At 50.2% G+C, this 57,671-nt stretch carries 57 protein-coding genes (1 of these 57 only partly in view); 37 read left to right on the top strand and 20 right to left on the bottom strand.

The window, feature by feature from the left end; translation table 11 throughout:
• The first annotated feature begins 36 nt into the window (after nt 1-36).
• Nucleotides 37-1,410, top strand: coding sequence for a proline-specific permease ProY (gene proY, locus KGA69_RS00815; RefSeq protein WP_213292737.1), 1,374 nt, complete (start codon nt 37-39; stop codon nt 1,408-1,410).
• A gap of 147 nt (nt 1,411-1,557) precedes the next feature.
• On the top strand, nt 1,558-3,375 hold the full coding sequence (gene malZ / locus KGA69_RS00810) for a maltodextrin glucosidase (protein ID WP_213293125.1): 1,818 nt from the start codon (nt 1,558-1,560) through the stop codon (nt 3,373-3,375).
• Here malZ and KGA69_RS00805 read toward each other — a convergent pair.
• Nucleotides 3,372-4,274 (bottom strand): LysR family transcriptional regulator, encoded by a 903-nt coding sequence (locus KGA69_RS00805; protein ID WP_045390943.1) that lies wholly within the window; start codon nt 4,272-4,274, stop codon nt 3,372-3,374. The two genes, malZ and KGA69_RS00805, sit on opposite strands and share 4 nt — an antisense overlap.
• Nucleotides 4,275-4,551: 277 nt before the next feature.
• Here KGA69_RS00805 and KGA69_RS00800 point away from each other — a divergent pair, with 277 nt between their 5' ends.
• The 3 genes from KGA69_RS00800 to KGA69_RS00790 all read left to right on the top strand — a co-directional run bounded on the left by KGA69_RS00800 (nt 4,552) and on the right by KGA69_RS00790 (nt 7,816).
• A complete protein-coding gene (locus KGA69_RS00800) occupies nt 4,552-5,193 on the top strand; it encodes a hydrolase (protein WP_045390940.1) in 642 nt (213 codons plus the stop codon).
• 183 nt (nt 5,194-5,376) lie between these two features.
• A complete protein-coding gene (locus tag KGA69_RS00795; RefSeq protein WP_045390938.1) occupies nt 5,377-5,922 on the top strand; it encodes an antibiotic biosynthesis monooxygenase in 546 nt (181 codons plus the stop codon).
• Nucleotides 5,923-5,947: 25 nt separating this feature from the next.
• Entirely contained in the window at nt 5,948-7,816 is a 1,869-nt protein-coding gene (locus KGA69_RS00790; protein WP_047044530.1) for an amidohydrolase, read from the top strand.
• Nucleotides 7,817-7,918: 102 nt separating this feature from the next.
• Here KGA69_RS00790 and KGA69_RS00785 read toward each other — a convergent pair whose 3' ends face one another.
• Both KGA69_RS00785 and acpH read right to left on the bottom strand, forming a co-directional pair.
• Complete coding sequence (locus tag KGA69_RS00785; RefSeq protein ID WP_015368004.1) at nt 7,919-8,521, bottom strand: peroxiredoxin; 603 nt, start codon at nt 8,519-8,521, stop codon at nt 7,919-7,921.
• 169 nt (nt 8,522-8,690) lie between these two features.
• On the bottom strand, nt 8,691-9,272 hold the full coding sequence (gene acpH / locus KGA69_RS00780; protein WP_045390931.1) for an ACP phosphodiesterase: 582 nt from the start codon (nt 9,270-9,272) through the stop codon (nt 8,691-8,693).
• Between the two features lie 150 nt (nt 9,273-9,422).
• Here acpH and queA point away from each other — a divergent pair, with 150 nt between their 5' ends.
• From queA to KGA69_RS00745, 7 genes are all read left to right on the top strand, one after another.
• A complete protein-coding gene (gene queA, locus KGA69_RS00775) occupies nt 9,423-10,487 on the top strand; it encodes a tRNA preQ1(34) S-adenosylmethionine ribosyltransferase-isomerase QueA (RefSeq protein ID WP_015368002.1) in 1,065 nt (354 codons plus the stop codon).
• Between the two features lie 108 nt (nt 10,488-10,595).
• Nucleotides 10,596-11,723 (top strand): tRNA guanosine(34) transglycosylase Tgt, encoded by a 1,128-nt coding sequence (gene tgt / locus KGA69_RS00770; protein ID WP_015368001.1) that lies wholly within the window; start codon nt 10,596-10,598, stop codon nt 11,721-11,723.
• A 22-nt stretch (nt 11,724-11,745) separates the two neighbouring features.
• Complete coding sequence (gene yajC, locus KGA69_RS00765; RefSeq protein ID WP_003859109.1) at nt 11,746-12,078, top strand: preprotein translocase subunit YajC; 333 nt, start codon at nt 11,746-11,748, stop codon at nt 12,076-12,078.
• 26 nt (nt 12,079-12,104) lie between these two features.
• Nucleotides 12,105-13,952, top strand: coding sequence for a protein translocase subunit SecD (gene secD / locus KGA69_RS00760; protein WP_015704558.1), 1,848 nt, complete (start codon nt 12,105-12,107; stop codon nt 13,950-13,952).
• 10 nt (nt 13,953-13,962) lie between these two features.
• Nucleotides 13,963-14,934: a protein translocase subunit SecF gene (gene secF, locus KGA69_RS00755; protein ID WP_015367999.1), complete on the top strand. Its 972-nt coding sequence runs from the start codon at nt 13,963-13,965 to the stop codon at nt 14,932-14,934.
• A gap of 135 nt (nt 14,935-15,069) precedes the next feature.
• A complete protein-coding gene (locus tag KGA69_RS00750; protein WP_045390929.1) occupies nt 15,070-15,435 on the top strand; it encodes a VOC family protein in 366 nt (121 codons plus the stop codon).
• A 24-nt stretch (nt 15,436-15,459) separates the two neighbouring features.
• Nucleotides 15,460-16,149: a helix-turn-helix transcriptional regulator gene (locus KGA69_RS00745; RefSeq protein ID WP_213292736.1), complete on the top strand. Its 690-nt coding sequence runs from the start codon at nt 15,460-15,462 to the stop codon at nt 16,147-16,149.
• Nucleotides 16,150-16,205: 56 nt separating this feature from the next.
• Here the strand turns inward: KGA69_RS00745 and KGA69_RS00740 are convergent, their stop codons facing one another.
• Nucleotides 16,206-17,090, bottom strand: coding sequence for a nucleoside-specific channel-forming protein Tsx (locus KGA69_RS00740; RefSeq protein ID WP_015367996.1), 885 nt, complete (start codon nt 17,088-17,090; stop codon nt 16,206-16,208).
• A gap of 300 nt (nt 17,091-17,390) precedes the next feature.
• Complete coding sequence (locus KGA69_RS00735) at nt 17,391-17,930, bottom strand: SadB/YajI family lipoprotein (RefSeq protein ID WP_045390924.1); 540 nt, start codon at nt 17,928-17,930, stop codon at nt 17,391-17,393.
• Between the two features lie 147 nt (nt 17,931-18,077).
• On the opposite strand from KGA69_RS00735, the gene nrdR reads away from it, so the two are divergent.
• The 6 genes from nrdR (at nt 18,078) to pgpA (ending at nt 22,175) form a co-directional block, all read left to right on the top strand.
• Nucleotides 18,078-18,527, top strand: a complete 450-nt coding sequence (nrdR, locus tag KGA69_RS00730; protein ID WP_002890417.1) for a transcriptional regulator NrdR — start codon at nt 18,078-18,080, stop codon at nt 18,525-18,527.
• Between the two features lie 3 nt (nt 18,528-18,530).
• Entirely contained in the window at nt 18,531-19,634 is a 1,104-nt protein-coding gene (ribD, locus tag KGA69_RS00725) for a bifunctional diaminohydroxyphosphoribosylaminopyrimidine deaminase/5-amino-6-(5-phosphoribosylamino)uracil reductase RibD (protein ID WP_045390921.1), read from the top strand.
• Nucleotides 19,635-19,720: 86 nt separating this feature from the next.
• Nucleotides 19,721-20,191, top strand: coding sequence for a 6,7-dimethyl-8-ribityllumazine synthase (ribE, locus tag KGA69_RS00720; protein ID WP_001021161.1), 471 nt, complete (start codon nt 19,721-19,723; stop codon nt 20,189-20,191).
• A 20-nt stretch (nt 20,192-20,211) separates the two neighbouring features.
• Nucleotides 20,212-20,631, top strand: a complete 420-nt coding sequence (nusB, locus tag KGA69_RS00715; protein WP_015367993.1) for a transcription antitermination factor NusB — start codon at nt 20,212-20,214, stop codon at nt 20,629-20,631.
• 73 nt (nt 20,632-20,704) lie between these two features.
• Nucleotides 20,705-21,682 (top strand): thiamine-phosphate kinase, encoded by a 978-nt coding sequence (gene thiL / locus KGA69_RS00710; protein WP_045390918.1) that lies wholly within the window; start codon nt 20,705-20,707, stop codon nt 21,680-21,682.
• A 25-nt stretch (nt 21,683-21,707) separates the two neighbouring features.
• Entirely contained in the window at nt 21,708-22,175 is a 468-nt protein-coding gene (gene pgpA / locus KGA69_RS00705) for a phosphatidylglycerophosphatase A (RefSeq protein ID WP_045390915.1), read from the top strand.
• A 38-nt stretch (nt 22,176-22,213) separates the two neighbouring features.
• On the opposite strand, the gene KGA69_RS00700 is transcribed toward pgpA, so the two are convergent.
• The 4 genes from KGA69_RS00700 to xseB are packed head-to-tail and all read right to left on the bottom strand — an operon-like array spanning nt 22,214 to nt 26,271.
• Nucleotides 22,214-23,188, bottom strand: a complete 975-nt coding sequence (locus KGA69_RS00700) for an aldo/keto reductase (protein ID WP_045381017.1) — start codon at nt 23,186-23,188, stop codon at nt 22,214-22,216.
• Between the two features lie 59 nt (nt 23,189-23,247).
• On the bottom strand, nt 23,248-25,110 hold the full coding sequence (gene dxs, locus KGA69_RS00695; RefSeq protein WP_045390912.1) for a 1-deoxy-D-xylulose-5-phosphate synthase: 1,863 nt from the start codon (nt 25,108-25,110) through the stop codon (nt 23,248-23,250).
• 18 nt (nt 25,111-25,128) lie between these two features.
• Nucleotides 25,129-26,028, bottom strand: coding sequence for a (2E,6E)-farnesyl diphosphate synthase (ispA, locus tag KGA69_RS00690; RefSeq protein ID WP_213292735.1), 900 nt, complete (start codon nt 26,026-26,028; stop codon nt 25,129-25,131).
• Nucleotides 26,029-26,271 carry an exodeoxyribonuclease VII small subunit gene (gene xseB / locus KGA69_RS00685; RefSeq protein WP_045390907.1) on the bottom strand — a complete coding sequence of 81 codons (243 nt, stop codon included), beginning with the start codon at nt 26,269-26,271 and terminating at the stop codon, nt 26,029-26,031.
• 234 nt (nt 26,272-26,505) lie between these two features.
• Here xseB and thiI point away from each other — a divergent pair, with 234 nt between their 5' ends.
• Nucleotides 26,506-27,954 carry a tRNA uracil 4-sulfurtransferase ThiI gene (gene thiI, locus KGA69_RS00680; protein ID WP_045390904.1) on the top strand — a complete coding sequence of 483 codons (1,449 nt, stop codon included), beginning with the start codon at nt 26,506-26,508 and terminating at the stop codon, nt 27,952-27,954.
• Nucleotides 27,955-28,021: 67 nt separating this feature from the next.
• On the opposite strand, the gene KGA69_RS00675 is transcribed toward thiI, so the two are convergent.
• The 3 genes from KGA69_RS00675 to panE are packed head-to-tail and all read right to left on the bottom strand — an operon-like array spanning nt 28,022 to nt 30,016.
• Complete coding sequence (locus KGA69_RS00675; RefSeq protein ID WP_020079493.1) at nt 28,022-28,498, bottom strand: SRPBCC family protein; 477 nt, start codon at nt 28,496-28,498, stop codon at nt 28,022-28,024.
• 50 nt (nt 28,499-28,548) lie between these two features.
• The gene (gene yajL / locus KGA69_RS00670) at nt 28,549-29,142 is read right to left on the bottom strand and encodes a protein deglycase YajL (protein ID WP_045390902.1); all 594 of its coding nucleotides are present in this window, start codon (nt 29,140-29,142) and stop codon (nt 28,549-28,551) included.
• On the bottom strand, nt 29,105-30,016 hold the full coding sequence (gene panE / locus KGA69_RS00665) for a 2-dehydropantoate 2-reductase (protein WP_049059416.1): 912 nt from the start codon (nt 30,014-30,016) through the stop codon (nt 29,105-29,107). The genes yajL and panE overlap by 38 nt, the downstream gene beginning before the upstream one ends.
• Nucleotides 30,017-30,153: 137 nt before the next feature.
• Here panE and KGA69_RS00660 point away from each other — a divergent pair, with 137 nt between their 5' ends.
• The 18 genes from KGA69_RS00660 to KGA69_RS00575 all read left to right on the top strand — a co-directional run bounded on the left by KGA69_RS00660 (nt 30,154) and on the right by KGA69_RS00575 (nt 50,603).
• Nucleotides 30,154-30,645 carry a YajQ family cyclic di-GMP-binding protein gene (locus tag KGA69_RS00660; RefSeq protein WP_045390897.1) on the top strand — a complete coding sequence of 164 codons (492 nt, stop codon included), beginning with the start codon at nt 30,154-30,156 and terminating at the stop codon, nt 30,643-30,645.
• A gap of 775 nt (nt 30,646-31,420) precedes the next feature.
• Nucleotides 31,421-34,081 (top strand): two-partner secretion domain-containing protein, encoded by a 2,661-nt coding sequence (locus tag KGA69_RS00655; RefSeq protein WP_213292734.1) that lies wholly within the window; start codon nt 31,421-31,423, stop codon nt 34,079-34,081.
• Between the two features lie 58 nt (nt 34,082-34,139).
• Nucleotides 34,140-35,786, top strand: coding sequence for a ShlB/FhaC/HecB family hemolysin secretion/activation protein (locus KGA69_RS00650; RefSeq protein ID WP_213292733.1), 1,647 nt, complete (start codon nt 34,140-34,142; stop codon nt 35,784-35,786).
• 18 nt (nt 35,787-35,804) lie between these two features.
• Nucleotides 35,805-36,173: a holo-ACP synthase gene (gene acpS / locus KGA69_RS00645; RefSeq protein ID WP_063447996.1), complete on the top strand. Its 369-nt coding sequence runs from the start codon at nt 35,805-35,807 to the stop codon at nt 36,171-36,173.
• A gap of 18 nt (nt 36,174-36,191) precedes the next feature.
• On the top strand, nt 36,192-36,947 hold the full coding sequence (locus KGA69_RS00640; RefSeq protein ID WP_045390887.1) for an SDR family oxidoreductase: 756 nt from the start codon (nt 36,192-36,194) through the stop codon (nt 36,945-36,947).
• Between the two features lie 3 nt (nt 36,948-36,950).
• A complete protein-coding gene (locus KGA69_RS00635; protein WP_045390884.1) occupies nt 36,951-37,499 on the top strand; it encodes a hotdog family protein in 549 nt (182 codons plus the stop codon).
• 18 nt (nt 37,500-37,517) lie between these two features.
• Nucleotides 37,518-37,799 (top strand): acyl carrier protein, encoded by a 282-nt coding sequence (locus KGA69_RS00630; RefSeq protein ID WP_213292732.1) that lies wholly within the window; start codon nt 37,518-37,520, stop codon nt 37,797-37,799.
• 29 nt (nt 37,800-37,828) lie between these two features.
• Nucleotides 37,829-38,998: an aminomethyltransferase family protein gene (locus KGA69_RS00625; RefSeq protein WP_045390878.1), complete on the top strand. Its 1,170-nt coding sequence runs from the start codon at nt 37,829-37,831 to the stop codon at nt 38,996-38,998.
• Nucleotides 38,999-39,069: 71 nt separating this feature from the next.
• Nucleotides 39,070-41,628 carry a beta-ketoacyl-[acyl-carrier-protein] synthase family protein gene (locus KGA69_RS00620; protein ID WP_072047956.1) on the top strand — a complete coding sequence of 853 codons (2,559 nt, stop codon included), beginning with the start codon at nt 39,070-39,072 and terminating at the stop codon, nt 41,626-41,628.
• Between the two features lie 4 nt (nt 41,629-41,632).
• Nucleotides 41,633-42,853 carry a beta-ketoacyl synthase N-terminal-like domain-containing protein gene (locus tag KGA69_RS00615; RefSeq protein WP_213292731.1) on the top strand — a complete coding sequence of 407 codons (1,221 nt, stop codon included), beginning with the start codon at nt 41,633-41,635 and terminating at the stop codon, nt 42,851-42,853.
• Nucleotide 42,854: 1 nt separating this feature from the next.
• Nucleotides 42,855-43,820 carry an ATP-binding protein gene (locus KGA69_RS00610; protein WP_213292730.1) on the top strand — a complete coding sequence of 322 codons (966 nt, stop codon included), beginning with the start codon at nt 42,855-42,857 and terminating at the stop codon, nt 43,818-43,820.
• A gap of 8 nt (nt 43,821-43,828) precedes the next feature.
• Entirely contained in the window at nt 43,829-44,545 is a 717-nt protein-coding gene (locus KGA69_RS00605) for an ABC transporter ATP-binding protein (protein WP_063416609.1), read from the top strand.
• On the top strand, nt 44,520-45,170 hold the full coding sequence (locus tag KGA69_RS00600; protein WP_047044475.1) for a hypothetical protein: 651 nt from the start codon (nt 44,520-44,522) through the stop codon (nt 45,168-45,170). Before KGA69_RS00605 ends, KGA69_RS00600 begins: the two co-directional genes overlap by 26 nt.
• Nucleotides 45,171-46,481, top strand: a complete 1,311-nt coding sequence (locus tag KGA69_RS00595) for an ABC transporter permease (protein ID WP_045390866.1) — start codon at nt 45,171-45,173, stop codon at nt 46,479-46,481.
• Between the two features lie 8 nt (nt 46,482-46,489).
• Entirely contained in the window at nt 46,490-47,278 is a 789-nt protein-coding gene (locus KGA69_RS00590) for an outer membrane lipoprotein-sorting protein (RefSeq protein WP_045390863.1), read from the top strand.
• A gap of 53 nt (nt 47,279-47,331) precedes the next feature.
• Nucleotides 47,332-48,663 (top strand): hypothetical protein, encoded by a 1,332-nt coding sequence (locus tag KGA69_RS00585; RefSeq protein ID WP_213293124.1) that lies wholly within the window; start codon nt 47,332-47,334, stop codon nt 48,661-48,663.
• Nucleotides 48,664-48,676: 13 nt separating this feature from the next.
• A complete protein-coding gene (locus KGA69_RS00580; protein ID WP_063448000.1) occupies nt 48,677-49,606 on the top strand; it encodes an ACP S-malonyltransferase in 930 nt (309 codons plus the stop codon).
• 10 nt (nt 49,607-49,616) lie between these two features.
• Nucleotides 49,617-50,603 carry a hypothetical protein gene (locus KGA69_RS00575; RefSeq protein WP_045390857.1) on the top strand — a complete coding sequence of 329 codons (987 nt, stop codon included), beginning with the start codon at nt 49,617-49,619 and terminating at the stop codon, nt 50,601-50,603.
• 46 nt (nt 50,604-50,649) lie between these two features.
• On the opposite strand, the gene KGA69_RS00570 is transcribed toward KGA69_RS00575, so the two are convergent.
• The 8 genes from KGA69_RS00570 to cyoA all read right to left on the bottom strand — a co-directional run.
• Entirely contained in the window at nt 50,650-50,976 is a 327-nt protein-coding gene (locus tag KGA69_RS00570) for a hypothetical protein (RefSeq protein WP_045390854.1), read from the bottom strand.
• A gap of 263 nt (nt 50,977-51,239) precedes the next feature.
• Complete coding sequence (locus tag KGA69_RS00565; protein ID WP_045390851.1) at nt 51,240-52,607, bottom strand: MFS transporter; 1,368 nt, start codon at nt 52,605-52,607, stop codon at nt 51,240-51,242.
• A gap of 201 nt (nt 52,608-52,808) precedes the next feature.
• Nucleotides 52,809-53,141: a hypothetical protein gene (locus KGA69_RS00560; RefSeq protein ID WP_045390848.1), complete on the bottom strand. Its 333-nt coding sequence runs from the start codon at nt 53,139-53,141 to the stop codon at nt 52,809-52,811.
• Between the two features lie 239 nt (nt 53,142-53,380).
• Nucleotides 53,381-54,268 carry a heme o synthase gene (gene cyoE / locus KGA69_RS00555; RefSeq protein WP_045390845.1) on the bottom strand — a complete coding sequence of 296 codons (888 nt, stop codon included), beginning with the start codon at nt 54,266-54,268 and terminating at the stop codon, nt 53,381-53,383.
• A gap of 11 nt (nt 54,269-54,279) precedes the next feature.
• Nucleotides 54,280-54,609, bottom strand: coding sequence for a cytochrome o ubiquinol oxidase subunit IV (locus KGA69_RS00550; protein ID WP_015704585.1), 330 nt, complete (start codon nt 54,607-54,609; stop codon nt 54,280-54,282).
• Entirely contained in the window at nt 54,609-55,220 is a 612-nt protein-coding gene (locus tag KGA69_RS00545) for a cytochrome o ubiquinol oxidase subunit III (protein ID WP_015704586.1), read from the bottom strand. The genes KGA69_RS00550 and KGA69_RS00545 overlap by 1 nt, the downstream gene beginning before the upstream one ends.
• Nucleotides 55,210-57,201 (bottom strand): cytochrome o ubiquinol oxidase subunit I, encoded by a 1,992-nt coding sequence (gene cyoB, locus KGA69_RS00540; protein WP_015704587.1) that lies wholly within the window; start codon nt 57,199-57,201, stop codon nt 55,210-55,212. The genes KGA69_RS00545 and cyoB overlap by 11 nt, the downstream gene beginning before the upstream one ends.
• 19 nt (nt 57,202-57,220) lie before the next feature.
• Nucleotides 57,221-57,671, bottom strand: the end of a protein-coding gene (gene cyoA, locus KGA69_RS00535) for a cytochrome o ubiquinol oxidase subunit II (RefSeq protein ID WP_015704588.1). The gene runs 494 nt beyond the window's last position; 451 of the gene's 945 nt are visible here — the last part of the coding sequence; its start codon lies off the right edge, out of view — the gene reads right to left on this strand; the stop codon is at nt 57,221-57,223.

Raw genomic sequence — 57,671 nt, 5'->3', positions numbered from 1 at the left:
CGCAAAGCACAAACGAGAAAAACGGCATGGAACACGATGGAAAGTAGTAACAAGCTTAAGCGCGGGCTAAGTACCCGGCACATTCGCTTTATGGCCCTTGGTTCCGCTATTGGTACCGGCCTGTTCTATGGTTCGGCTGACGCCATTAAAATGGCGGGGCCGAGCGTATTGTTGGCATACATTATCGGCGGCGTGGCGGCGTATATCATCATGCGCGCGCTGGGCGAAATGTCGGTGCATAACCCTTCCGCCAGCTCTTTCTCGCGTTATGCGCAGGAGAACCTCGGCGGGCTGGCCGGCTATATCACCGGCTGGACCTATTGTTTTGAAATCCTGATCGTCGCGATTGCCGACGTGACCGCCTTCGGTATCTATATGGGCGTCTGGTTCCCGGCGGTGCCGCACTGGATATGGGTACTGAGCGTGGTGCTGATTATCTGCGCCGTCAATCTGATGAGCGTCAAGGTGTTCGGCGAACTGGAGTTCTGGTTCTCATTCTTTAAAGTCGCCACGATTATCGTCATGATCCTCGCCGGTTTCGGCATCATCATCTGGGGTATCGGCAACGGCGGTCAGCCCACCGGGATTCATAACTTATGGAGTAACGGCGGCTTCTTCAGTAACGGCTGGCTGGGGATGGTGATGTCGCTGCAGATGGTGATGTTCGCCTACGGAGGAATTGAGATTATCGGTATCACCGCCGGTGAAGCGAAGGATCCGGAAAAATCCATTCCGCGGGCGATTAATTCGGTGCCGATGCGTATCCTGGTGTTCTACGTGGGGACGCTGTTCGTCATTATGTCTATCTATCCCTGGAACCTGGTGGGGACTAACGGCAGCCCGTTCGTGTTGACCTTCCAGCATATGGGAATTACCTTTGCCGCCGGCATCCTGAACTTCGTGGTGTTAACCGCCTCGTTGTCGGCGATTAACAGCGACGTATTCGGCGTTGGTCGTATGCTGCACGGAATGGCCGAACAGGGGAGCGCGCCGAAGGTATTCGCCAAAACGTCGCGTCGCGGTACGCCATGGGTGACGGTGCTGGTGATGACCGTGGCGCTGCTGTTTGCGGTCTATCTCAACTACATCATGCCGGAAAACGTCTTCCTGGTGATTGCCTCGCTGGCGACCTTCGCCACGGTGTGGGTGTGGATTATGATCCTGCTGTCGCAAATCGCTTTCCGTCGTCGCCTGTCGCCGGAAGAGGTTAAGGCGCTGAAGTTTAAAGTGCCGGGCGGCGTGGCCACCACCGTGGTCGGCCTGCTGTTCCTGGTCTTTATCATCGCGCTTATCGGCTACCATCCGGATACCCGCATATCGCTGTACGTCGGCTTTGCGTGGATCGCGCTGCTGCTCGTTGGCTGGAAAATTAAGACCCGCCGCGACCGTCAGTTAGCCCAGGCGCAGTAATTCTCCGCTCTTCCGGGTCCGGCTTTGCCGCGGCCCGGAAAAATCACATCCTCCTCCTTTCTCCTCCCCCAATTATTCTATTGATGATGAGTTATACGCCGGTTCACTGTGGCAAGGTGTGGCCATTACGCAAAAAGAGGAATGATGATGTTGAAGGCCTGGCACCTGCCGGTTGCTCCTTTTATTAAAGAGCAGCAGGAACGACTCGTTATCACATTGTGGCTAAGCGGCGAAACAATGCCGCAGCGCATTACGCTGCGCGCGGAAGAAGACAATGAAGAGCTGTCGTTGCCCATGCAGCGCCTGCGCCAATCCCCACACGCCGATGTCGTCGCCTGGCGTGGAGAGATAAACCTGATGAACGGCCAGCCGCGCCGCCGCTATAGCTTTAAGCTGCTGTGGGCGGACCGTCAGTTGTGGTTTACGCCGCAGGGATTCCAGCGTTTCCCGCCCGCGAGGCTGGAGCAGTTTGCGGTTGATGTGCCGGATAGCGGCCCGCAGTGGGTCGCCGATCAGGTCTTTTATCAAATTTTCCCCGACCGTTTCGCCCGTAGCGAGGCGCGAGAAGCCGGGCAGGACCAGGTTTATTACCACCATGCGGCCGGCCAGGATATTGTGCTAAAAGCGTGGGATGAGCCGTTAACCGGCGAGGCGGGCGGTTCGACCTTTTATGGCGGCGATCTCGACGGTATTAGCGAGAAGCTTCCTTATCTGAAGCAGCTTGGCGTGACCGCGCTGTATCTCAACCCAGTATTCGTCGCGCCCAGCGTACATAAATACGATACCGCTGATTACCGCCGTGTCGATCCGCAGTTCGGTGGCGATGCCGCGCTGCTGCGCCTGCGCCACAATACGCAGCGTGAAGGGATGCGGCTGATCCTCGACGGCGTGTTTAACCATACCGGTGACTCGCACCCGTGGTTCGATCGCCACCAGCAGACGAGTAACGGCGCCTGCCATCGGCCGGATTCACCGTGGCGTGAGTGGTTTAATTTTTCCCCGGACGGGGTAGCGCATAACTGGCTGGGTTACGCCAGTCTGCCAAAACTTGACTACCGTTCATCGAGCCTGGTTAATGAAATCTATGCTGGCGAAGACAGCGTGGTGCGCCACTGGTTAAAAGCGCCGTGGAGTATGGACGGCTGGCGGCTGGACGTGGTGCATATGCTGGGCGAAGATGGCGGCGCGCGCAACAACCTGCGCCATATTGCCGGTATCACCCAGGCGGCGAAGCGGGAGCAGGCGGAGGCTTTTGTATTCGGCGAACATTTCGGCGATGCGCGCCAGTGGCTGCAGGCTGATGCCGAAGATGCGGCGATGAACTATCGCGGTTTTACCTTCCCGCTGTGGGGGTTCCTCGCTAATACCGATATCTCCTACGATCCGCAGCACATCGATGCGCAGACCTGTATGGCGTGGATGGACAACTATCGCGCCGGACTGTCGCATCAGCAGCAATTGCGGATGTTTAACCAACTGGATAGCCACGATACCGCGCGTTTCAAATCCTTGCTGGGTAAAGATGTGGCGCGACTGCCGCTGGCGGTGGTCTGGCTGTTCTGCTGGCCGGGCGTTCCGTGTATTTACTATGGTGATGAAGTCGGCGTCGATGGCAACAACGATCCCTTCTGCCGTAAACCCTTCCCATGGGATCCGGCACTGCAGGATGAAACCTTGTTGGCGTTATATAAACGTATGACCACCTTGCGTAAGGGGCATCAGGCGCTGCGCTACGGCGGCTGCCAGGTCATCTATGCGGAAGATAACGTGGTGGTCTTTGTTCGCGTTTATAAACAGCAGCGGGTGCTGGTGGCGATAAACCGCGGTCACGCCTGCGAGGTGGTAATCGACGCATCGCCGTTGCTGGAGGGGAAAACGTGGCAGCGTAAAGAAGGCGCGGGCGACATGCACGATGATGTGCTGAGTCTGCCCGCGATTTCCGCTAGCGTCTGGTGTAGCCGTTAACGGTAGAGCTGGCTCAGACAGCTGTCTTCGAGAATAGCTTCTCGCCACCAGCGCTGAGCCAGACCGTTATTGCCGCTACGCCAGGCCATATAGGTAATATCTTTCTCACGGCTCGAAATCACCGGTTTCTCCAGCAACTCACCGCTCTCCAGCCACGGGCGGGCGATGTGGCGGGGCAGGAATCCGCACCCCAAACCGGCGCGCAGGAGCGCGACTTTGGTGGCGAAATCATCGACCCGGATTTGCTCCTGCTCATCGAGCAGGTTGCTGTTCAATGGATGACAGTAGCGGGCGCTATCGCTAATAACCACCGCGCGATGCAGGCTAAGCTGTTTGTTGGTCAGCGGTTGGGTCGTTTCCGCCAGCGGGTGGCCGGGCGCGACAACGAACACGTTGTCCATCGCGCCGAGCATTTTCCACGACCATTCCGCTGAAGTCGGCGGTTCGTTAATCGCCCCAAGAATAATATCCGCGCCGTTGTGAGTCAGCTCTTCCCACGAGCCTGCCAGGGTATGGTGGGTAAAGTTGAGGCGGGTTTGCGGATATTGCGCGTAAAACTTTTCAATCAGCGGCAATAGGGCCTGGAAAGGAAAAGAGTCGTCCAGCGCAATCGCCAGATCCCGCTCCCAGCCGGAACTCAGCAGCTGCGCCTGTTTTTCCAGATCGTTGGCGGCATTGAGCAGCAGGCGCCCCTTTTCCAGCATCATTTTACCGGTATCGGTAAATTTCGCCCGGTGTCCGGAACGATCCAGCAGACTGATGTTTAGATCGCTTTCCAGTTTTTGGATCATGTAGCTCAGCGCGGCGGGGGTTTTAAATAGCGACTCGGCCGCCAGCGCGAACGAGCCATGTCTATCCAGAGCATCAAGAATCAAAAGTACATCAAGGTTTAAACGCATTAGTTTCGATCCGTCAGTCTAATAATAACGTTGTTTTACCGAAGGGCCATGTTCAATTCCAGTGAATAAATTAGAACAGTTTCCCGTAATTTTTTGATTAGCTTTATTTAAATATTCAAACGGCCATTATTTTTACTCAAGTGAATTAAAACGGAAAGAATTCTTTAATAACTCGTTAGAAATTACTGACTATACTCATCATGCGTTATTGGCCACAATCAGCACAGCACAACGGCAGTGTATTATCTTCCTAACTAATTGATTAATAGGATGTGTTATGTCTATTCGTGAACTGATTGATCCGTCTAATTCCACCCTTATTTTTATTGACCACCAGCCGCAAATGGCTTTTGGTGTGGCCAATATCGATCGCCAGACGCTGAAAAATAACACCGTCGCGTTGGCCAAAGCGGGTAAGATTTTTAACGTTCCGGTTATTTATACCTCTGTCGAAACCAAAAGCTTCAGCGGCTATATCTGGCCAGAACTGCTGGCGGTTCATCCTGAAGTGAAACCGATTGAACGTACTTCTATGAACTCCTGGGAAGACGCCGGTTTTGTTAATGCGGTAAAAGCCACTGGACGTAAAAAACTGATTATTTCCGCGCTGTGGACCGAAGTGTGCCTGACTTTCCCGGCGCTGATGGCGCTGGAAGCAGGTTATGAAGTGTACGTGGTAACCGATACCTCCGGTGGTACCTCCGTTGACGCTCACGAGCGCGCCATCGACCGTATGGTGCAGGCCGGCGCCGTGCCGGTGACCTGGCAGCAGGTTCTGCTGGAGTACCAGCGCGACTGGTCACGTAAAGAGACTTACGACGCGGTGATGGATCTGGTTCGCGAACATAGCGGCGCCTACGGTATGGGCGTGGATTATGCTTATACCATGGTGCACGGCGCGCCGGAACGTAAAGCCTAAAACACTTCACCCTGCAAGCTGCCTCTTTGTTGGCTTCGTTTGCCCGCCCCGGTCACTGACTGATGTCAGCTCCCGGGGAAGGGCAATCTTGCCGCCTCAATGCGGCATGAATGATTTTGTGTATTGTCATTTATGGCTGATGGCGGGGGAAATCCCGCCATTCCCTGAAGCAAGGAATACTTAATGGCGCAACAGAAATCAGTGACGCTGGTCATCAGCCATCATCTCGATCCGCAAAACGGCCAGCGGTATGAAGCATGGTTGGGGAAAATCATGCCGGTTGCGGCGGAGTTTCCCGGCCATCTCGGCGCCAACGTGATCCGTCCGGCAGCCGGGCAAAATCTCTGGAGCGTGATTATTCGCTTCGACACCATTGAACATCTCTACGCCTGGACGCAGTCGGAAACCCGTCGTGAATTAGTCGCGGAAATCGCGCCGTATCTCAACGATGGCGATCGTACCGAAATCCGCACCGAACCGGCGTTCTGGTTTACCCCGCCTGCTGCCAACATTCGCCAGCCGCTGCGCTGGAAACAGTTTCTGATAACCCTGCTGGTCATCTTCCCGAGTACCAACCTGGTGCCGTGGTTGACCGGCATGGCGCTACCGGAGTTACGGGGAAGCTTGTTACTGCATCTGATTAACGATGCCCTGGTGGTCGCGTTGGTGGTCTGGCTGTGGATGCCAATCGTGACCCGTCTTTTTGCCGGCTGGTTGAAAAAAAACTAACTCAACCAGCTTAAAGGAGTGTGTTATGTCGCAAACTGCCACACTGATTCTGACCCACGGTCAGATTCATACGCTCGATCGCGCGAACCCACTGGCGGAAGCCGTGGCCATCGCCGAGGGAAAAATTCTCGCGACCGGAAGCCACGATCGAATAATGACGTTCGCCGCCGAGGGGACGCAAATTGTCGATCTTAAAGGCCATACGGTGATCCCGGGTCTTAACGACTCCCACCTGCATCTGATTCGCGGCGGCCTGAACTATAACCTCGAGCTGCGCTGGGAAGGCGTGCCATCGCTGGCGGATGCGCTGCGTATGCTAAAAGATCAGGCCGATCGCACCCCGTCGCCGCAGTGGGTGAGGGTAGTCGGCGGCTGGAGCGAATTCCAGTTTGCCGAACGCCGCATGCCGACGCTGGAAGAGCTGAATGAAGCGGCGCCTGACACGCCGGTATTCGTACTCCATCTGTACGATCGCGCGCTGCTTAACCGCGCGGCGCTGAAAGCCGTTGGTTATACCAAAGAGACGCCGGATCCGGCGGGCGGCGAGATCGTTCGCGATAACAACGGCAACCCGACCGGGATGCTGATCGCCAAACCGAATGCCATGATCCTGTATGCTACGCTGGCCAAAGGGCCGAAGCTGCCGCTCGATCTGCAGGTCAACTCAACGCGCCAGTTTATGCGTGAACTGAACCGTTTAGGATTAACCAGCGCCATCGATGCCGGCGGTGGTTTCCAGAACTACCCGGAAGATTACGAAATTATCGAGCAACTGCATGCCAAAGAGCAGATGACCGTTCGTATCGCCTACAACCTCTTTACCCAGCGGCCGAAGCAGGAGCTGGATGATTTCGAGCGCTGGACCGACATGCTGAAGCCGGGGCAGGGCACCGATTTCTATCGTGCCAACGGCGCTGGTGAAATGCTGGTCTTCTCGGCGGCGGATTTTGAAGACTTCCTGCAGCCGCGGCCGGATCTGCCGCAAGGCATGGAGGATGAGCTGGAGCGGGTGGTTCGTCATCTGGTGGAACATCGCTGGCCGTTCCGTCTGCATGCCACCTACGATGAGTCGATTAGCCGAATGCTGGATGTGTTCGAGAAGGTGAACCGCGATATTCCATTTAACGGCCTGCACTGGTTCTTCGACCACGCCGAGACCATCACCGAACGTAATATTGAACGCGTGAAGGCGTTAGGCGGCGGTATCGCGGTGCAGCACCGGATGGCCTTCCAGGGCGAGTATTTTGTCGACCGCTACGGCAAAGAGGCGGTGAAACATACGCCGCCGGTGGCGAAAATGCTGGAACTGGACGTACCGGTAGGGCTGGGTACCGATGCGACCCGCGTCGCCAGTTATAACCCATGGACCGCGCTGTACTGGCTGGTTTCCGGGCGTACCGTCGGCGGCATGGCGATGTACGATGATAACAACCGTCTGCCGCGCGACGTCGCCCTTGAGCTATGGACCGCCGGTAGCGCGTGGTTCTCCAGCGAGCAGGGTAAAAAAGGACGCATTGAGAAAGGGCAACTGGCTGACCTGGTGGTGCTGTCAAAAGACTACTTCAGCGTTGCGGAAGAGGAAATCAAAGGTATTGAGTCGGTATTGACCATCGTTGATGGCAAGGTGGTGTACGCGGCCGGCCATTTCTCGCCGCTGGCGCCGCCGCCAATTCCGGTATTGCCGGAGTGGTCGCCGGTGGTAAAAGTGCCAGGGCATTATCGCTCGGCGCCGCCTGCGGCCGCGAAGATTGGCGCGGTGGTGCAGATGCACCAGTGCTGCGGTAGCTGCGGCGTGCATGGACATCAGCATGATATTGCGCGCAAGTCGTCGATTCCGGTGGCGGATGAGCAGGCTTTCTGGGGCGTATTAGGCTGTTCTTGCTTCGCGTTCTGATACTTTTGCCCGGTGGCGCTGCGCTTACCGGGCCTACAGTAAATATAACAGGCACAAAAAAGGCTCGCATTTGCGAGCCTTTTGACTAAAACGTCTAGCCGATTACAGGCTGGATACGTTCTCGGTCAGGTATTTAGCTACGCCTTCCGGAGAAGCGGCCATACCTTCTTTTCCTTTTTCCCACTGAGCCGGGCAAACTTCACCGTGCTCTTCGTGGAACTGCAGCGCGTCAACCATACGCAGCATTTCGTCGATGTTACGGCCCAGCGGCAGGTCGTTAACAACCTGGTGGCGAACGATGCCGTTAGCGTCGATCAGGAAGGAACCGCGCAGCGCAACGCCTTCGTCCGGATGCTCGATGCCGTATGCTTTCTGAATTTCACGTTTGATGTCGGCAACCATCGCGTATTTAACCGGGCCGATACCGCCCTGGTCTACCGGAGTGTTACGCCATGCGTTGTGAACGAACTCGGAGTCAAAGGAAACGCCAACCACTTCTACGCCGCGTTTCTGGAATTCTTCATAGCGCTTGTCGAAAGCGATCAGTTCAGACGGGCAAACGAAAGTGAAGTCCATTGGCCAGAAGAACAGGACGGTAGCTTTACCGTTGGTGTGCTGTTTGAAGTTGAATTTCTCAACGATTTCGCCGTTACCTAATACTGCTGCAGCGGTAAAGTCCGGAGCCTGACGAGTAACCAGAACCATATGATTCTCCTGTTATTACTAAGGTTAATTGGAACGCAACGCGGGCCAGTATAGGCAGAGGCGGGCAGGAACTCAATGCGGCGCTGACAATCGATGAGATAGATTTTGCCTATTGATAATTATTCAATAGCGCTTTCAGAATAATAGTTTTGTGAGAAAGCGCAAGGTTTTACAGCGTTCTCTTTTTCGCCTGGTCCATCATTCGCGGATAAAAACGCCAGAATTGCTGTTCCAGTTGCCCATAGTGGTTATCAAGGTCGTACCATGAATCACGCAGCGCATCGAGGCGCGGGCGGCGGCTGGCCATACCGTTCAGGACGCGCTGAATGAATTCCATATCCTGATAACGTTCCAGCCAGCGTTCGGACCACATATATTCGTTGAGATTAACAAAGCGCGGCGGCGAATCCGGCAGAATTTGCGCCACCTGCGCGTGGGCGTAGCGCACGAACTCGTTTAGCGGCAGATCCGGCGACAGCTGCGCCCAGTGATGCGACAGGAAATGGTCCCACATCACGTCGAGGGAAATCGGCGCGACCCGGCGGGTCTCGGGGCGAAACCATTCGCGCGCCGTTTTAACTTCCGCCAGATTGTCGGTCATTACATCTATACGCCGATGCATATAAATGCCGTCAACCACATCCTCAGGATACTCGCCCTGCGGGTTACCGCGGACAAAATCGGCCAGCAGGTTGCCCGGCAGCGAGCTATCCGCAAGATGGGCGAGGTGTAAATGCGCGAGAAAATTCATATCAACTTCAATCCTTCACAGGGTCATGGCGTTCTTGCTGGTTAATCATGGTATTCCGCTATTATATCCAGCGTTGAATAGGGTAACGGTTGCAGGAAGACCCGCCCGGCACTAGACTACCCGCCTCTTTATTTAGTCTGAGTCATCGTCATGCGCGTTACCGATTTTTCCTTTGAATTACCTGAATCCCTGATTGCTCACTATCCGCAGCCGGAGCGCAGTAGCTGCCGCTTGCTGTCGCTGGACGGGCCGACGGGCGCGCTGACGCACGGTACTTTCACCGATCTGCTCGATAAGCTCAACCCTGGCGATTTGCTGGTCTTTAACAATACCCGGGTGATCCCGGCGCGTCTGTTTGGCCGTAAAGCCAGCGGCGGCAAGATTGAAGTGCTGGTCGAGCGCATGCTGGACGATAAACGTATTCTGGCACATATTCGCGCCTCTAAAGCGCCGAAGCCGGGGGCGGAGCTGCTGTTAGGCGATGACGAGAGCATTAACGCCACGATGCTGGCGCGCCACGGCGCGCTGTTTGAAGTTGAATTCAACGATGAGCGCCCGGTGCTCGATATCCTGAACAGCATCGGTCATATGCCGCTGCCGCCGTATATCGACCGCCCGGACGAAGACGCCGATCGCGAGCTGTACCAGACGGTATACGGCACCAAGCCGGGCGCGGTCGCCGCGCCGACCGCCGGCCTGCATTTTGACGATCCGCTGCTGGAAAAACTGCGCGCGAAAGGCATCGAGATGGCGTTTGTGACACTGCACGTTGGCGCGGGGACCTTCCAGCCGGTGCGCGTTGACAGCATCGAAGAGCACATCATGCACTCTGAGTATGCGGAAGTGCCGCAGGATGTGGTCGATGCGGTTCTGGCGGCGAAAGCGCGCGGCAACCGCGTCATCGCCGTCGGCACCACTTCCGTGCGTTCGCTGGAAAGCGCGGCGCAGGCGGCTAAAAATGGCCTGATTGAGCCGTTCTTTGCCGATACGCAGATCTTTATCTATCCGGGATATCAGTACAAAGTCATCGATGCGCTGGTGACTAACTTCCATCTCCCTGAATCCACACTGATTATGCTGGTCTCCGCTTTCGCTGGCTATCAGCACACCATGAACGCCTATAAGGCTGCGGTAGAACAAAAATATCGCTTTTTTAGCTACGGGGACGCGATGTTTATCACGTACAATCCGCAGGCTATTTCTGAGCGTCCCTAAAAAGGCCGGCACGCCGGCTTTCTGACGCCTTGACGCATTTTTTAGCCACGGAATCATTCCGTGGCGAGTATTTAAACGTCGGACTGTTTTTCTGACGCAGGAGCAATGATGAAATTTGAACTTGATACCACCGATGGCCGCGCGCGTCGCGGCCGTTTGGTGTTTGATCGCGGCGTGGTTGAAACGCCAGCCTTCATGCCCGTTGGCACCTACGGCACCGTCAAAGGGATGACGCCGGAAGAAGTTGAAGCCACCGGCGCGCAAATCATCCTCGGCAACACCTTCCACCTGTGGCTGCGCCCGGGCCAGGAAATCATGAAGCTGCACGGCGACCTGCATGATTTCATGCAGTGGAAAGGGCCGATCCTCACCGATTCCGGCGGCTTCCAGGTCTTCAGCCTTGGCGATATCCGTAAGATCACCGAACAGGGCGTGCATTTCCGCAATCCGATCAACGGCGATCCGATTTTCCTCGATCCGGAAAAATCGATGGAGATTCAGTACGATCTCGGTTCCGATATCGTGATGATCTTCGACGAATGTACGCCGTACCCGGCGGACTGGGATTACGCTAAGCGTTCGATGGAAATGTCTCTGCGCTGGGCCAAGCGCAGCCGCGACCGTTTCGATGGCCTCGGCAACAAAAACGCGCTCTTTGGCATCATTCAGGGCAGCGTTTACGAAGATTTACGAGATATCTCGGTGAAAGGTCTGGTAGAGATTGGCTTTGATGGCTACGCTGTCGGCGGTTTGGCTGTCGGCGAGCCGAAGGAAGACATGCACCGTATCCTGGAGCACGTTTGCCCGCAGATCCCGGCAGATAAACCGCGATACCTGATGGGCGTCGGGAAACCGGAAGACCTGGTGGAAGGGGTACGTCGCGGCATCGATATGTTTGACTGCGTTATGCCGACGCGCAACGCGCGTAACGGCCATCTGTTCGTGACCGATGGCGTAGTGAAAATCCGCAACGCGAAGCATAAAAGCGATACATCGCCGCTGGATGCCGAGTGCGATTGCTATACGTGTCGCAATTATTCACGTGCTTACTTGCATCATCTTGATCGTTGCAACGAAATATTGGGCGCGCGCCTCAATACCATTCATAACCTGCGCTACTATCAGCGTTTAATGGCTGGTTTACGCAAGGCTATCGAAGAGGGTAAATTAGAGAGCTTCGTGACCGATTTTTACCAACGTCAGGGGCGTTCCGTTCCTCCTTTGAACGTTGATTAATTTTAATAATGAGGGAATTTCAATGAGCTTTTTTATTTCTGATGCGGTAGCAGCAACCGGCGCGCCGGCGCAGGGCAGCCCAATGTCTCTGATTCTGATGCTGGTGGTGTTCGGTCTGATTTTTTACTTCATGATCCTGCGCCCACAGCAGAAACGTACTAAAGAGCACAAGAATCTGATGAACTCCATCGCCAAAGGTGATGAAGTCCTGACTAACGGCGGTCTGGTTGGTCGCGTGACTAAAGTCGCGGAAAACGGCTACATCGCTATCGCGCTGAACGATACCACCGAAGTGGTTATCAAACGTGACTTCGTAGCTGCCGTTCTGCCGAAAGGCACCATGAAGGCGCTGTAATTACCATTTTCCCTAAGGGAACTGCCGTGTTAAACCGTTATCCTTTGTGGAAGTACGTTATGCTGGTCGTCGTGATTATCGTCGGCCTGATTTACGCGCTTCCCAACCTGTATGGTGAGGATCCGGCTGTTCAAATCACTGGCGCGCGCGGCGTCGCCGCCAGTGAGCAAACGCTGATCCAGGTCCAGAAAACTTTACAAGAAGAAAAAATCACCGCGAAGTCTGTGGCACTGGAAGAGGGCGCAATTCTTGCGCGCTTCGACACCACCGATACTCAGCTGCGAGCGCGCGAAGCGCTGGTAAATCTGCTGGGTGACAAATACGTCGTGGCGCTAAACCTTGCTCCGGCGACCCCGCGCTGGCTGGCGGCGATGTATGCCGAGCCGATGAAGCTGGGTCTTGACCTGCGCGGCGGCGTGCACTTCCTGATGGAAGTGGACATGGACACCGCATTAGGCAAACTGCAGGAACAAAACATCGATAGCCTGCGCAGCGAGCTGCGTGACAAAGGCATTCCTTACTCTACCGTGCGTAAGGAAGACAACTACGGTCTGAGCATCGTCTTCCGCGACAGCGCGGCGCGCGATCAGGCTATCTCTTATCTCAGCCCGCGCCATCGCGATCTGGTTATTTCAAGCCAGGGTAACAATGCGCTGAAAGCGGTGATGACCGACGAACGTCTGAAAGAAGCCCGTGAATACGCCGTTCAGCAGAACATCAACATTCTGCGTAACCGCGTAAACCAGCTCGGCGTGGCCGAACCGCTGGTTCAGCGTCAGGGTTCCGACCGTATCGTGGTTGAACTGCCGGGTATCCAGGATACCGCGCGTGCGAAGGAAATCCTTGGCGCGACCGCGACGCTGGAATTCCGTCTGGTGAACACCAACGTCGATCAGTCCGCAGCCGCTTCTGGCCGCGTACCGGGCGATTCGGAAGTGAAAGACACCCGTGAAGGCCGTCCGGTGGTGCTGTATAAGCGCGTGATCCTGACCGGCGACCATATCACCGACTCCACTTCCAGCATGGACGAGTACAACCAGCCGCAGGTTAACATCTCGCTCGATAGCGCAGGTGGCAACATTATGTCTAACTTCACCAAGGACAACATCGGTAAACCGATGGCGACCCTGTTCGTGGAGTACAAAGACAGCGGTAAGAAAGATGCCAACGGTCGCGCTATCCTTGCGAAAGAGGAAGAGGTGATTAACATCGCCAACATCCAGTCTCGCCTTGGCAATAGCTTCCGTATCACCGGTATCAGCAACCCGACCGAAGCGCGTCAGCTTTCTCTGCTGCTGCGTGCGGGCGCCCTGATTGCGCCGATTCAGATCGTTGAAGAGCGTACTATCGGCCCAACTCTGGGTATGCAGAACATCAAGCAGGGCCTGGAAGCATGTCTGGCCGGTCTGGTGGTCTCTATCCTGTTCATGATCTTCTTCTATAAGAAGTTCGGTCTGATTGCGACCTCTGCGCTGATTGCTAACCTGGTGCTGATTGTCGGCATTATGTCCCTGATTCCTGGGGCGACGCTGACCATGCCGGGGATCGCGGGTATCGTCTTAACCCTTGCGGTGGCGGTCGATGCTAACGTACTGATTAACGAGCGTATCAAAGAAGAGCTGAGCAACGGACGTACCGTTCAGCAGGCGATTGACGAAGGTTATAAGGGCGCATTTAGCTCCATCTTTGACGCCAACGTGACGACGCTGATTAAGGTTATCATCCTGTACGCGGTCGGTACCGGTGCCATTAAAGGGTTTGCGATTACTACCGGTATCGGTATCGCGACCTCAATGTTTACCGCTATCGTCGGCACCCGTGCCATCGTGAACCTGCTGTACGGCGGCAAGCGCGTGAAAAAGCTGTCTATCTGAGGAGTGCGTTGTGGCACAGGAATATACTGTTGAACAATTGAACCACGGCCGTAAAGTCTGGGACTTTATGCGCTGGGACTACTGGGCCTTCGGCATTTCAGGTTTTCTGCTGATTGTGTCGATCGCCATCATCGGCGTCCGCGGGTTTAACTGGGGTCTCGATTTCACCGGCGGTACGGTGATTGAAATTACCCTCGAAAAACCGGTTGATATGGACCAGCTGCGCGATTCGCTGCAGAAAGCGGGCTTTGAAGAGCCGCAGCTGCAGAACTTCGGCAGCAGCCGCGACATCATGGTGCGTATGCCGCCGGTACACGATGCCAACGGCAGCCAGGAGCTGGGCAGTAAAGTCGTTAACGTGATTAACGAATCGACCAGCCAAAGCGCGACGGTGAAACGAATTGAGTTCGTTGGCCCGAGCGTGGGCGCGGACCTTGCGCAAACCGGCGCTCTGGCGCTGATTGCGGCGCTGGTGTGTATCCTTATCTATGTCGGCTTCCGCTTTGAATGGCGACTGGCGGCAGGGGTGGTTATCGCACTGGCGCACGACGTGGTGATTACCATGGGCGTGCTGTCGTTGTTCCACATCGAGATTGACCTGACCATCGTCGCATCGTTGATGTCGGTCATCGGTTACTCGTTGAACGATAGTATCGTGGTTTCGGACCGTATCCGTGAAAACTTCCGTAAGATCCGTCGCGGTACGCCGTACGAAATCTTTAACGTGTCGTTAACCCAGACGCTGCACCGTACCTTGATCACCTCCGGTACCACCCTGATGGTGATCCTGATGCTGTTCCTCTTCGGCGGCCCGATTCTGGAAGGCTTCTCGCTGACCATGCTGATTGGTGTATCCATCGGTACGGCTTCTTCTATCTACGTCGCGTCCGCGCTGGCGTTGAAACTGGGCATGAAGCGCGAGCATCTGATCCAGCAGAAGGTCGAAAAAGAAGGGGCGGATCAGCCGTCTATTCTGCCGTAATCCGGTTCAGTTGATATAAAGCAATCCCGGCCTTGTGGCCGGGATTTTTTTTGCCCGCCAGAAACCTGCTGACAGTATGCTGTCAGGAGCCCTCTCGTACACTGCTTCTCAACTCACTAACGAGCTGGAGGAAGTATGAACAACGTGATTAACTGGTTTGAAATTCCGGTCGCTGATATGGATCGCGCCGTCGCGTTTTATGAGCCGGTAATGCAGGTGACGCTACGGCGTGAAACCATGGATTGCGCGGACCTGGCCGTCTTCCCGCATCAGGACCCGACCCCCGGCGGCGCGTTGGCTAAATTTGACGGGATCGCGCCATCGCCGCAGGGCGCTATTATTTATCTGCACACCGACAACCTTGCCGCCACGCTGGATCGCGTCGCCTCGGCGGGTGGGGCGTGTGTATTTGGCCCGTTGACGCTGCCGAATGATATTGGCGCCATCGCCCTGTTTACCGACAGCGAAGGCAACCGCGTAGGCTTGCATCAACCGGCTTAACCTCACTATTTAGCGAAACGAGAAATGACCCGACGCGCCGACCGTTTATTTCAGATAGTACAGATCCTGCGCGGCAGGCGGCTAACTACCGCGGCGTTGCTGGCTGAACGGTTGTGCGTGTCGGAGCGTACCGTCTATCGCGATATTCGCGACCTTTCGCTCTCCGGTGTCCCGGTTGAGGGGGAGGCAGGGAGCGGTTATCGTCTGCTGGCGGGCTACGACCTGCCGCCACTCATGTTGACCGCTAAAGAATCCGAAGCGCTCATTGCGGCGATTCGACTGTTAAAAACCTGGGGCGGCGATGCGCTTTCGCAGTCGCTGGAGTCAGCCCAGGAAAAAATGCTGGCGATTTTGCCGGAGGAGAGGCGGCGCAAAGCGGAGCAGACCCGGCTGTTTGCCCCTGATCTTGGCGCGCATCGCTATGCTAAAACCCATTTTGACGTTATCCATCAGGCCGTATCCAATCAGCAGGTATTACAGCTTCACTATCAGGATGAATCCGGTCAGGTGACGCGACGTGAAGTGTTGCCGCTGGGGCTGTTTTTCTGGGGGGAGCGCTGGCTGCTGGTGGCCTGGTGCGAACTGCGCAGTGATTATCGTAACTTTCGTCTCGATCGTTGTCTGGAGGTAAGGGCGACCGAGCGTCGTTTCAGCGAGTGCGCCGACCGTTCATTAAGCGATTTCTTACGTAAGGTGAGATGTGAGGAGCAATAAAAAAACGCCCGGTTGGCGTAAAACGCGTCCCGGGCGCTGTCTTGCTGTATCAGCAATTAGAAGTTGTAACCGACAACGAAGTAACCACCCCAGCCGGTAGAGCGAACGCTGAAGTCGCCGTCGCCGAAGTTCAGCTTGGCATCATCAGCCCACTGGCCGCCGTTATGGAAGTAACGCGCGACGATAGAGTAGTGCCAGTGCGCGTAGTTCAGCGCCAGAATATGGCTGGACGCAATAGAGTTGCTGGTACGCGCGTGCTTACCGTTCATATCGTAGAAGTTATCGTCGCCGAGGTCAGAACCCCAGTCGAAGTTGGTGAAGCCGATATAGCTCAGCGAACCGCCCCACAGGTCGGTCAGCGGAACGAAGTATTTCACCTTGAAGCGGTAGCCGTCCCACTCGTTTTCGTTGGAGGCGCCGTAGTTCTGCCACTGGTATTTGGCATAGATGTTCAGCGACAGGCTCATCGGCAGACCGGTATCGATGTCGGTACCCAGACCCATGTACCAGGTGCTCTGCTCCTGGGAGTCGTTACGGCCCATATCGTAGATATAGTTGTTCGCGAAGTACCACTCTTTGAACGGCCCGAAGCTCAGATCGGTGTTAGTCAGCTTGTCGATAGAGAAACGCGGTTCGATCTCCATAAACAGCGGGGAGCCTTTGTTCCAGATACCTTTCGCCGTGCTGTTGCCGCCGAAGAAGACCGGGGCATCAATATAGCCGTAGAAATCAAACCAATCTTTTTTAGCAAACGCTTCGTATTCCAGATAGGTATCGTTACGGATCTGCGGTCCAAAACGGGTGTGGTAGCTGCCGACCACGTTCACACTCTGGTGCCACCAATCAGACAGGTACTGCGGTTTTTCAGTTTCTGCCGCGCCAGCGGTGAAAGAAGCGGAAAGCGCCACAACAGCGCTCGCTGCCAGTAATGTTTTTTTCATGTTGATGCCACTGTTTAAATTAAGCCAAAAGGCGTTAAGAAAATTGCCGAAGCGTTGCTAAATATTTCGTCTTTCTGTGGGGGTCTATTATAGAAATCATTGCTCACAAAAATACGTGTTGTTTCACATAACCAGAACATGCGTAATCGATTGCGTTCACGATTCTATGCATTTCTTGACAAAATGCTACTGAAAATCGCCATCAGGAACGATTTCTAATGAACTCTTATGAAAAGTTGTAAATGGATAATATCGAGTGATGAAAGCGGGTCGCCGGGCCGTTTTGCCCGGCGTGAGCGCTTACTGCGCGCTGGCGGGTTGGATATCGTGGATACGAATAAAGCCGACTTTATCAGGCGTCACATTCAGGCGCAGCGGGATATCGACATCGCTGGGCGCCAGGATGCTGGCCGGGGCGCTAATCAATTGATCCCGGACGTTGACTTCCTGATAGCTGTGGGTAGTGCCGGTAATCTGTCCGGAAGCGACGGTTGCGGTAAAGGCCGGGAGCGGATCGTTAGACTCGCCCTGGATGCGTAAGGTCAGGCGCGAACCGTCGCCATCTGGCGTAATGCTACCCACTGACATACGCAGGGTGCCGATCTGGCTCTCCAGCCGCGCCGGGGTTTTGGCCTCCGGCAGCAGATAAACGCCGCGGGTTGATTTAGCATTCAGTGCGTTTTGCTGGGTGATTTTTATTGTTTGCTGATTCAGCTGGGTCATCTCTTTGCTCAGCGTACTGACGCTCTCGTTCATCTGACGAACTTCGCTTTGCTGGGCGCAGGCGGTAAGGGTGAACAGGCTGCCGATGATAGCCAGTTGTAGGTAACGTCTTGTCATGGTCAGGATTCCGTTTACAGAGGATGATTAATGGTAGCTAAACTGAATTGGCCTACCATAGATCCTTTGTCTCAAAAGCTCTTTCTTTGTAGTCCGCTGACTTCAGGGTAAACTACCCTTCAGATTAACTACCTGTCAGGACGCGCCATGCATTGCCCTTTCTGTTTCGCCGTGGATACCAAAGTCATCGATTCTCGCCTGGTCGGCGAAGGCTCCTCCGTGCGTCGTCGTCGGCAGTGCCTGGTCTGCAATGAACGCTTTACCACTTTTGAAGTGGCGGAACTGGTGATGCCGCGGGTGGTAAAAAGCAACGACGTGCGCGAACCTTTTAACGAAGACAAGCTGCGTAGCGGGATGTTGAAAGCGCTGGAAAAGCGCCCGGTCAGCGCCGATGACGTCGAAATGGCGGTAAATCATATTAAAACCCATCTGCGCGGCACCGGCGAGCGTGAAGTCGCGAGTAAAATGATCGGTAATCTGGTGATGGAACAGCTGAAGAAGCTCGACAAGGTCGCCTATATTCGCTTCGCTTCCGTCTATCGCAGTTTCGAAGATATTAAAGAGTTCGGCGAAGAAATCGCCCGTTTACAGGACTAAGCCATGCAGGACGAAATGTACATGGCGCGAGCGCTGAAGCTTGCCGCGCGCGGACGCTTTACTACCCATCCTAATCCCAACGTCGGCTGCGTGATTGTAAAAGACGGCGAGATCGTCGGCGAGGGCTTCCATTATCGGGCCGGCGAGCCGCACGCGGAAGTGCACGCGCTGCGCATGGCCGGCGAGAAAGCCAAAGGCGCGACCGCCTACGTCACCCTGGAGCCCTGCAGCCACCATGGCCGCACGCCGCCGTGCTGCGACGCGCTGATCGCCGCGGGCGTGGCGCGCGTGGTAGCGGCAATGCAGGACCCGAATCCACAGGTGGCCGGTCGCGGCCTGTATCGCCTGCAGCAGGCAGGCATTGACGTCAGCCATGGGCTGATGATGAATGAAGCGGAAGCGCTGAATAAAGGTTTTCTGAAGCGCATGCGTACCGGTTTTCCGTGGATCCAGCTGAAGATGGGCGCTTCGCTCGATGGCCGTACGGCGATGGCCAGCGGCGAAAGCCAGTGGATCACCTCGCCGCAGGCGCGACGCGACGTACAGCGCCTGCGCGCGCAGAGCCACGCTATTCTCACCAGCAGCGCGACGGTGCTGGCGGACGATCCGGCGCTGACCGTGCGCTGGCAGGAGCTGAGCGCCGATACGCAGGCGCTCTATCCGCAGGAGAACCTGCGACAGCCGCTGCGTATCGTCATCGATAGCCAAAACCGCGTCACGCCGGAGCATCGAATTGTTCAGCAGCAAGGTGAAACTCTCTTCGCCCGCACCCATGCCGATGAACGTGCCTGGCCTGACAACGTGCGTACCCTGCTGGTGCCGGAGCATAACGGCCATCTCGACCTCGTGCTGCTAATGATGCAGCTCGGTAAACAGCAGGTGAACAGCATTTGGGTGGAAGCGGGGCCGACGCTGGCCGGCGCTTTGCTACAGGCCGGGCTGGTGGATGAGCTTATCGTCTATATTGCGCCTAAACTGTTAGGCAGTGACGCGCGCGGTTTATGCGCGCTGCCGGGGCTTGAGAAACTGAGCCAGGCCCCCCATTTCAAATTCAACGAGATACGTCAGGTCGGCCCCGATGTCTGCCTGCATTTAACGACTGCGTGATGTATTCCTAATATTAGGAAGCAGCGCCCAGAATATTATGATAAAATCCGCCCCCCTTGCGGGGCACATGAACCCGAAGGAAGAGTATGAACATTATTGAAGCTAACGTTGCTACCCCGGACGCTCGCGTCGCCATCACCATTGCGCGTTTCAACAACTTTATCAATGACAGCCTGCTGGAAGGCGCGATTGACGCCCTCAAGCGCATTGGTCAGGTAAAAGATGAAAACATCACCGTTGTTTGGGTTCCAGGCGCGTATGAGCTGCCGCTGGCGGCTGGCGCACTGGCAAAAACCGGTAAATATGACGCGGTGATCGCGCTGGGTACGGTGATTCGCGGCGGTACCGCCCACTTTGAATATGTGGCTGGCGGTGCAAGCAATGGCCTGGCGCACGTCGCTCAGGACAGTGAAATCCCGGTAGCCTTCGGTGTTCTGACTACTGAAAGTATTGAACAAGCCATCGAACGCGCTGGCACCAAAGCCGGTAACAAAGGCGCAGAAGCCGCGCTGACCGCGCTGGAAATGATTAACGTATTGAAAGCCATCAAGGCCTGATTTTTTGTAAGGGGAATTCCGTGAAACCTGCTGCTCGTCGCCGCGCCCGTGAGTGTGCCGTCCAGGCGCTCTACTCCTGGCAGTTGTCCCAGAACGACATCGCTGATGTTGAATACCAGTTCCTGGCGGAACAGGATGTAAAAGATGTCGACGTTCTGTATTTCCGCGAACTGCTGTCCGGAGTGGCGACTAACAGCGCGTATCTCGACGGTCTGATGAAGCCATACCTGTCGCGCCAGCTGGAAGAGCTGGGTCAGGTAGAAAAAGCGGTACTGCGTATCGCGCTGTTTGAGCTGTCGAAGCGTGATGACGTGCCGTACAAAGTGGCTATCAACGAAGCTATCGAGCTGGCGAAAACCTTCGGCGCTGAAGATAGCCACAAGTTTGTCAACGGCGTGCTGGATAAAGCGGCCCCGGTAATCCGTCCCCGCAAAAAGTAAACTGCAGGCCGGGCTTTGCAGGATCTGATCCTGCGAACCCGGCCTTATTCTTTTCTTTGCTGAGGCATAACGTATGGCATGCGGCGAATTTTCCCTGATTGCCCGTTATTTTGATCGCGTTAAAAGCGCCCGCCTTGATGTTGAAACCGGCATCGGCGATGACTGCGCGCTCCTGAATATCCCCGAGAAAAAAACGCTGGCAATCAGCACCGACACCCTGGTGGCGGGCAACCACTTTTTAGCCGACATCGACCCTGCCGACCTGGCGTATAAAGCGCTGGCGGTGAACCTGAGCGATTTGGCGGCGATGGGCGCGGAACCGGCGTGGTTAACGCTGGCGCTCACCTTGCCGGAAGCAGACGAAGCGTGGCTTGAAGCCTTTAGCGACAGTCTGTTTGTCCAGCTTAACTATTATGATATGCAGCTAATCGGCGGCGACACCACCCGAGGGCCGCTGTCGATGACGCTGGGTATCCACGGCTTTGTGCCGCCGGGGCGGGCGATGAAGCGTTCCGGAGCCAAGCCTGGCGACTGGATTTATGTCACCGGCACGCCGGGCGACAGCGCCGCCGGGCTGGCGCTTTTACAGGACCGGTTAACGGTTGATTCGCCAGCGGATGCCGATTACCTGCTGGCGCGCCATTTGCGTCCGATGCCCCGCGTGCTGCAGGGGCAGGCGCTGCGCGACCTGGCCAATTCAGCGATCGATCTTTCCGACGGTCTGATCTCAGACCTTGGTCATATCCTGAAGGCCAGCGCCTGCGGCGCGCGTATCGATCTCGATGCGATGCCGTACTCCGATGCTATGCTGCGCCAGGTCGATCCTGAGCAGGCGCTGCGCTGGGCGCTCGCCGGCGGCGAAGATTATGAGCTGTGCTTTACCGTACCTGAGCTGAACCGCGGGGCGCTCGATGTCGCGATTGGTCAGCTAGGCGCGCGTTTTACCTGTATCGGCCAGATCGTGGCGGAAGCAGATGGACTGCAGTTTATCCGTGAGGGTAAGCCGATTAAATTGGATTTAAAGGGGTACGATCATTTTGGCACGCAGTAGAGACGAGGCGAAAAGCCGCCTCAATATGCGCAATCCCTGGCACCTGCTGGCGACCGGGTTCGGTAGCGGGCTGAGCCCGGTGGTTCCGGGAACCATGGGGTCGCTGGCGGCGATTCCGTTCTGGTATCTGATGACCTTTCTTCCCTGGCAGCTCTATTCGCTGGTGGTGATGATGAGCATCTGTATTGGCGTCTATCTTTGCCACCGTACGGCTAAAGATATGGGCACCCATGATCACGGCAGCATCGTTTGGGATGAGTTTGTCGGGATGTGGATCACCCTGATGGCGCTACCGACGATGGACTGGCAGTGGGTGGCCGCCGGCTTCGTTATTTTCCGTATCTTCGATATGTGGAAGCCATGGCCAATCCGCTGGTTCGATCGCAATATTCATGGCGGAATGGGGATTATGGTCGACGATATTGTCGCCGGGGTGATCTCCGCCGGCGTACTGTATCTGATTGGCCACCACTGGCCGATAGGTCTATTCTAAATCTGCACCCCGGCGCGGCCGGGGTCTAAATTGCGGCGTTATTTGAAGCCGACGATTGGATGGGGCCGATAGGGCGCCTCCAGCTTGTCGATCTGTTCTGGCGTCAGGGTTAAATCGACGGCATGAAGGAGCTCATCCAACTGTTCCTGCCGCGAGGCGCCAATAATCGGCGCTGCCACGCCGGGCTTGCTTAATAGCCAGGCCAGCGCCACCTGTGCGCGGTTGGCGTCTAACTCCTCAGCCACTTCCTCCAGCTTCTGTGCTATCTGCTCATCATTGGCGTCGGTGGCGCTATACAGCGATTTACCGAACTCATCGGAGACGAGGCGTGCGGTCGTTTCTCCCCATGGTCGTGTTAGTCGGCCGCGCGCCAACGGGCTCCACGGCATGACCGCAATACCTTTGCGCTGGCATAGCGGCAGCATCTCGTTTTCTTCTTCGCGATAAATCAGGTTGTAGTGATCCTGCATGGTGACGAAGCGCGCCCAATTGTTCTGTTCCTGCAGGGCGAGCGCCTGGGCGAACTGGCGGGCATGCATTGATGATGCGCCGATATAGCGCGCTTTCCCGGCGCGTACGACATCGCTGAGCGCCTCCAGCGTCTCTTCGATGGGCGTGGCGTAATCCCAGCGGTGGATCTGCAACAGGTCGACATAGTCCATTCCCAGACGGCGCAGGCTATCGTCAATGGAGCGCATGATTTGCGCGCGTGATAGTCCCTGCGGCAGATCGCCGACCTGGTGATAAACTTTGGTGGCGACGATCACCGAATCGCGACGAGCGTACTCCCGCAGCGCGCGGCCAAGTATCTCTTCGCTGCTGCCATCGGAATAGTTGTTCGAGGTATCAAAGAAGTTAATTCCGCCTTCCAGCGCACGTTTAATCAGCGGACGGCTGCTCTCTTCAGGGAGCGTCCAGGCGTGATTGCCGCGGTCAGGTTCGCCAAAGGTCATACAGCCGAGACAGAGTCGGGAAACGCGAAGATGGGTATCGCCAAGAGGGATGTAGTGCATAAGACGCTCCTGCTACTTTAAAAGGTATCCTTTAAGCATAGCAGGAGCGGTATGGGCAATTATGCCAACCAGTCGCGGATTTTGGCTTCGATACCGGCGGCATCAAGGCCGAGATCGGCGCGAACTTCTTCCTGAGTCCCCTGTGGGATAAAGAAGTCCGGCAGGCCGATGTTCAGCACCGGTACCGGGCGACGGTGGGCCATCAAAAGCTCGTTTACGCCGCTGCCTGCACCGCCCATGATGGCGTTCTCTTCAAGGGTGACCAGCACATCGTGCTCGGCGGCAAGCTGCAGGATTAGCGCGTCATCAAGCGGTTTCACAAAACGCATATCGACCAGCGTCGCATTGAGTTTTTCCGCAACCTGCGCGGCTTCCGGCAATAATGTCCCGAAGTTAAGGATTGCCAGCTTCTGGCCGTTACGTTTCACCACTCCTTTCCCGATCGGCAGCGACGCCAGCGGCTCAAGCGCGGCGCCGGTTCCGGTACCGCGCGGATAGCGTACCGCGCTAGGACCGTCGTTATAGTGATAACCGGTGTAGAGCATCTGGCGACATTCATTTTCGTCGCTCGGGGTCATGATCACCATTTCCGGAATGCAGCGCAGGAAGGAGAGATCGAACGCTCCCTGGTGTGTCTGACCGTCGGCGCCGACGATGCCCGCACGATCGATTGCAAACAGCACCGGCAGCTTTTGAATGGCGACGTCATGGATCACCTGATCGTAAGCGCGCTGCAGGAAGGTTGAGTAGATCGCCACGATCGGCTTATAGCCGCCAATCGCCATCCCGGCGGCAAAGGTGACTGCGTGCTGTTCGGCAATGGCGACATCAAAATATTGATCGGGGAATTTCTTCGAGAACTCGACCATGCCCGAACCTTCACGCATCGCCGGAGTGACGGCCATCAGTTTGTCATCCTTCGCCGCGGTTTCGCACAGCCAGTCGCCAAAGACTTTCGAATATGTTGGCAGGCCGCCGCTGCTTTTTGGCAGCACGCCGCTGGTGTGATCGAATTTTGGTACCGCATGGAAGGTGATGGGGTCTTTTTCGGCCGGTTCATATCCACGGCCTTTTTTGGTCATGATGTGCAGGAACTGCGGTCCTTTCAGGTCGCGCATATTCTTCAGCGTATTAACCAGACCCAGCACATCGTGGCCATCTACCGGGCCGATGTAGTTAAAGCCCATCTCTTCGAACAGCGTGCCGGGCACCACCATACCTTTAATATGCTCTTCGGTACGTTTAAGCAGTTCTTTAATCGGCGGTACGCCGGAGAAGACTTTTTTGCCACCTTCACGCAGCGAGGAATACAGCTTGCCGGAGAGCAACTGCGCCAGATGGTTGTTCAACGCGCCGACATTCTCTGAGATCGACATTTCATTGTCGTTCAGCACGACCAGCATGTCTGGTTTGATATCGCCCGCGTGGTTCATCGCCTCAAATGCCATCCCGGCGGTGATAGCGCCATCGCCAATGACGCAAACGGTACGTCGCTGTTTGCCTTCTTTTTCGGCGGCAATAGCGACGCCGATCCCGGCGGAGATAGAGGTGGAGGAGTGACCGACGCTCAGTACGTCATATTCGCTTTCGCCGCGCCATGGGAACGGATGCAGCCCGCCTTTCTGCCGGATAGTGCCGATTTTGTCGCGACGACCGGTGAGAATTTTGTGCGGGTAGGCCTGATGACCGACGTCCCAGATTAAGCGGTCGAACGGCGTATTGTAGACATAGTGCAGCGCCACGGTCAGTTCAACCGTGCCAAGGCCAGAGGCAAAATGGCCGCTTGAGCGGCTCACGCTGTCCAGAAGATAGCGGCGCAGCTCATCGCAGAGCTTAGGCAGGCTATCTTTTGGCAGCAGGCGCAACTCCTGGGTGGAATCTACCAGCGCCAGGGTTGGGTATTTGGCAATATCAAAACTCATCAGAGACTCATTTATTGTTTATTTATCGCGCTGAATAATGTAATTCGCGAGCGCTTCCAGTGCCGTGGTATCCAGCGATTGCACAGCCAGTTCATCTAGCGCCTGGCGGGCATCGGCAACCAGATCGCGTGCTTTCTGCTGGGCTTGCTCAAGACCCAAAAGCGCCGGATAGGTACTTTTGCCTAACTGTTGGTCGGCACCCTGACGTTTGCCAAGAGTCGCAGTATCACCTACCACATCAAGAATGTCATCCTGCACCTGGAAGGCGAGACCGATATTCTCCGCAAAGCGATCGAGCGCCGGCAGCGCCTGACGGCCACGCTCGCCGGCGCTCAGCGCGCCAAGACGAACCGCCGCGCGGATAAGCGCTCCGGTCTTGTGACGGTGAATTCGCTCCAGCGTCTGCAGATCGACCTGTTTGCCTTCCGCCTCGAGATCCAGCGCCTGACCGCCGCACATTCCGGCGACGCCGCTGGCCTGGGCCAGTTCGGAAACCATCGCCAGACGGTCGCGATCCGGCACTTCCGGCATCGGCGTATCACTCAGTATAGAAAATGCCAGCGTTTGCAGGGCGTCACCGGCAAGAATAGCGTTCCCTTCGCCAAACTTGATGTGGCACGTGGGTTGACCGCGGCGCAGATCGTCGTCGTCCATCGCCGGCAGATCGTCATGCATCAGCGAGTAGGCATGAATGCACTCGACGGCGGCGGCTGGGGCATCCAGCGTGGAACGGCTAACGCCGAACATCTCGCCGGTGGCGTAAACCAGGAAAGGGCGCAGCCGTTTACCGCCTAATAATGCGCCATAGTGCATGGCTTCAACCAGCGGAGTGTTCTGAAACGGCTGCGGGGAGATAAAACGGCGCAGCGCGTCATTGGCCTGGGTGACACAGGCCTGTAATTGTTGCGGGAAGTCCATTTATTCAGCGTCCGGCGTAAAGGGAGTCAACGGCGCATCTTCGCTATCGGCCAGCAGGATTTGGACACGCTGCTCGGCCTGTTGCAGTTTCGTCTGGCCCTGGCGCGCGAGCTGCACCCCGCGTTCAAATTCGCTGAGTGCTTCTTCCAGCGGTAGTGCGCCGCTTTCCAGACGATTAACGATCTGCTCGAGTTCGCCTAAAGCGCTCTCAAAGCTGGCCGGGGCCTCATTTTTCTTTGGCATAGTGAATATAGACTCTTGTTATGTCTCGATGGCTATCAGTATGGTAACGGAGTCGGGCGGTTAAGCAAACTCGCGGCATTCACCCTACGGATACATTTTTGCGAAAATGCGCAATGCCAGGCGAAAAGCGAACAATGATGGTATACTCCGCGCCCTGGATGCAGACGCTGTATTGCGCCTGTACAACTTTTTTGCTTAAAGCCCCGTCGGGCTTGCCAACGAACTATTGTCGCCATGAAGTTTATCATTAAATTGTTCCCGGAAATCACCATCAAAAGCCAATCTGTGCGGTTGCGCTTTATTAAAATTTTAACCGGGAACATTCGTAACGTTCTCAAAAACTATGATGAGACGCTCGCCGTCGTTCGTCATTGGGATCATATCGAAGTTCGCGCGAAAGACGAAAATCAGCGTCCGGCTATTCGCGACGCGCTGACCCGTATCCCGGGCATTCACCATATTCTGGAAGTGGAAGATGTACCTTTCACCTCGCTGCACAACATTTTTGAGCAGACATTACCGCTGTGGCGCGAGCAGCTCGAAGGCAAAAGCTTCTGCGTGCGTGTGAAGCGCCGTGGTAAACATGAATTCACCTCAATTGAGGTTGAGCGCTACGTTGGCGGCGGCCTGAACCAGCATATCGAATCGGCGCGCGTGAAGCTCACCGACCCGGACGTGACGGTTAACCTCGAGATCGAAAACGATCGCCTGTTGCTGGTGAAAGGGCGCTATGAAGGTATTGGCGGCTTCCCCATTGGTACTCAGGAAGATGTGCTGTCGCTCATCTCCGGCGGTTTCGACTCCGGGGTTTCAAGCTATATGCTGATGCGCCGCGGCTGCCGCGTACACTACTGCTTCTTCAACCTCGGCGGCGCGGCGCATGAAATCGGCGTTCGTCAGGTGGCGCACTATCTGTGGAACCGCTTCGGCAGCTCCCATCGCGTTCGTTTCGTGGCAATCAATTTTGAGCCGGTCGTTGGCGAAATTCTTGAAAAAGTCGATGATGGTCAGATGGGGGTGGTGCTCAAACGTATGATGGTGCGTGCGGCATCGAAAGTCGCTGAGCGTTATGGCGTGCAGGCGCTGGTGACCGGCGAAGCGCTGGGCCAGGTCTCCAGCCAGACGCTGACCAACCTGCGTCTTATCGATAATGTCTCTGACACGCTGATCCTGCGTCCGCTGATTTCGCATGATAAAGAACACATCATCAATCTTGCGCGTGAAATCGGCACGGAAGATTTTGCCCGCACCATGCCGGAATACTGCGGCGTTATCTCGAAGAGCCCAACCGTAAAAGCGGTGAAAGCGAAGATCGAAGCGGAAGAAGAGAACTTCGACTTCAGCATTCTGGATAAAGTGGTTGAGCAAGCGAATAACATCGATATTCGCGATATCGCCCAGCAAACGCAGCAGGACGTGGTGGAAGTGGAAACCGTCAGCGGCTTCAGCGCCAATGACGTGATTCTCGATATTCGTTCTATCGATGAGCAGGATGACAAGCCATTAAAAGTGGAAGGCGTCGATGTTGTTTCGCTGCCGTTCTATAAACTGAGCACCCAATTTGGCAACCTCGATCAAAGCAAAACCTGGCTGTTGTGGTGTGAGCGCGGCGTGATGAGCCGTCTGCAGGCGCTATACCTGCGCGAGCAGGGCTTTACTAACGTGAAAGTGTATCGTCCGTAATTCGCCTGTACTACTTATGAAAAGCCTTCCCTTAGGGAAGGCTTTTTTACATCTATTGGCTGGCGTATCAGCGTAGCGTCATCGCCAGCGCATTCAACTGATCGATAACGATATTCCATCCCTCAAAAAATCCCATTTTTTCATGCTGCTCGCGGGTTTCATCATCTGCATGCAGTACCGTAGCCGTATAGCGACAGCCGTCGTTTTCATCCGCAAAGGTAATAATAGCCGTCATAGCAAAAGGGGTAACGGCCGGCCGAAAGTTCTCGGTTAGCATTGAGGTCATGACTAATTTTTGCTGCGGAATGACTTCAAGAAAGCAGCCGGGGTTATCGCTACGTTCACCGTCAGGGCCGTGCATCACGGTGTGAAAAGCCCCACCTGGACGCAAATCAAAGGCCAGAACGTCGGTATACCACGGCTTAGGGCACCACCAGGTTTTGAGTAATGCCGGATCGGACCACGCGCGCCAGAGAGCTGAAGTGGGCGCGCTGAGCCAGCGGCTAATGACGAGGTCACGAGAATCGGTTGCGCTACGGGACATGCTACGGCTCCTCAAGATACAGGGGGCCAGTCCGCTGCGCGGACCGGCTATCAGGATTCGTAGTAATTATAGATGCCAGCAGCCATGACCAACTGCGAAGCCACTTCATACGCTTTTTCGCGCCCGACCAGCAGGTCAATCATTTTGAGGGCGAAATCAATAGATGTTCCAGGCCCCTGGCTGGTCAACAAATTAACCCTGGGATCCCAGACGACGCGTTTATCCTGCCACTGTTCGGCGGGGATATGCTCTTTTAGCGCCGGGAAACCGGTCATGTTGCCGATAGGGAACAGATTATGTGGCACCAGAACGGTCGCTGGCGCGGCACAGATTGCCGCCACGATGCGCCCGGATAAATGAAATTGTCTTACGGTTTCTACCAGCAAAGGGCTGTCGCGGAAGCACTCGGCGCCTTTAATTCCGCCAGGCAAAACGATGATATCAAAATCGCCATCGGCGACTTCGACCAGCGGCGCATCCGCGAGGAGCTTCACGCCTCTTGAGCAGACAATCGTTAGATTGCCATCACTGGCGACGCTGGCTGTGGTCACTTTCACACCGCCGCGCGCTAATAAATCGATAGTGGTGACCGCTTCGGTCTCTTCGCTACCAGGGGCGAGGCAAATCAGTGCCGACGCGCTCATAAATATTCTCCTTTCGCTTTACCTGTTCAAATAAACGGGCATTTTCCGGCACTGACAGACCGTGGGCCCGGGCGCGATTAAGCAGAAAACCGGTGATATAGTCGATTTCCGTATGCCGCTGCGCGCGGATGTCCTGCAACATCGATGAAATATTATCTGCAGTACTTTCAATGACCTGATTCACATACAATAACAGGTTTTCTGCCGACGTATGAATGCCTTCACGTTGCATTACTGCGGCGACTTCCTGACAGATAACATTGATTTCATGCGGAAAATCACGCAGATCGCCATTTCTGCAATCTTTCAGCGCGGTCAGGGGGTTAATCACGCAGTTGACGGCCAGCTTACTCCACAACGCCGGGTGGATATTGTCGTGCCAGGCGACATCCGGCAGTACGTTTTGTAGGATGTCGGCGAGGCCGCTGTAATCTTCGCTATAGCTTTTAGCAGGGCCGATATGAGTGGTTCCCTGTGCGACGTGAATGATGACATTGCCATCGCGTCGGGCGGCGTGGGTGGTGGACGCCAGCAGCAGTGGTTGCTTAATGTTTTTTAATTCATTCAGGGTGCCCATGCCGTTATGAATAAGCAAAATAGGCGCCGAAGCCGGTAATATAGCGGCCAGATTTTTCACCGCCTGCGAAACCTGCCATGCTTTTAACGTCACCAGTAGCAAATCGCTGGAGGCGAGAAAATCAGGATCGTTAGCAGTCATTGATTCGTTAAAGGTGCTACCGTCAGTCTCAATGAGATTAACGCTACAAAATGGTTGCGGGACGCGTAACCAGCCCTGGACCTCATGTCCGTTTTTACACAGCGCGGTTAACCACAGTTGTCCCAGTGCACCGCATCCCAGTACGGTTACTTTCATTATTCCTCCTCACCTGCGACTCCCAGGCGCTTGTAGCTAAAGTATAGCGTTATCAGCTAAGCTTCCGGGATAACAAGTTGAGTTATGCCGCGTTGTGGGTATTATGCAACGCAAAAGAAACGGAAGGAGAGGAAAAGATGCCATCTTTCGATATTGTCTCTGAAGTCGATCTTCAGGAAGCGCGTAATGCGGTCGAAAACGCAAGCCGCGAAGTCGAGTCACGATTTGATTTTCGTAATGTTGAAGCCACCTTTGAGCTGAATGAAACCAGTAAAACCATCAAGGTGCTGAGTGAGTCTGATTTCCAGGTCAATCAATTATTAGATATTTTACGCGCGAAGCTGCTCAAGCGCGGCATTGAGGGAAGTTCGCTCGACGTACCAGAAACCTTTGTACATAGCGGAAAAACCTGGTTTGTCGAAGCTAAGCTGAAACAGGGTATTGAGAGCGCAATACAGAAGAAAATCGTTAAATTGATTAAAGACAGCAAGCTAAAAGTACAAACGCAGATTCAGGGCGAAGAAATTCGTGTCACAGGTAAATCCCGTGACGATTTGCAGTCGGTAATGGCGTTGGTGCGTAGTGGCGATCTTGGCCAGCCATTCCAGTTCAAAAACTTCCGCGATTAACACGCAAAGCCCGATGGCGCAACGCCATTCGGGCATTGCGCTGATGTCGATGCCGGAGAAGGCTTAAGCCGCTCTCCGGCAAATCTAGATTTCATTACTGATCCCTTCCGTCCTGCTTTGTAATCCTTCAACAAAGTATTCAGCATATTTTTTCATGACCAACGCCAGGTTAGTTTTGCTAATTAATTTCTCAAATTGAACCTCAAAACGATGAATTCATACTTACATGATAAAACATGAGAGTGAATAAACCCCAGAAGAAGAGGGGCATACAGCGTTGATCTCAATCATGAAATAAGGAAAGTTGATTATGCACGGAACGAATTCACTTTTTGTTCATTATTTTAATCGGTGAAACTGTAACGGAGTAAGGATACGGCGTTGTGTGTGCCATTATTTATTACGCATCGCTAAAAAAATTTTGAATTGGTTTAGCAGGCGAGATGAGAACTGATGAACTAACAGCGTTGAAACGAGTCGTTACGCTCGATGCGTGGACAGGGGATGTCTCATATTTTGTATGAATTGAATCAATTTTCTTTGTTCCATGTAGGTATATGCATTCGGCGTAGGCGAGCGCAAAAATACATTTTTAATATATTTAAAAATAATTTATTGAATAGAACTGCATATAACATTTGATGAGTTTACGTGCTTTTCACAGGGATTTTGTATGCATGATGCGTACTTAAAATAGTCAGGGTGAATATTGCTGCATTAGCGCAGATTATTCCTTCTGGCTGCACTCAATCAATACTATCTTAGAAAGGTTCATATGAAATACCACGAAAACAAAAAAAGGTCAGTGAAATTAAACCCGATTGCAGCGTCATTATTACTACTGATGCCCGTAATGGCGCAGGCGGAAATTTCTATTAAAAATGGCAGCGTTACTGAAGCTTCCAATGGCGTGCCGGTTGTTAATATCGCCAAAGCGAACAGCAATGGCCTTTCGCATAACGTATATGACACGCTGAATGTTGGTGCCGAGGGCGTTATTTTTAATAACGCGACAAGCGCAGCACAGTCCGTGCTGGCAGGGCAGATTGCGGCCAACCCGAACCTTACGGATGGCAGCGCAATGGTTATTCTTAACGAAGTAACTTCAACAAATGCCAGTACCATTAATGGCATGATGGAAGTTGCTGGTGATTCCGCTCACTTAATCATTGCCAACCCTAATGGCATTACGACTCAGGGAGGCGGGTTCATCAACGCTGAAAAAGGGACATTGACGACTGGCACGCCAAAGATCGGTGATGATGGGCTGCTAAATGGCTATTCGGTTAATGGCGGAACGATTACGGTAAGTGGATTTCAGAGCGACTCGCCGACCGAAATCCTCGCGCGCAGTATCGTGGTGAATGGCGCTCTTTCTGCGAGTGAACTTAATGTCGTCGCTGGCAATAATGCCCTTAATACTGAGGGGGTGGTGACGGGTACCGTGACTGCTACTGGCAATGCTAGCAGCTATGGCGTGGATGTATCAAAGTTAGGCGGAATGTACGCGAATAAGATTAACCTCGTCAGTACTGAAACTGGGGTTGGCGTGCGAAACCAGGGGACGATTGCAGGTGGCGATAGCGGTATAAAGCTTACCAGCAATGGGAAGTTGGTTAATAAAAACGCAGCTATCCAGTCTAGTGGCGATATCACCCTGAACACCAACGGTGTTTTAGAAAATAGCGCAGGGAAAATCAACAGCGATAAAATGATCGCTATTGATACTGCGGGTAATAAAGTTAGTAATATCAACGGTGGTAATATTTTAGCAACCACGAATAACTATATTACCAGCGGTGAATTCGATAATAGTAATGGTAAACTGGCTGCTGGACAAACGCTGGCTGTCAATACCAGTGGTAATACTTTTACCAATACCGGAAAAGCTAAAACGGCGGGTATTGAGGCGGGTGTCGTTGCAATAGAATCAGGTGATTTTAATAATAACAACGGTCAGATTCATGCTGGCTATGTTGGCCTGAAAAATACATCGTTAACCAATAATGGTGGAACTATTGATTCAACGGGCAATGTCGAAGTTGAAAGTACTGGAAACATTGAAAACGTAACTGGTTTGATCCGTTCCAGTGCTGGTGCTGTAAAATTAACGACAACGAAAGCAGTTAAAAACAACGACAACAAATCGGCTGATACCACGGGCGGTGAATCCTTGGGCATCGTCTCAGGTAATGGCATCGAGATTGCTGCTGACTACTTATTCAACTGGGCTGGCGAAATTGCCTCAGATGGTGATGTAAATATCAAAACGACCCGTGATATCGATAACTACATGGGTAAAATTGAAAGCAGTAAGACTGTTTCAATTACTGGTCGCGACATCAATACCAGCCAATCCGGTATTAACGGAGGAGATGGTGTAAATATCGATCTCGATAATTACTACAGCCGCTTGGGGGTGATAACTTCAGTAAACGGTGATGTTACTATCAAAGCCAACACCGTGAGCACAGACAGTTCAGTCATTAAAGCTAAAAATATCAGTATCGATTCCGGAGCTGATATCGATGCTAAATATACTATGATGGTTGCTGATCAAAAACTAGCGCTTAATGCGGCAGGCAAAATCACCAGCACCGATAGCGACAAGTTCGGTTTCTATGTTGGCCAATATTTCGGTTATGGAAACCAACAAGGTGGTTTAATTGGTGGTGAGGGTGTTGATATTACGGCGAAAAGCCTGAATAACGAATCCGGTCGTATCATTGCGCAAACCGGTGATGTAAATATTAACCTGACTGGCGATCTTGCCAGTAACAAAGGGCAGATTGTTGCGAATTCAGGAAAAATGACGATTGCAGCGAAGAGAATTGCCGCTGATTATGCAACAATCTACAGCTCAGGCAACATGAAGATTGATGCCAGTGGATTATCGTCCAAAGCAAGTGGCTCTATTGCAAAAAACACGGCTACCGGTATCATCTCTTCTGATAGCGATGTATTGATTAATATTAATGGAGATTATAATAATACCGGCTGGGTAAACGCCAAAGGTAATATGACGGTAAATGCTTCTGGTTATCTGACTAATAACCATGCATTTAGTGCTGATGGTGATTTGAACCTGACGGGGAAAACCATTACTAATAACAGTGATATTGCTGCTGGAAATACCCTTAATATTTCTACAGCAAATGACCTGACCAATAATCTTGGCGCGAACATTTCGGCTAAAACAACTAACGTCACCGCTAAAAATATCTCTAACTGGGCTAATTTAGTTGCTGACAGCGAATTGAACGTCACGGCAAGTAATAACATTTACAATTACGGTAATCTATATACCAATGGTAAAGCTGTTATTAATGCCAAGAAAATAGTCAATACTGGTTTTTGGGCTGTATTAGGTGGTGCGCAAGGATTTCAGACTACTGCTAATATTGTAAACATTTTTGGTACCGTGGTCGGTAAATAAATCAGGTAGCAGGTGAAAGCAGTAAGGGATTACTGCTTTCACATTATCAGGATATGAAATGGATATTCGACATACATTAATTATTACTTCTCTTTTTTTGGTTGCGCTTCCTGTGGCTGCTGCTGATGTTCAGTTAGGTCGTCTTATAAAAGAACAGCAAAGTAACGATAATGCGTCCTTACAAGACAGAAAAATAGAGCAGAAAGATGTATATTCTGATGCCACAACAAAGAAACATGCTGATAGCACATTCCCGCAAGAAACACCTTGTTTTCAGATCAATGAATTGATTCTTAGTGATGATTTTTTAGATAATAATGAAATAAAGAAAATAAAAAATCAGGTAGTTGGTCAATGTCTCGGAATGAATGGGCTCAAAAAGGCTGCGGTGCTGTTCCAGGATTATTATATAAACGCAGGGTATATTACTACCAGAGTTGAAATTCCAACTCAGGATTTATCAACGAAAAAATTAAAACTGACAGTAGTGCCTGGAAGAATTTCAGAGATCGTTGTTGCTGGAAATGATATAAGCAAGTGGATTTTACCTTTTTCAGATGGCGATATTCTGAACATCCGAGATCTAGAACAAGGCCTGGAAAACATACAGAGAACCCCTGAGGTGGATGTAAAGATCAACATTCTGCCAGGTTCCGAAAATGGTTCGAGCAAAGTAGTAATAAATACGCAGCGCAAAAAAAAATGGAGCTTAAGGGCTTCCTATAATAACTTCGGCGATCAGGGTACTGGTAGTGAACTTATCGGTGGAACAAGTTATTTATATAATGTCACAGGCTTGAGTGACCTTTTTTATCTTGCAGGGACAGGTAGCCAAACGGGTGGCTATAAGAACGTGAGTACTTATTATAGTGTGCCATTCGGTTATTATGATCTTAGTCTCTATTATAGTAAAAGTAAATCCCATCAAGGCATCGATATTGGTGCATATACTTTTGACTATATTGGCAAGACAGAATACTTCAGTCTTAAAGGCAATAGAATGCTATACCGCAATGTGAACTCAAAATTGTCTGCAAGCGCTGAACTGATCAGACGTAAGTATGACTACACATTGGGTGGGACAGAACTGGTATTGCAAAAGCGTGATATGGGTAATGTACGGTTAGGCGTAAATTATAAGAGAAACTTTACCGGGGCTGCACTGGACTCCACGGTAACCTGGCAGCGGTTTACCAAGGCGTTTGGCGGTACCGATACACCTGATATGCGCACTGGCACTGTTAGTAAAGAAAGTCAAATTGTGAACCTTAATGTGAATTACGTGAAATGGTTAACAATGTTGCCAGTTAACGCCTATTATGAACTTAATTTTGGCGCCCAGTATTCACCGGATAATTTGACGTTACAGGATCAGTTCACGATAGGCGATCGTTGGAGTGTGCGTGGTTTTCAAAATAGTGATGGGATCTATGGCAATAAAGGTTTCTTTTTACAGAACACGCTAAATGCAGTGACGGGTTATAAAGGTCTCATACCCTATATCGGTGCAGATTACGGTCAAATAATTGGTAAGTTACCTTCACAGAACCTTAGTGGCAAAAAAATAATGGGTGGTATTTTAGGTGTCAAAGGGGCTGTCAGAGCTCTGGAATATGATGCTTCGGTATCAGCCCCTTTTATCTATCCTAATAATTTGGATGTCGATGAATATAAATTAAATTTCAACTTTGCGTACCAGATTTAATTCATTGGGGGATGTGCAATGCGTATTGGTACAGATATTGTTGAAGTGGCAAGAATAGAAAAAGCCATTGCCAATGATAAGTCAGGGTTTCTTCATCGAGTATTTACGGAGAATGAGATCAAAGATATTGATTTTCCTTTCCCTAATTATGAGAGGGCATCAGGGTTTTGGGCTGCTAAGGAGTCCCTGGTAAAAGCCATAGGGTATGGATTTAGTCAGGGGATCCGTTTCCATGACATTGAGGTCGTTCATGATGAACATGGAAAACCTGAATTCATATTGTCAGGGAGTGTTAAGGAGATTCTAAATAATCAACAAATTATGAATATATCATTGAGTATTTCACACTGCCGGACATATGCGATAGCCGCAACCATAATCTATTAATAAAGGCATTCATGTAAAATGTATAAGTATAGCGATCTTGTAAATAAAAAGGTGCTGATTACTGGTGCCAGCGGCGACATAGGTCTTGCAATTTGCGAGAAATTTCTTGAGCAAAAATGCACGGTATATGCGTTGTATAAATCAAATGTCGAGCCTTTGATTGCTCTGAAAGGAAACCATGCTAATGGCAACTTACTTAATATTTTGCCATGTGATCTCACAAGCCAGAAAGAAGTGACTGCGTTGTGTGAGCGCTTGACTGTCGAAGCCGGAAGACTGGACGTGCTGGTGAATAATACGGGTATTGTTAAGGATAGCCTCTTTGCATCAATGACCTTTGATGATTTTTATTCTGTCATTAGCATTAATTTACTTAGCCTGTTCCGGTTAACGAAGGAAGCATTAATGCTATTACGTTCAGCGGAAAATCCAGTTGTTATTAATGTCGCATCGGTGGCTGCTCTTGTACCAAGCGTTGGTCAGGCAAACTATAGCGCATCAAAAGGTGCAATATTAAGTTTTACCAGGACACTTGCCGCTGAGCTGGCGCCGCGGGGAGTACGCGTTAATGCGGTCGCGCCGGGGATGATTGAATCTAAAATGGCGAAGAAGGTTCCACGTACAGTTGTTCGTGAAGTGACTAACTCAATTCCATTAAAACGACTCGGAAAATGTGACGAGGTGGCCAACGTTATTGTTTATTTAAGTTCTTCAGCATCTAGCTATATCATAGGGCAAACCATCGTCGTCGATGGTGGCATGGTAATGCGGTGATATATGTCTAAGTATTCAATACCACCAAAAATTTTTCTTGCTATGGGCGGCTGGCGTCAACCTTTACTCATGGTAGATAAAATAGTCGATTTTAAATACGGAGAGAATGGCTTCATCAAAGTTATAAAACATGTAACTTATAATGATCCTTATCTGCTTGGACATTTTCCGGAAGATCCCATTATGCCAGGAGCGATCATTTCTGAGATATTTGGCCAGGCAAGCGAGTATTATTCTTTTCTCACTGATATCTGTGATATTTATCAACAACACTCGGGTAAAGAACTTAGGTCATTGCGTGATATCCATGCTTATATCAAGCATCCGGATATGTTGAGCATAATACATACAAGGCGTGCTGCGGTGCGTGGAGTGTTAGCATCACAGAATTTGAAATTTAAAGAAACGGCTTACCCGGGAGATACGATTGAAGTGGTAAGCAAGCTCTCATTTTCTGACGATAGTGGGTTTAAACATTATTTAGTTACAGCTAATGTTGGCAAGAAAATTATTAGCCAGGGCGTCATTATTAACTTTAGAGAAATCATTTAATTATCCAAGGAGTCCGGTGTGACAAACATCCATGATGAAATTGATGAAAGAAAAAAAATGATCATTACGATTAAAAACGAAATTATTCAACGCCTGAATGTCCAGCGTGAGGCTCATCAAATAGATGATGATACGCCCTTGTTTGGCAATGGCTTGAAACTTGACTCTGTCGATGCAACGGAGATTATCGTTATGCTTGATAAAACCTTCAACATCCAGGTCTCAGAAGGCGATGATCCAGCCTATATGCGCAGCATAAATAATCTGGCATCTTTCATTCTAAAGAAAAAAACATCCTGAATTGATAAGGTTATATTGAAGGGTATTTTATGAAGTTACTTTCTGATCTCCATTTTAACAACAATGCGGTTATGGGTATCTATAATCACCAATGCGTACCTTCTTCATATCATGATATTTATGAAGAGTATAAAGCTGTGCGTGAAAATGTCTTGCTGATAGATTATTCTCATATGTCCATTACCAGTGTGATGGGGGAGGATGCATGGGCGCTTGTAAACTATTTGGTCTCTGCTGATGTATCGATCATCCGTGATGAGCAGGGTATTTACTCTTTGCTGCTTAACGCTGATGGAACTATTCGCGGTGATGCTTATGTTCTGTGCGCCGCTGAAGGCTATTATATTCTATCCGAGAATCTGACTGCACAAGAAGTGATAAATGTCCTGAATGAAATCCTTGTTAAGGCGGATGATTTAGATATTCAGGAGATTCCAGAAATAAAATCGATGGGAGAGGATGACTGGGGCGTCATTATGCTGGAAGGGCCTTATGCCTGGGAAGTAATGGCAGAGGTTTATGGTTTTGATATCATTGGCCTACCTTACTATGAATATATGAATACCAATGATGGACTTATGGTTTTTCGTTGTGGGAAACATGGCGAATTCGCATATCAATTGATTGGTGCACAAGCAACGCTTGTCACCATGTGGATGAAGTTACAAGAAATAGGCGCCAGGTATTCGCTGAAAACCGGTGGCTTAGAATATCAACGTCTGGTGAGAATTGAAAATACAGGATGGGATGAAAGTATTTACCCTCGCTATTCTACAAATCCGGTGGAACTGCAAATGCAGTGGGCTATCCAGTATGATAAAGAGGACTTTATTGGTAAGAGTGCAGTCGTGGAGTTATCGCGAAATGGCGCACAACGTAAGCTTATTGGGATCTCTCCATGCGATGAATGTTGTCAGATCGATTCAGATGATCTTGTGATGGTTAATGGACAACAGGTAGGGGTTATTATTAATGCAACATATTCGCCGGCCAGGCAAGCATGGATTGCGTTGGCCCTTATTGATGAATGTTATGCGTTAGCCGATATTTCAGGTTTTAGCCTTAAAACCGCAAATGGTGAAATCGCTGCGAAAACACAGAACTTACCCTTTATTTATAACTTGAGTTTGTTGGTTAATCCCACAACGCATAGCTTTGTTGATGCTTCGAAAGCAAAGAGCGCGTTTGCCACGGTATAACGTTTAGCGATGACAATATTATATCCAGCATCGGTCGGTAGAAAATAACAATCGGGATAAAGCATAATATTATGAAAACTAGTAGAAAAAGAGTGGTTATTACCGGTATGGGGATTTTGTCGTCTCTGGCTGACAACATCGCAGACTTCAGGCAAGCGCTGCTGGAGAAAAAAAATGGCATCGCTGATAGTGCGCGTTTCTCTAAATGGTTTGCAAACGCCCGTGCGGCTGAAATGCTGCATCAAATTCATTGTCCCGAATTATCGAAAGAGGTTGTCTCATCGCTAGATAATGCTGCACTTTGGGCCTACAAAGTTGGTAAGGAAGCACTAGAGCAGGCAGAACTGGCGACCCATCGGGAGTGCCTGGAACAGATGGGGCTGATTGTAGGCGTTTCTTCTGCAGGCACTGAAGCATTCCTTCCGTTATTTGAGCAGCATATTCAGGACTTTTCGTTACGGAAGGCTCTTTTTTCAGGCAGCTTTTCATCGTGTTGTTCCAGCGCATCTACGTTATTAGGCCTGAAAGGAGGCGTGGAACTCGTTGCAACGGCTTGTACGGCAAGCCCGAACGCCGTCGGCATGGCTTTTGATTACATCCAAAACGGCAAAAGCAAGGCTATGCTGGCTATTGGAACAGAACCTATTTATTTACCCACCTTTGCCGGTTTTTATGCCCTGAACGTTATGCACCCGCAATCGTGTTCGCCATTTTCGGGGCATTCAGGTATGTCTATTGGCGAAGGCGCAGGGGCAATAGTCCTGGAAGAGTATGAGCATGCGGTCGCGCGTGGTGCGACGATTCTCGGCGAAATTCTCTCGTACGCCACCTCGTGTGATGCATACCATGAAACGGGGCCCGACCCGCGCGCTAGCGGCGCAGTGCAGGTCATGCAGAAAGCCATGGCGAATGCAGGTATCAAACCTGAGCAAATTGATTACGTTAATGCGCATGGTACGGGAACGCAGGCTAATGACCAAATAGAAACTCTGGCGATGAAGAAAGTTTTCTCTGGCGCCGAAAATATATTGATCAGTTCTACTAAATCGTATTTTGGCCACAATATTGGCGCCGCCGGTATTGTCGAGCTCATCGCTTGTTTAGTTACCCTTCCGCAGAAGCATGTTCTGCCAACGTTGAATTTTTCGCAGCCGCGCCCTAACTGCGATCTGGACTACGTCGCGAATGAGTTTCGTCACAAAGATATCAATATCTTTATGAAGAATAACTACGCATTCGGCGGTAATAATTGCTGCATGATTGTCAGTACCAAGCCGTGTTCAGTTCCTCTTACCGCCTATGATGCCAAACGTGTTGTTATAACTGGGATAGGTGCCGTATCGGCTATTGGACATACGCTTAATGAAATTCTTCGCTATATCCATGAAGATGCCAGGTCGCTGGAGTTGAGCGGCGTAGTATTTCCTGATGACACGCTTGAAGAGGCTAAAGCGCTGTTGGATGTTGTAGAAAAAACTAATCAGTTTGCGGAAATATTTGGCGAAGAATATCGAGAAACGGCCTACCGACAGCCGGAGTCAGAAAAGCACTTTAAAACTTACCAGGTGAAAGGCCTCGAACCACGTAAACATTTACGCCGCTATGACCCACGCAAGGCAACGCGCGGCGGTACGTTTGCGCTGATTGCACTTTCAGAAGCGCTGAATAGGGCGAAACGCAAGATTAAACGTGACGGAGAGGAGCTGGGCATGGTTCTGGGAATGGCCCGTGGACCGCAAGAAACTACCTATAAGTATTTACAAAGTTTAAAGCCCGATCCGCGCAAAGTACGTACTTCAGAGTTTCCTGGTTCGCTGATGAACTCGATGACGACATTCTGTGGGATTTCGGAAGGTATAAAGGGATATACGACTACGTTAGCGACCGGTGAAAACGCCGCGCTTGGCGCATTGACTTATGGCTATGAAATTGTTCGCCAGCAACTACAGCCACAGGTCATTGTTGGTGGGGCTGATGAATATTTTCCATCGATGTCCCTGTATATGGATGCGGTGACCAACAAGATTCATATGACGTCAAATGTCGCTGATTATCAGATATATGCCAAAGAGGAACATGGATATGTTCCTGGTGAAGGGGCCTGTATGCTGTTATTGGAAGACGCGCGTGCAGCAGCTACCCGTGGCGCTGAAATATTGGGAGAAATTGCAGGTTATGGTAAGTCATGCAGTAATTCCTACTTTGATGCGACGCAGATTGAGGAAAAATCTACCGCAATGTCGCTGGCGATCGCTCGCGCGCTTGCCGATGCGGGTATTACCGCAAAAGAGATTGATTTAGTGTGTGGAACTAGTAGTGGCAGCGAAGTTAGCTCAATCATAGAAATTAATGCAATCTATGATTCATTCCATAGCCATAATCCACATGTTCCAGTGGTGAATTATAACGCATTTTTTGGCTTTGTTGCTTCGTCTGCAGGGCTTTTAAACCTGGCGGTGATTCTTGATTGTATTCAAAGACAATCGGTTCCTGCTATTCCATATACACAAAACTTTGCCGACGCAAGAATTAACTTTGTAAAGAAAACACGAGAAATAGCTATCAAATACGCGCTTTTAATTGGCGCTACAGAAGGCGGGAATTATTACGCTATCGTGATTAAAGGATAACAAGGTGAGCGGGAGAGCTATTATTTCTGGCTTCAGTGTATCCTTGCCATATGCTGAGAATAGTTCGCTGTTAATTCGAAATCTGCAGCAAGGAAAACGGGTACATTTGTCGCCATGGTTTATATCAGATAACCAGGCTAGAGAATGTGGATTTGCAGAGAATATATTCATTGCGAAACTACAACGAGAAAACGATAGCGCTTTTGAACTGGTGTACAAACTCATTGATGACGCCTTACTACAGGCTGGTCTTAGTAATGACAGCCTGAAAGGCAACAGAGTTAGAGTATATATTACCGGAATAGGCCCTCGTGTTGATGTTATGGATTACAGGAATTTTTATAATTACAATGATATGGAAGATGTTTCGGTAACATCTTCAATTAAAAATCTTTCTGTAAAAAATATGTCGCAGGATAATGTTTCTTATACGCTGGGGCTAAAGTATGAGTTGCAATATTTGCCGCCAAATATGAACTGTACAAGTAACTCATCATTGACGGCTATTCATTTGGTTACCAGGGCAATAGAGAGTGGAGGTATTGACCTCGGGCTTGTTATTAATATTTCAAAAATTAAATATCAGGATCTTGTATTCCTTGCAAGCCAGGGAATGTTGGACAGTAAAATTGTCCAGCCCTTCGGGGTAAACAGCAATGGTGTGCATTTTGCCGAAGGCTATAGCGTTATGTTACTGGAAAGTCAACAACACCGAATGATGCGCGGAAAAAGTCCGGGAGTATGTATTACTTCGGCATATAAGCAAATTAATGCTAGTCGAAGTAATGATGCATCCTGGCAAAGCACCAGCATTTTGAAGTTGATTCATTCATTATTAAATGATGCTGGGGTGAGAAAAGAAGACCTTTGTGGATTCATCCCTCACGGTAATGGAACCTCATCCAGTGATAAAGTTGAAGCAAAAGCGATCGCTATGTTTGCTGGTGAAACCCCGCTTCCCGTATTGGCCTATAAAGGACAAGTTGGTTATACCGCAACGGGATCTGGGGTGATAGACCTAATTATTGGCTATCATTTACTGCTCACGAATGAATTGATTTTTCCTGTTATCAATGACGAAATCATAGATGATGTCGCTTGCCATATCTCCGTAGAAGGAGGTGTGAGGAAGCATGAAAAAAACCATCTTCTGAAGACCGGGTTAGGCGTCGATGGTTCAGTTGTTGCGTTATTAATGACAAATTTGAATATGAGTTGTGGTTGATATGAATAGTAAGATGTATTTGTCTTCATATTCATTTCTTGAACCTGAAGAACCGTTTAATTTATATTATCCAAACTGGTTAAATGTATGGGAGTCGCATTCATTCAATACCGCGCTCAAGGCAACGGGAGCGAATGGTTGGCGATTTAAACGCTTTGGCACACGTGCCGAAATATATAATCGTGAAATCACAAGGCGACCAGATCATATACCCTATATTAATGCCATGGAAAGAGTGTCGGACGATGCTCTACATAGCTTATCAGCAAAAGAACGGATGCTACTCCTGAAATCACGAACCGCCTTTATCTATATTGATTCATGGGGGGAGTCAGGCGTTTTTGAATACAATATAAGTAGCCTTAACTTATCCACTATTGATACTTTACCTAAGAATTTGATTAAGAAATTTTCTATCAACAACGTGACCTGTAAAATACGAGGTGAAAACTATGCTCTATTTCAGGCAATGGCATTGACACAGGATTATCTTGCTTGGGATGTATTTGATTTTGTCGTTATCTGCGGAGGTTACCGTGCGGTGCCGTTGTTGGCTTTTACCGCAGAAAGCCTTAGCCAAGGCGAAAGGAAAAAATATCATAAGCATGTTCCTGGCGTGAATGTGTCAATTGAAAGAGTGGGCTGCTTTATATTCAGTAGAAGAGAAAGTCATATGAGAGTGAACTGTGGTCCATATATATCTAATGGTGTAGACCGCTTGTTTGTATCACAATCAGAAAAAAATAATGATATTGACTTGGTTGCCTATGCCGGTGGTATCAATAAATTAATACCACCTTCTAACAAAGGAGTCGATCTCATTACTCGTTATGGTTGTAGCGGCTGCATGACCCCTGCTTTGAGCTGGCAATACATTGCACACCACGCTTTGCATAATGGCTGTCTTCGAACCGTTATCCCTGGGGCAGTCGGTGGCTATGCTTATTTTGATACCTGGTACGAATAGAAGGCCCTATGCGCAGCAATATAACAGAATTACCTGATATATCTCTGTACGGTATACATAAATCTTATGGTCCTCAGGATAACATTACTATTGCACTGAATGATATTAATCTGGATATTGTAAGAGGTGAGTTCGTAGCATTATGTGGCCCTTCGGGAAGCGGTAAGAGTACCTTGCTTAATATACTTTCAGGTATTGATAAACCAACGGCAGGTAATGTTTTTTTTCTTGGCAAAAATCTAAATGCGCTGTCTGAAAAGAATTTGGCGCGACTTCGTAGTCATCATTTAGGGTTTATTTTTCAGTTTTTCAATTTAGTCCCGGTACTAAGTGTTTTTGATAATGTTTTTTATCCCCTGATGCTAAATGGGCATTTCAATGCAAAAGAGGCGAAAGCACGGAGTCTACATTTCCTCGATAGTGTGGGCTTAGCCCACTTAGTTGGGCGAAAGCCAGGCCAATTATCAGGCGGACAACAACAGCGGGTCGCGATAGCAAGGGCGTTAGCGCATAGTCCTGAAGTCGTTGTTGCCGACGAACCGACCGGAAATTTGGATCTGGCCACTGGAGAAGCGATTCTTGACCTGCTGCTTGACATTAATCGGCGCACAGAGACGACGTTTATTATCTCCACTCATTCGACTCAACTACAAGAGCGAGCTCGTCGGAGAGTGGAAATTAAAGATGGAGCAATAATATATGATTCAGCGAAGCAATCTTTGTAGAGTTTTGCTTCTGTGTTTAACCACGGTTATATTTTCAGCATTCGCTGAATCGATACCCACACCTGTTTCGGATCGTGTTTTACAGGATGGGTTACCAGGTGAGCCAAAAGCATTAGCATCGGTCACAGCAAATTTGCTTAAAGAATATGAACGCACTAATAACGTTGGCGTGCTGATCTTTTATTCATGGGGGATGCTGCGGCAAGCAGCTTATTACCTGAGTGTTAATGATCTGATTCACGCCTCTGAATATGCAAAGACAGGATTCTTCTATATGGATGAGTCGGTAGATGTCAATGAAGATAATTTGCTAATCAGATATTTGCGTGCGCGTGTTGATGCCTGGCTTCCGGGTAATTTGGGGCGCTGCGTGATTACGATTGAAGATACCGACTTGCTGATGAGGAATAGAGATAAATTCAGCGTCGAGATTGTTCGGAAGATTAACGAGATGCGTTTACGAGCTCTCCATCAGTGCCATAGCAAACCACAAGAAGAACAATTCCTTCAGTATCTGAGAAGCGTAGGGCAAAACCTTAAAATCGATTATGCAAATAACAATCCGCCTGCGTGGGAAATGGCTGAAGTCGTGCAGGTTATTGTTCCGGTTATTAAAGGTGATTAAATGTCAAGGGATGTGATATTCATTAATGGTATTGTGGCGTTGTTATTGCTATTTGTAGTTTATAATATCATCTTCAACTATGGTGATGCTAAATTTTCATTCCTTAATTTGCTACGGCATCAGCGTAGAACCCTTTCTACTATTTTTGCAATTGTTTTAGGTGGTGGCGCTATATTTCTATATGGCGGTTTTATCAAATACTCTTTTTGGATACTCAAGGAGCAGACGATACGAACTAATGTTGGCCATGTGCAAATTTATAATAAATCCTACTTTGAAACGGCTAATAAGAATAAAAGCCTTATTTCTGACTACATTTCACTAAAGCATAATATATTACAAAATGCCTATTTTTCTAATGCAATTTCGACAATTTCAGGTCAGCTAGAGTTTAGTGGGATTATATCTCACTACGAAAGCGAAACGTCAAATTATTTTTCGGCGCAAGGCATTGAACCATTACCATCTCTGAAGCTAGGAGCATTTGATAAGATAGTCTTTGGAAGCGATTTATCTCGCGTAAAACATAATGAAATTACCATCGGAAGCGGTTTGGCCAAAACACTTGATAGCCACTATGGTGACTGGCTCGATATCCTGGCGGTAAATGTGGCAGGAGGACAGGGCGCTATATCAGTCAAACTCCGTGGCATCTTTGAGTCGGGAATTAAGGATTATGATGATGTTGCACTAAAGATACCTCTTGATACCGCTCAGCGAATCATGGGTACGAATGGCGTCAGTAAAATAGTTATCTTATTAAAACATGATGATGTAGCGCCATTTGTTATTAAAATGAGAGAGTTTATCGCTCAACAGAATTTACCCCTTATCGTTAAGGACTGGAAGGAAAGCTCTATTTTTTACCAGCAAGTTGAAGGCATGCTTTCGGGTATCTATTTTTTTATTAAAGTCATAGTAGCACTTATTGTGATATTTATGATCGGTAATTCAATGACCATGAATATCGTTGAGCGGACTAAAGAGATCACGACACTACGAGCCATCGGTTTACAGTCCAGTCGTGTTACGCTTTTATTCTGGTTGGAAGGTATATATATAGGCATTTTGGGGGCAATCGGTAGCCTTGCTTTTGGTTATACCATTGCTGCGATTATTAATATTTCCGGCATTGCAATGCCTCCTTCTCCAGGGCAGTCAGTTGGATATACTGCATTTATTAAAAGCAATGACGCAGAGTTAATTTGGTTTACCTTGATGTTGCCAATTTTAACGTCAGCCCTGGCTTCTATCATTCCTGCATATCGTGCATCGCGGCTTAATATTACAGATGCATTTAAATCTTCATAGAGGGCAGTATGAGAATTGGCATGTGGTATTTATTATATTTGGCAGTATTACTGCATTCAGCTGCGGTGCAAGCGACAAAAATTGATCAGCAGGCTCTGGAGATTATTCGCAGGGCGGATGAAGTTCGTTCACCAAATGAACCTTTCCGCTATGAAGTGACCGTGTTGGAGTTTAAAGAGGGAGTGGATGAACCTGAAAATAAACAATCTCTTGATATTTCAATGCGATTTATTAAGCCGAAAAATGGTATTAAAGCTGATGCTCGTTCACTGATACGCTTTACTTATCCTCCGCGAGAGAAAGGTAAAATCATGTTATCTGATTGGTATGATTTATGGTTTTATACACCTGAGCTTCGAAGGCCAGTTCCCATTTCGCGTTCACAACGCTTAATAGGCCAGATCTCTAATGGTGATGTTATCGTAACGAACTTCGAATATGCCTATGATTCGACGCTGGAGGGTGAGGAGCCTTGTGGTGATAAAATCTGCTATCGGTTGTCTCTTATTCGTAAATCTGAGGCCGTTACTTATCCAAAAGTGATTTATCTGGTAGAAAAAAACGCCGAGTATCGACCATTTAAGGCATCATATTACTCACTTGATAATCAATTACTCAAGAGTGTTTTGTATAAAAACTATCAAATGGTATTGGGAATGTACCGGCCAACAGAAATTATTGTGCAGAATGCTCGGTATGAAAAGGGATATTCTGTCATGAAGTATAGTAATGTTCGCCTTGAGTCATTACCAGAATTTCACTTCACGAAGGAGTTCATTCAGAGGGAAGCAAAGTGAAATTGCTTCGGGCCGTATTACTATCAATTCTAACATTAATACCGTTGTTGGGGATGGCAGATTGTCTTACCGCGGATGAAATACAACAAAATGGTCAATTGGTTTTGATAGGGCAAACATCCTTTACACATAAAAATGAGTCTCTATGGCGTATCAGTGGATCTAACCCGTATACCACTGATAACGCCTATAATAATATTTCACTTAACGTCTCTAGCTCTTGCGATATTATTGATAATGTGTTGGCTGTGGATTTTTCATTATATGGCTTTGGATATCATCCGATGAACGAGGTGGGGCTTTTCGAAGAAGATGATAGTCGCTCTAAAATATTAATCGATAGGCTAACGCTGAACGCAACATTATCTGAAAACGTCAGTCTCGAAGGAGGAAAACTTAGACCGCATTCCGGCGCTTTTCATTTAAGATCGCCTGCAGCATTGTTGACGACTTATTATGCCGGATTGAAACCTACCAGAATATTCGACCCTGGATTTAACTCCACCTATAATGAGCCGTTTTGGGGAGGGCGGATCTCAGAAGAGTTCCGCGATTATGCATTCTCGTTTACCATCATACCCAAATTGGCGAGTATTGATGAATATTATGAGTCATCCAGCAACTGGACGGCCAATCAACGGGGCAACAGCAGTGAGTATTATTTATTAAGTTACTCCGATTATCGACTTGCTAATCATCGACTGGCAGCAGATGTGATGCTTGGCGATTCTCCATCGTTGGCCCTCGCGGATAGCTACAATATAACTCCGCAGTTTGTTGTCAACGTAGAGGCGGCTTTACACAAAAATCAACAGTGGCGGCATTTTTCCCGTGAAAAACGAGATGCAGTATTATCTGGGAAATATCCTTCATCGCTTTATGCTCAGGATGATAAAAAAAATTATGAATTAGCCGTTGGCGGCCAGTATACCACTGACCTTTTTACTGTATTAGGTATCGAATACTATTATCAGAGTGAAGGATACTCAAAAGCGGCATGGCGAGAGCAGACCGACTTTATTAAACTATTAAGTAATAAAACTGGCTTATCCAGTTTAGATAAAATATTTGATGATTATAAGTATCTGATGGGGTCAGAAATAAGTAATACAGGAAATAAAGGGATGTTACAAGGACGACATTATATTAATTCGTGGCTAAGTTTACAGAACACAGATCATTCAACTTTTCAGCCCTATCTGGTGATGAACTTAGTTGATGGTAGTGCATTAATTGGCACTCATTATATCAAGCCGGTAAAAGGGTTGGGCGAACGGGTAGAGATTTATTCGGGGTTTTATAGTGCATTAGGTCATCGTGATTCTGAGTTTGCACTTTTTGGCGAGACCCTCGGAATTTATGTTGGATTTAAATACTATTTATAAGGATATATTGTCTATGACTAAGTTATCAGAGCAACCATTGGTGCTTATTTTCGCCGGTCAGGGAAATCCTGTCATTGGAATGGGAGCAGATTTATGGGATCTTAACGCAACCACCAGACAAATCTGGGATTGCGCTAGTGATGTAACAGGGTTGGATCTTCGTCGGTTATGTTTGAAAGGGCCAATGAATCGTCTGGTGAAAACGACGACACAGCAGGCAGCGGTGACGGCTATCAACGTTACGCTCTATAGTCTTTATGCTGAGCAATTTTCTGACGCTCACATCGTGGGTTCATGTGGGCATAGTGTTGGTGAATATAGCGCACTCTACGCGGCCGGCGCTTTAACGCTGGAGAATGTGTTCAAACTAATATCAGCGCGCTCAACTATCATGGATGATTTAAGTCATATTCGTAAAGGCGCAATGCTAGCGGTGAGAGGTGCCGATTATCAAACGATAAGCCAGTTGATTAACGATTCCGGAAGTCCGGTTGTGGTGAGTTGTGATAATAGTCCCTATCAGCAGGTGGTTGGCGGAACGCTGCCAGATTTAAGCGAATTCGCCGGGGTACTTATGGGAGCTGGCCTGGAAACGGTAAAGTTGGGCGTTAGCGGTGCCTGGCACACGCCACTAATGGCTGATGGAGTTCAGCTTATGCGAGATGCCCTGGAGGTGGTGGAAATGGTACGGCCAAATTATCCTGTACTAATGAATGTTACCGGGTGCGAAGAAGGTGACCCTGAGATAATTAAAAACAACTTATCGTTGCATTTGACCCATACCGTACAATGGACAGCATCTATGACTGCTTTTTTACAACACACTCCCGTCGTCAGGTTCGTTGAAATCAGCAATAAAGCGTACCTTGGACAATTACTAAATGATTTCGATGATTTCTCGGCAGAGTATTTTATTCATTGTCGAAAAATATTGGGGGCGTAACGAGGCTAGCATGATTCCGGATTATTTAACTTTTATTCGTCGACAGGATCGTTCGCTTTTACCCTATTTGTACTTTATTTGTACGATGCTGATTGCATTCTACGTGAAAAACAGAGGGTATCTTTTGACCGTGGAAGATGCATTCCCTGTCAGCGCCATTTTTTCGTTAACTATGTTTAGCTTTGTTTATGAACTTAAAGCGTATTGGGCTTACAAATATGCGATAAAAAATATCAACTTTTCTTGGTTTCAGGGAAAAAAGTATTCGCAATGTGAGGCCATACTATGGCATCCGCTTGTTGCTACAACTTGCTGTTTGCTGGGGTGCTATCTGGTTGTGAAGGGATTTCTACTCTTCTTTTCAAGCATTCTCGCGATGGTCTGTATTGTCATCTTTGTGCCGATAATGGTCTATATGATGTGCTGGTTCGCCAGGAATTGTTACGTAAAACAGTTACAGCAGGCAACTGTGTATACGCTTAGATACCGTAATCTCCATCTCTATGCTTGCTTAAATGTTACAGTAACTTTTATGACCAGTTTTCTGGTTATCAGCCCCTTAGTCGCGGATGAAGATTTTTCCTTATCCAATGGTTTTTTTTCTGCAAAGTTGATAGTTGCTATGTTGATTCTTTGTTCAGCGATACTGGCGGTTAATTTGATTTTTGCTCACCCATCCAGGCGTTATACTTTTTTAGGACGGCTTTTTCAGAAAGAGTTTGATGTGAACCTGGCTAAAACTATCCCATTTACCGTAATGTATAGGAAATCGCTGTGGTTGCGGTTAGTTATTTTATTTATTCTTCAACTGTTATGGATCGTAATCTTTAGCCTGTTGCTGAAATTATTAGGGTGGGAAATATATTTTTATGTGTATTTTATTTTTTGCATGATACCGGCAATGGGATACTTTTATTTACATGTTTACTGGCGCTGGCATGATGATTACATGACGGCATGTGATATGTATCTCAGATGTGGCGAAAATAATAAATAACATCAGAAAATATGGCCAGTCAGAAAACTGACTGGCCATATGCTATTTAGCTCTGCAGGGCCTCAACAACACCACCCCAGTCAGTAGCAGCATTATAAACAAAGTTTGACCAAACCCCTGATTCAGCATACAGCAGGGAGTTGATATGGTCAGTTATAATGCTTCCCAGGCTAGATGGCGAACCGCCAAGAATATTAGAAACCAGATCAATAGTGGTTTCCAGAGCGGAGGAGGCCAGAATCATACCTGCGTTAATACCTGCTGCTACCAGGCCCAGCGCTGATTGAACGGTGAAATCAACCAAAGCGCAAGGCAGGTCGATAAGGCCTGCACCAGAGACATATTCCATTTCGTTTGCGGTTAATTCTTTCATTTTTAATTCCATCCTAGATTAATGAATTGTTAATGATGTGCCTATGCACACCGGGCAATATACTAATCAGAGGGTTTTTTATATAATAGTGAATATTTAAATGATCTATTAGTTTTAATGTGAATTAAACTTCACAAAACAGAATTAGAAAAGTACGGGGGCTTATTACGTCAATTCATGTTTGATAAGAGAAGATACCCGAAGGTATCTTCTGTGTTGCCGCGCGTTCAACTTATTGTTTAGAGCATAGAAATGGGGGGCGATTACGAAGTTGCGATAATAGCCTGTTCAACCTCGAAGCGGTTGGTCACTTTGCTGTCGATTTTTATGTAGGCTGAACGTTCTTCAGCGACAATCATGACCTGCTCAACGCCAGGTTTCGACAACAGACGGCGCTGTAGTTCATCATTAATGATGACTTCGTCCGGGATCTCAACTCGGAGACTGCTCACGTAAGGTGGTTCGCTCATCGTACTGGCAACCAGCAGCCATAACATTGCTAGCAGGGCCCCAAGCAGGAACACCGTTTGTGAATCAAAGAAACCATCGACCCAGCCGCCGAGGGCGCCGCCGATGGCCACGCCGATAAACTGGCTGGTAGAGTAAATACCCATTGCCGTGCCTTTATAACCTGCTGGTGATTCCTTGCTAATTAATGAAGGCAACAATGCCTCCAGCAGGTTAAAGGCGAGGAAGAACAGCTGCACGCCCGCGACCAGTTCCCAGAAATAGCCACCTGCTCCCCAGAGCACGATTTCAGCTATCAGTAGAAGAGCGACGCAGAACAGAAACACACGTTTCATCTTGCGCTTCACTTCCGCATAGATGATGAATGGCACCACGGCGACAAAGGAAATGACCATGGTCACCAGGTAAATTTTCCAGTGTTCGGCGGCCGGGAAACCCGCGGCCTCCAGTTGTCCTGGCAGCGCAACAAAAGTCGACATTAGCATGATGTGCAGACACATAATGCCGAAGTTCAGCTTGAGGAGTTTAGGTTCAGCAAGCACTTTGCTGAAGCAGCCCTTTACCATGCCAGATTCACGGTTCAGTACATGATTGTGGCTATTTGGTACTACCCATAGAGTCAGCAAAATACCGAGGCTGGCCAGAATAGCGATCATCCAGAATAGCGCATGCAACCCTAACTGGTGAGTGACAATAGGGCCGAGCACCATAGCGATAGCAAAGGTCACGCCAAAACTGACGCCAATGAAGGCCATGGCTTTGGTACGGTTCTGTTCGCGGGTTAAATCAGAAAGTAGTGCCATGACGGCGGCGGCGATAGCGCCAGAGCCCTGCAGCGCGCGGCCAAGTATAATGCCCCAGATGGAATTGGTCAGCGCGGCGATGATGCTGCCGATAACAAATATCAGCAAACCACCAATAATTAACGGTTTACGGCCAATGCGGTCAGACAGGAGGCCAAACGGGATCTGGAAGACGGCCTGGGCGAGCCCGTAAATGCCAATAGCTAAACCAATCAGCGCTTCACTAGCCCCCTGCAGCGCCATGCCATATGTGGTCAAAACAGGCAGGACCATAAACATGCCGAGCATGCGCAGTGAGAATACGGTCCCTAAACCCCAGGTTGCGCGCAGTTCTCCTGGCGTCATTTTGTTATCGTTCATTACCACCTCAATATAAAAACTGTGACTAGTGTAGTGGGGGGATAAGGACGCGTAAATAAATGTTTGTTTAGCAGATATTACGACTGTGTTGCGTAATAGAAGAAGGGATGAGAACCAGAGGCTAAAAGGGGGCAGAGCGAAATAAAAGATTAAAAACAAAGGAAAGGGCAGAAATGAAATCTGCCCTGATCATTATACCGATTAGGATGCAGCCTGATCCAGGAAGCTATTCCAGTCGGTTGCGGCGTTATTCACGAAAGTGTTCCAGCTACTTCCAGCAGTGGAAACGAAGTTTGCCCAGTTTTCCTGACCGGTGCTGACTACGCTTTCCCAGTTTGTCTGCCCAAGAAGGAACTTGCCAAATTCAATCGCGCTATCGCCGACGAAAGAGGCAAACGCCAGACCGGAGGTCAGCGCAAATGAGGTAAACCCTGCCGCGGAATTAGCGACAAAGCTGGCGAAACCAGTTGCGGCGCTTACCAGGTTGAAACCACCTGAGACAGATTCCATTTCGTTGAATGTTAATTCTTTCATTGTTATTCCTTGCAGTTAAATCCATGTTTTATGTAGGCGTTTGCCTACGAGATAAGGCTAGCACTAACTTCAGTGATGGAGCGAGATAGGCGGCGGTTAGCGATGCTCATTTTTTTCTCAATTTTTAACAGCGTAATAGGTGAAGAAAATGAAGCAAAAGGGGAGGGGAGAGGGCAATTTCTCTAGATAAAAAAGCCCCCGCTTGCGGAGGCTTTTATCATTTCATATAAAGCGTAATCTTATCTGACGTAAGCCAGCAGATTATGTGAATCCGGGACCATGAAATCGACAGACATCATCACCGACAGGGCAGTGATGGCGACGATGGAAAAGACGAACAGCTTACGTGCCCAGACTTTATCATCCGCCACTTTATACCCACGTAATGCCATGCCAAGCCACCAGACGCTGACTGCGGCAGCTACGACCAGATATTTGTATCCGGCATAGCCCCCCAGAGAAAGCATCAGCGTTGCCACGGCAAAGGCCACGATGTACAGCGTGATATGGTTTTTTGCGACGGAGATACCTTTCACCACCGGCAGAACCGGAATATTCGCCGCCTGATAATCCTTAAAACGGAAGATCGCGATGGCGTAGGAGTGAGGCATCTGCCACAGGCTAAAGATCGCCAGTAGAATCGCCGCGCCGCTGTCAAAATCACCGGTAACCGCGCAGTAGCCAATCACCGGCGGCGCAGCGCCGGAGAGAGAGCCAATCAGCGTGCCGTAGACGGAGTGGCGTTTCATGTACAGGCTGTAGACGCCGACATAAACCACGAACCCCATCACGCCCAGCCAGCAAGCCAACGGGTTGGCGCCGAACCACAGCAGCATGAAGCCAGCAATACCCAGCAAGGTGGCGTATACCAGCGATGATTCTGGCGAGATCAGCCCTTTGACCAGCACCCGGTTTTTCGTCCGTTCCATCTTACGATCGATATCACGGTCGATGTAGTTGTTGAAAACACAACCCGAGGCGACCACCAGGGATACTCCGAGGAGCGTCCAGACGAACAGCGGATAGTCGATGTGGCCTTTGGAGGCCAGCAGGAAACCGCCGATCACGGAGATCAGGTTGCCAAAAATGATGCCTGGTTTCGTTACTTGCAGGTATTGCTTAAACATACTCGCCGCTCTTAGTGCATCATCATGTTGTAGTTGAGGTTCCACATAATCCAGATGGAGCCGACAACTACGATAGCAATGATGATTACGGTGAAGATAAACGCGGTCAGGTTCCAACCTTCGTCAGATTTACTGTTCATGTGCAGGAAGTACACCAGGTGTACCAGAATCTGCACCACAGCCGTGACCAGGATGGTTCCCAGAATCGCTGCATGCGAGGCCGAGCCACTCATAACCATTGCAAACGGGATTGCCGTCAGAATGATCGACAGGATGAATCCTGTCATGTAGCTCTTCACGCTGCCGTGAGAAGCGCCGCTATGATCGGTAGAATGACTCATTACATCGCCCCCATCAGATAAACAACAGAGAACACGCAGATCCACACCACGTCCAGGAAGTGCCAGAACAGACTCAGGCACATAATACGGGTACGGTTAGTGCTGGTCAGGCCGCGACGGGATACCTGAACCATCAGCACCGCCATCCACAGCAGACCGGAGGTGACGTGCAGACCGTGGGTACCGACCAGCGCGAAGAACGCTGACAGGAAGCCGCTACGGTCCGGACCCATCCCTTCAACAATCAGGTGATGGAATTCATAGATTTCCATCCCAACGAACCCTGCACCGAAGAGGAAGGTGAGGGCAAGCCAGGAAACGACCTGGCTCTTGTTGTTTTTGTACATGGCGATAGCCGCCATGCCATAGGTGATGGAGCTGAATAACAGCAGTGCGGTTTCAACCAGAACGAACGGCAGTTCAAAAATATCTTTACCCGCCGGGCCGCCAGCCGTGCCGTTCACCAGAACGGCATAGGTTGCGAACAGCGTAGCGAAGATAATGCAGTCGCTCATCAGGTAGATCCAGAAACCGAAGACTTTCATCGGTCCTGTATCATGGTGCCCGTGTTCATGCGCGTGGGCATTATGCGCAAGAGTATCAGTTGCCATTTTTCAGCCCTGCTTTGTTAATCTCATCGAAATGCTGATTTTCCAGTTTTTCGACTTCCGCAACCGGTACGTAGTAATCCACGTCCTCGTCAAAGCTCTTGATAATCCAGGTCACAACGATGCCAGCGAAACCAACAATCGCCATCCACCAGATATGCCAGATCATCGCGAAGCCAAACACCGTTGCGAATGCAGCAATGATGATGCCCGCGCCGCTGTTTTTCGGCATATGAATTTCTTCATAATGCGCAGGTTGCTTGTACGCTTCGCCTTTTTCTTTCATTTCCCAGAACGCGTCACGTTCGTGAACGTTAGGAACGACTGCGAAGTTATAGAACGGCGGTGGAGAAGAGGTTGCCCACTCCAGAGTACGGCCGCCCCATGGGTCGCCGGTCAGGTCACGGTTCTGATCGCGATCGCGGATAGAAACGTAGAACTGAATCAGCTGGCACAGGATACCGCAAGCGATCAGCGCCGCGCCGCATGCTGCAACTACCAGCATGGAGTGGAACTGCGGGTCGATGTCCTGGCTCAGACGACGGGTCATACCCATGAAGCCCAGCACGTACAGCGGCATAAATGCCACGAAGAAGCCGATGATCCAGAACCAGAATGCGCGTTTACCCCAGGTTTCGTTCAGGGTGAAACCAAAGGCTTTCGGCCACCAGTAGGTCAGACCTGCGAAGCAACCGAATACCACACCGCCGATGATGACGTTATGGAAGTGCGCAATCAGGAACAGACTGTTGTGCAGTACGAAGTCCGCGCCCGGTACCGCCAGCAGAACACCGGTCATCCCACCAACGGAGAAGGTAACGATGAAGCCGATAGTCCACATCATCGCCGAGTTGAAGACGATGCGGCCCTGGTACATGGTGAACAGCCAGTTGAAGATCTTAACCCCGGTCGGGATTGCGATAATCATAGTGGTAATACCGAAGAAGGCGTTTACGTTCGCGCCGGCACCCATGGTGAAGAAGTGGTGCAGCCAAACGATGAACGACAGAACGGTAATACAGACGGTTGCCCACACCAGCGAGGTGTAGCCAAACAGACGTTTACGCGAGAAGGTCGCTGCGACTTCGGAGAAGACCCCGAATACCGGCAGAACCAGAATGTACACTTCCGGGTGACCCCAGGCCCAAATCAGGTTGATGTACATCATCATGTTGCCACCCATATCGTTGGTAAAGAAATGGGTGCCCAGGTAGCGGTCCAGGGTCAGCAGCGCGACGGTGACGGTCAGAATTGGGAAGGAGGCGATAATCAGGATGTTGGCGCACAGAGATGCCCAGGAGAATACCGGCATCTTGAACATGGTCATACCAGGGGCACGCATCTTGATAATGGTCACAAAGAAGTTGATACCGGTCAGGGTAGTACCGATACCGGAGAGCTGCAGCGCCCAAATCCAGTAATCGACCCCTACGCCAGGACTGTATTCAATTCCCGAAAGCGGCGGATACGCCAGCCAACCGGTCTGTGCGAACTCACCGACGCCCAGAGACAGGTTAACCAGAATTACGCCCACAACGGTGAACCAGAAGCTCAGGTTGTTGAGGAACGGGAAAGCAACGTCGCGTGCGCCGAGCTGAAGCGGAACCACCAGGTTCATCAGGCCGATAACAAACGGCATTGCCACGAAGAAGATCATGATAACGCCGTGGGCGGTAAAGATCTGATCGTAGTGATGAGGCGGCAGGAATCCTGCTTCCCCGGCAGAGGCCAGCACCTGCTGGCTACGCATCATAACGGCGTCAGCAAAGCCACGCAGCAGCATGACGATTGCCACGATAACGTACATGATACCGAGACGTTTGTGGTCGACGGACGTCAGCCACTCATTCCATAGGTAGGACCACTTACCGAAGTAAGTGATCGCTGCCAGTATCGCCAGTCCCCCGACGATGATTGCAGCAACCGTTACCACGATAATTGGTTCGTGGTAGGGCACTGCATCCAGTGTAAGTTTTCCGAACATCGTTTTCTTCCTCGGCCCCTTAGTGAGCGGTTTCCGCGTGGCTCATGTCCATGCCTTCCATCCCTTCGTGCGCAGCGTGCTCACCTTCAGGTTTAGACATGTTCATGCTCTCGTGAGACATGAATTTGTTAACAACATCTTTGAACAAATCCGGTTTCACGTTAGAGAAGTATTCCACTTTGTTGTTTTCGCTAGGCACAGCCACTTTGTCGAATGCAGCCATGGAGTCCATGGAGTTCGGGGACTGTTTCGCTTTTGCTACCCACTGATCGAAGGTTGCACGATCCGGGGTGGCGATAGCCTTGAACTTCATACCAGAGAAGCCCGGGCCACTATAGCTTGCGGAGATACCGTCATAAGTGCCTGCTTCATCAGCAATGAGGTGCAGTTGAGTCTGCATACCGGCCATTGCATAAATCTGGCTACCTAAGCGCGGAATAAAGAACGAGTTCATCACGGAGTTGGAAGTG

The sequence above is a fragment of the Klebsiella sp. A52 genome, assembly GCF_018388785.1.
In the GTDB taxonomy this organism is placed as follows: domain Bacteria; phylum Pseudomonadota; class Gammaproteobacteria; order Enterobacterales; family Enterobacteriaceae; genus Klebsiella; species Klebsiella aerogenes.
Note: the sequence above shows the minus strand (reverse complement) of the source record. Positions and strands in the feature narration are given on the sequence as shown.

Excerpts from the sequence above, each read along its gene's own strand:
- proY (WP_213292737.1), top strand. The coding sequence starts at position 37 with ATGGAAAGTAGTAACAAGCTTAAGCGCGGGCTAAGTACCCGGCACATT.
- malZ (WP_213293125.1), top strand. The coding sequence starts at position 1,558 with ATGTTGAAGGCCTGGCACCTGCCGGTTGCTCCTTTTATTAAAGAGCAG.
- KGA69_RS00805 (WP_045390943.1), bottom strand. The coding sequence starts at position 4,274 with ATGCGTTTAAACCTTGATGTACTTTTGATTCTTGATGCTCTGGATAGA.
- KGA69_RS00800 (WP_045390940.1), top strand. The coding sequence starts at position 4,552 with ATGTCTATTCGTGAACTGATTGATCCGTCTAATTCCACCCTTATTTTT.
- KGA69_RS00795 (WP_045390938.1), top strand. The coding sequence starts at position 5,377 with ATGGCGCAACAGAAATCAGTGACGCTGGTCATCAGCCATCATCTCGAT.
- KGA69_RS00790 (WP_047044530.1), top strand. The coding sequence starts at position 5,948 with ATGTCGCAAACTGCCACACTGATTCTGACCCACGGTCAGATTCATACG.
- KGA69_RS00785 (WP_015368004.1), bottom strand. The coding sequence starts at position 8,521 with ATGGTTCTGGTTACTCGTCAGGCTCCGGACTTTACCGCTGCAGCAGTA.
- acpH (WP_045390931.1), bottom strand. The coding sequence starts at position 9,272 with ATGAATTTTCTCGCGCATTTACACCTCGCCCATCTTGCGGATAGCTCG.
- queA (WP_015368002.1), top strand. The coding sequence starts at position 9,423 with ATGCGCGTTACCGATTTTTCCTTTGAATTACCTGAATCCCTGATTGCT.
- tgt (WP_015368001.1), top strand. The coding sequence starts at position 10,596 with ATGAAATTTGAACTTGATACCACCGATGGCCGCGCGCGTCGCGGCCGT.
- yajC (WP_003859109.1), top strand. The coding sequence starts at position 11,746 with ATGAGCTTTTTTATTTCTGATGCGGTAGCAGCAACCGGCGCGCCGGCG.
- KGA69_RS00750 (WP_045390929.1), top strand. The coding sequence starts at position 15,070 with ATGAACAACGTGATTAACTGGTTTGAAATTCCGGTCGCTGATATGGAT.
- KGA69_RS00745 (WP_213292736.1), top strand. The coding sequence starts at position 15,460 with ATGACCCGACGCGCCGACCGTTTATTTCAGATAGTACAGATCCTGCGC.
- KGA69_RS00740 (WP_015367996.1), bottom strand. The coding sequence starts at position 17,090 with ATGAAAAAAACATTACTGGCAGCGAGCGCTGTTGTGGCGCTTTCCGCT.
- KGA69_RS00735 (WP_045390924.1), bottom strand. The coding sequence starts at position 17,930 with ATGACAAGACGTTACCTACAACTGGCTATCATCGGCAGCCTGTTCACC.
- nrdR (WP_002890417.1), top strand. The coding sequence starts at position 18,078 with ATGCATTGCCCTTTCTGTTTCGCCGTGGATACCAAAGTCATCGATTCT.
- ribD (WP_045390921.1), top strand. The coding sequence starts at position 18,531 with ATGCAGGACGAAATGTACATGGCGCGAGCGCTGAAGCTTGCCGCGCGC.
- ribE (WP_001021161.1), top strand. The coding sequence starts at position 19,721 with ATGAACATTATTGAAGCTAACGTTGCTACCCCGGACGCTCGCGTCGCC.
- thiL (WP_045390918.1), top strand. The coding sequence starts at position 20,705 with ATGGCATGCGGCGAATTTTCCCTGATTGCCCGTTATTTTGATCGCGTT.
- pgpA (WP_045390915.1), top strand. The coding sequence starts at position 21,708 with ATGCGCAATCCCTGGCACCTGCTGGCGACCGGGTTCGGTAGCGGGCTG.
- KGA69_RS00700 (WP_045381017.1), bottom strand. The coding sequence starts at position 23,188 with ATGCACTACATCCCTCTTGGCGATACCCATCTTCGCGTTTCCCGACTC.
- dxs (WP_045390912.1), bottom strand. The coding sequence starts at position 25,110 with ATGAGTTTTGATATTGCCAAATACCCAACCCTGGCGCTGGTAGATTCC.
- ispA (WP_213292735.1), bottom strand. The coding sequence starts at position 26,028 with ATGGACTTCCCGCAACAATTACAGGCCTGTGTCACCCAGGCCAATGAC.
- xseB (WP_045390907.1), bottom strand. The coding sequence starts at position 26,271 with ATGCCAAAGAAAAATGAGGCCCCGGCCAGCTTTGAGAGCGCTTTAGGC.
- thiI (WP_045390904.1), top strand. The coding sequence starts at position 26,506 with ATGAAGTTTATCATTAAATTGTTCCCGGAAATCACCATCAAAAGCCAA.
- KGA69_RS00675 (WP_020079493.1), bottom strand. The coding sequence starts at position 28,498 with ATGTCCCGTAGCGCAACCGATTCTCGTGACCTCGTCATTAGCCGCTGG.
- yajL (WP_045390902.1), bottom strand. The coding sequence starts at position 29,142 with ATGAGCGCGTCGGCACTGATTTGCCTCGCCCCTGGTAGCGAAGAGACC.
- panE (WP_049059416.1), bottom strand. The coding sequence starts at position 30,016 with ATGAAAGTAACCGTACTGGGATGCGGTGCACTGGGACAACTGTGGTTA.
- KGA69_RS00660 (WP_045390897.1), top strand. The coding sequence starts at position 30,154 with ATGCCATCTTTCGATATTGTCTCTGAAGTCGATCTTCAGGAAGCGCGT.
- KGA69_RS00655 (WP_213292734.1), top strand. The coding sequence starts at position 31,421 with ATGAAATACCACGAAAACAAAAAAAGGTCAGTGAAATTAAACCCGATT.
- KGA69_RS00650 (WP_213292733.1), top strand. The coding sequence starts at position 34,140 with ATGGATATTCGACATACATTAATTATTACTTCTCTTTTTTTGGTTGCG.
- acpS (WP_063447996.1), top strand. The coding sequence starts at position 35,805 with ATGCGTATTGGTACAGATATTGTTGAAGTGGCAAGAATAGAAAAAGCC.
- KGA69_RS00640 (WP_045390887.1), top strand. The coding sequence starts at position 36,192 with ATGTATAAGTATAGCGATCTTGTAAATAAAAAGGTGCTGATTACTGGT.
- KGA69_RS00635 (WP_045390884.1), top strand. The coding sequence starts at position 36,951 with ATGTCTAAGTATTCAATACCACCAAAAATTTTTCTTGCTATGGGCGGC.
- KGA69_RS00625 (WP_045390878.1), top strand. The coding sequence starts at position 37,829 with ATGAAGTTACTTTCTGATCTCCATTTTAACAACAATGCGGTTATGGGT.
- KGA69_RS00620 (WP_072047956.1), top strand. The coding sequence starts at position 39,070 with ATGAAAACTAGTAGAAAAAGAGTGGTTATTACCGGTATGGGGATTTTG.
- KGA69_RS00610 (WP_213292730.1), top strand. The coding sequence starts at position 42,855 with ATGAATAGTAAGATGTATTTGTCTTCATATTCATTTCTTGAACCTGAA.
- KGA69_RS00605 (WP_063416609.1), top strand. The coding sequence starts at position 43,829 with ATGCGCAGCAATATAACAGAATTACCTGATATATCTCTGTACGGTATA.
- KGA69_RS00600 (WP_047044475.1), top strand. The coding sequence starts at position 44,520 with ATGATTCAGCGAAGCAATCTTTGTAGAGTTTTGCTTCTGTGTTTAACC.
- KGA69_RS00595 (WP_045390866.1), top strand. The coding sequence starts at position 45,171 with ATGTCAAGGGATGTGATATTCATTAATGGTATTGTGGCGTTGTTATTG.
- KGA69_RS00590 (WP_045390863.1), top strand. The coding sequence starts at position 46,490 with ATGAGAATTGGCATGTGGTATTTATTATATTTGGCAGTATTACTGCAT.
- KGA69_RS00585 (WP_213293124.1), top strand. The coding sequence starts at position 47,332 with ATGGCAGATTGTCTTACCGCGGATGAAATACAACAAAATGGTCAATTG.
- KGA69_RS00580 (WP_063448000.1), top strand. The coding sequence starts at position 48,677 with ATGACTAAGTTATCAGAGCAACCATTGGTGCTTATTTTCGCCGGTCAG.
- KGA69_RS00575 (WP_045390857.1), top strand. The coding sequence starts at position 49,617 with ATGATTCCGGATTATTTAACTTTTATTCGTCGACAGGATCGTTCGCTT.
- KGA69_RS00570 (WP_045390854.1), bottom strand. The coding sequence starts at position 50,976 with ATGAAAGAATTAACCGCAAACGAAATGGAATATGTCTCTGGTGCAGGC.
- KGA69_RS00565 (WP_045390851.1), bottom strand. The coding sequence starts at position 52,607 with ATGAACGATAACAAAATGACGCCAGGAGAACTGCGCGCAACCTGGGGT.
- KGA69_RS00560 (WP_045390848.1), bottom strand. The coding sequence starts at position 53,141 with ATGAAAGAATTAACATTCAACGAAATGGAATCTGTCTCAGGTGGTTTC.
- cyoE (WP_045390845.1), bottom strand. The coding sequence starts at position 54,268 with ATGTTTAAGCAATACCTGCAAGTAACGAAACCAGGCATCATTTTTGGC.
- KGA69_RS00550 (WP_015704585.1), bottom strand. The coding sequence starts at position 54,609 with ATGAGTCATTCTACCGATCATAGCGGCGCTTCTCACGGCAGCGTGAAG.
- KGA69_RS00545 (WP_015704586.1), bottom strand. The coding sequence starts at position 55,220 with ATGGCAACTGATACTCTTGCGCATAATGCCCACGCGCATGAACACGGG.
- cyoB (WP_015704587.1), bottom strand. The coding sequence starts at position 57,201 with ATGTTCGGAAAACTTACACTGGATGCAGTGCCCTACCACGAACCAATT.